The sequence below is a fragment of the Streptococcus suis genome (assembly GCF_046032535.1).
GTDB lineage: Bacteria > Bacillota > Bacilli > Lactobacillales > Streptococcaceae > Streptococcus > Streptococcus suis_AK.
Map to the genome: position 1 here is coordinate 1 of NZ_JARQPL010000020.1, position 40,722 is coordinate 40,722.

Below are 40,722 nucleotides of genomic sequence, written 5' to 3' on the forward strand. Positions count from 1 at the left end.
AGTACGTCTGCATCGACAAGTGCCAGCACGTCCGCATCAACGTCAGCCAGCATGTCCGCTTCAACCAGCGCAAGTACCTCCGCATCAACGTCAGCAAGTACCTCCGCATCAACGTCAGCAAGTACGTCCGCTTCAACCAGCGCAAGTACAAGTGCTTCAACTAGCGCAAGTACGTCTGCATCAACAAGTGCAAGTACAAGTGCTTCAACGTCGGCAAGCACATCTGCCTCAACAAGTGCAAGTACGTCAGCTTCAACCAGCGCAAGCACAAGTGCTTCAACGTCAGCCAGCACGTCAGCATCGACAAGCGCAAGCACAAGTGCTTCAACGTCGGCAAGTACCTCCGCTTCAACGAGTGCAAGTACGTCTGCCTCGACAAGTGCAAGTACAAGTGCTTCAACCAGCGCGAGCACATCTGCCTCAACGTCGGCAAGTACGTCCGCCTCAACAAGTGCAAGCACGTCCGCTTCAACCAGCGCAAGTACATCTGCTTCAATGAGTGCAAGTACCTCCGCCTCGACAAGTGCAAGTACAAGTGCTTCAACCAGCGCCAGCACGTCTGCCTCAACGAGTGCAAGCACGTCAGCATCGACAAGCGCAAGCACAAGTGCTTCAACGTCGGCAAGTACATCAGCTTCAACGAGTGCCAGCACGTCTGCGTCAACGTCGGCAAGTACGTCTGCCTCGACAAGTGCAAGCACAAGTGCTTCAACCAGCGCAAGTACGTCCGCTTCAATGAGTGCAAGCACATCTGCTTCGACGTCAGCAAGCACTTCAGCATCAACCAGCGCAAGTACAAGTACTTCAACGTCAGCAAGTACGTCCGCGTCAACGTCGGCAAGCACCTCTGCTTCAACAAGTGCAAGTACATCCGCTTCAACCAGCGCAAGTACCAGTGCCTCAACAAGTGCAAGTACATCAGCTTCAACTAGCGCAAGTACCAGTGCATCGACCAGCGCAAGCACATCTGCCTCAACGTCAGCAAGTACGTCCGCCTCAACGAGTGCAAGTGCTTCAGCCTCAACGAGCGCAAGTACGTCCGCCTCGACGTCTGCAAGCACGTCAGCTTCAACAAGTGCAAGTACGTCCGCTTCAACTAGCGCAAGTACTTCGGCATCAACCAGCGCCAGCACGTCCGCCTCAACAAGTGCAAGTACGTCTGCGTCAACCAGCGCAAGTACTTCGGCATCAACCAGCGCAAGCACGTCCGCCTCAACAAGTGCAAGTACGTCCGCCTCAACGAGTGCAAGTGCTTCGGCCTCAACGAGCGCAAGTACGTCCGCTTCAACCAGCGCGAGCACGTCCGCGTCAATGAGTGCAAGTACTTCGGCTTCAACGTCGGCAAGCACGTCTGCGTCAACCAGCGCAAGTACGTCTGCCTCAACTAGCGCCAGCACAAGTGCATCAACGTCAGCCAGCACGTCCGCATCGACGTCAGCCAGCACGTCTGCGTCAATGTCGGCAAGTACGTCTGCCTCGACAAGTGCGTCAGAGATTTGGATTGTATCAAATGCTGGTGGTACTTCCATGGAATTACCAAAAATTGATGTTCAATCGGTATCTGAATCCATAAGTACCTCTCAATCGTTGTCAGCAAGCATAAGTGTCTCAACTAGCGCAAGTACATCGGCGTCCACGTCAGCAAGTATGTCTGCGATGACTTCTGAAGTTGCAAAACCAGTGAATCGGAAGGCAACTAAGCTACCTAATACAGGTGAGACCCAGTCCTCAGTATCAGGATTGTTGAGTGCCACAATGTTAGGAGGAGCCTTTGCGCTTCTAGCTAAACGTCGCCGGAAGGATCAAGAAGACGATGAAATCTAGTACGATGTGTTGTTCTGTAGTTGGAACTAGGATGATTGAAATAAGGTAGGCAAATTTTAGTCAGGACCAACTTAAAAAGAACATACAAAAATAGCTCTATAATTCGCTAGTGGTTTCAACCATTGACGACATTATAGAGCTTTTTTGGGTAGAAGGATTGGCTATCTATATTTTTGGTGAATAGCAGGTGTCATGGTTCGGCTAATTTATGGTACAATATTGCTATGATTATTCTAAGTGGAAACAAGATTGAACGCTCATTTGCGGGCGAAGTTTTATTTAACAATATCAACATTCAAGTGGACGAGCGGGATCGGATTGCCCTTGTCGGAAAAAATGGGGCTGGAAAGTCAACTCTTCTTAAAATCCTTGTCGGAGAAGAAGCAGCAACTAGTGGTGAAATTTCTACCAAACGGGATCTATCGCTTTCTTATCTGGCGCAGGACAGCCGTTTTGAGTCGGAAAATACAATTTACGATGAAATGCTACATGTCTTTGACGACCTGCGGACGACGGAAAAACGCCTGCGGTCTATGGAAGAGCAAATGGGCAGTCTGTCTGGTAATGAACTTGACCAGCTCATGAAGACCTACGATAGTCTGTCAGAAGAATTTCGTCTGGCAGGTGGCTTTAGCTACGAGGCGGACATTCGTGCTATTTTGAACGGTTTCAAGTTTGACCAGACCATGTGGGACATGAAAATCTCCGAACTCTCTGGCGGTCAGAATACTCGTCTTGCACTGGCAAAAATGCTTCTTGAAAGCCCAGAGCTATTGGTGCTGGATGAGCCGACCAACCACCTGGACATTGACACGATTGCTTGGCTGGAAAACTACCTAGTACATTACAAGGGAGCCTTGATTATTGTCAGCCATGACCGCTATTTCTTGGACAAGGTGGCGACACTGACACTGGATTTGACCAAGCATTCCTTGGACCGCTATGTGGGCAATTATTCTCAGTTTGTCGAGCTCAAAGAACAGAAGTTGCAAACGGAGTTGCAAAACTATGAAAAGCAGCAGAAGGAAATTGCCAAGTTAGAAGACTTCGTCCAGAAAAATATTGTCCGTGCTTCGACCACTAAGCGTGCTCAGGCTAGACGGAAAAAACTGGAAAAAATGGACCGACTGGACAAGCCAACTGCCCATAGCAAGTCAGCTAACATGACTTTCCAGTCGGACAAGACTTCTGGCAATATTGTCTTGACAGTGGAAAATGCTGCGGTGGGCTACGATGGAGAAATACTTTCTCAGCCTATTTCCATTGACCAACGGAAACTCGATGCCATTGCCATTGTCGGTCCGAATGGAATCGGAAAAACAACCCTGCTCAAGTCTATCATTGGAGCTCTGCCATTTATCAAAGGGGAAGCCAAGTTAGGTGCCAATGTGGAAGTGGGCTACTACGACCAGACCCAGTCGGCCCTGACGCCTTCCAACACCGTCTTGGAGGAGCTCTGGTCAGCCTTTCCGACCACACCTGAAGTGGAGATCCGCAACCGCCTTGGAGCCTTCCTCTTCTCAGGCGATGACGTCAAAAAGTCCGTGTCCATGCTATCTGGTGGGGAAAAAGCTCGCCTGCTTCTCGCCAAGCTGTCCATGGAAAACAACAACTTCCTCATCCTTGACGAGCCGACCAACCACCTGGACATCGACAGCAAGGAGGTCCTGGAAAATGCCCTCATCGATTTTGACGGCACCCTGCTCTTTGTCAGCCACGACCGCTATTTCATCAACCGCGTCGCCACAAAGGTGCTAGAAATCTCGGAAACTGGCTCCGCGCTCTACTTGGGCGACTATGATTATTATCTGGAGAAAAAGGCAGAGCAGCAAGCAGAAGTCCAGCCTGACCAGCTAGAAAGTACCAGCCAATCAGCCGGAGCCATGGACTACCAAGCCCAAAAGGAAAACCAAAAAGAGCAACGCAAACTGGCCCGCCGCATCGAGCAAATCGAGGCAGAAATTGAGAACATCGAAAACCACCTGAGCGAGCTTAACCAAGCCATGCTAGAAACCAATGACATTGGCCAGCTGACCGATTACCAGAAAGAAATCGACCAACTGACAGCCCAACAAGAAAGCCTCATGGAAGAATGGGAAGACTTATCGGAACAGCTTGGCTAGGTTGACAGGAAGTTGATACTAACCTAATACCTTGATAGGACAGGATTACAAGCAGGACTTGCGCTGGAAAAAGTCTACCGCAATATGACCTTGCGGTCAAAAATGTTAGAGCAAGCCAGCCTTTCTTGGCAAAGATCGACCGACAAGCTAAGATAAAGTCAGGGCCTGTAAGCCAGGTCCTGAAAGGAGAAGGAAGTGAACTTTGGACAACAAATCAAAGACTTACGCAAGAAAAATGGTTTGACTCAGGAACAGTTTGCCCTCAAACTCAATGTGACAAGGCAGGCTGTTTCCAACTGGGAAAATGACAAAAACCTACCTGACTTGGAACTCTTGATTCTCATGTCCTCTGTCTTTTCAATCTCCCTAGATCAACTTATCTTAGGAGGAACTGACATGAACAACATGACAGAAAAACTAGTCAAGGACGGTCGTGAAGGCCGCCGTACCCAGATGCACCTGACCATTACCATTATTGGTAGTTTTCTCATGCTTCTCGGATTCGTCTGCTTTGTCATCAAGGCAAACTCGGTCGAATATATTGATGCCGAGAGCATTCTACATGAAAATTTTTATCTCATTCCAGTCGGCTACTTGCTAGTTTTTACAGGAGTCCTTGCCACGCTCCTATCAGGACTAGCTCTACACCGCTTTAGAAAAGAAAATACCTAACATGACCAAACACCCACGTTTCCTTAATAGCGACCAATTTTTCGCCTGTCCACATTGTGGGCAGGCTCTTGGTATTGACCTCAACAGCCTCCGCTGTCCCAACCGCCATACCTTCGACATCGCCAAGCAGGGCTATGTTAATCTGGCACCCCAGGTCAAGCAGTCTGCCAACTACCACAAGTCTAGCTTTGAAAACCGCCAGGCCTTTTTAGAGGCGGGCTATTACGATCATCTCTATGAGGCTTTGGAGGGGAAAATAGCAGAGCTGGACTTGCAGTCTGTCTTGGACATCGGCTGTGGGGAGGGCTTTTATTCCCGTAAGTTAGCCGAGAAAATGGACTTGGACATTCTTGCTTTTGATATTTCCAAGGATTCCATACTCCTAGCAGCTAGATCTGACAGCAGCAAGTCTGTCAAATGGTTTGTCGGTGACTTGACCAAGTTGCCTATTCAAGACAAGACCATTGACGGCATCTTGGACATCTTTTCCCCAGCTAATTATCAGGAATTTGCCAGAGTGCTGAAAGCTGGTGGAGCTATTCTCAAGCTGGTCCCAGGCCCCAATCACCTCAAGGAGCTCCGCCATTTAGCCAAAGACCAACTCCGCAAGGAATCCTATGATAACCAGGATATTGTGGACCATTTCAGGTCTTACCTGGGGCAGGTGGAGCAAGTGATGGTCAGCCAGACCCTGCCGATTACAGCTGCCCATGCTCAAGTCCTGGCAGACATGACGCCCCTCTTTTTCCAAGTGGACCAGTCCAAATTGGATTTGAGCCAGTTGACTGAGATTACGGTGGAGGGTGTGCTTTTGGTTGGAACGATATAAAAAATGAAACCGCCTCTGTTACCAGAAGCGGTTTTGCTTTATTTCTCATACTCTTCGAAAATCAAAGTCAGACGTTGTTGATTTGATGAGTGGAAAGCTCCAGCGGAGGTTTCCAGCCTGTCACTTGACAATAATAAAGTGACAGAGTTCTATCTGCGCCATATAGACACGAACGATGTTCGCTCTATTTCCAACCACCAAAGGTTCCCCAAACCTTTGGTGCTAGTCTGATTCTGATTTTCATTGAGTATTAAACTCTGCCTTGCTTTTTACATCGCCGTATTCTTCAGCGACTTCTTTGCTGAGGATGTCAGCGTAGCTAGCAAGTTGGATGTTTTGTCCGTATTTTTTACGGAGGGCAGTAGTGACCAAGCGGTAGGCTAGGTTGGCATTGCGGGATAAGATTGGTCCGTGGAAGTAGCTGCCGAAGGTGTTTTTATAGTGTAGGCCCTCGCCACCGTCTTCCTTGTTATTGCCATTTCCATAGATGACCTTGCCCAGCGGTTTTTGGTTGTCAGCTAGGAAGGTGCGGCCTTGGTGGTTTTCAAAACCGTAGTAGGTTTCGTTGAATTCATCATTGTGAATTTTGATGTCACCGATGTAACGGTTGTTGGTTTGGTTGAGGGTGTAGTGGCCCATGATACCCAGTCCGTCAATCTTACGGCCGCCAGCTTCGATGTAGTATTGACCGAGCAACTGGAAGCCACCGCAGATAGCCAGCATGACACCGTCGTTTTCGATAAAGTCTGTTAGGTTGTCTTTTTTAGTTGGTAAATCTTTTGCAAGAATAGATTGTTCATAGTCCTGTCCACCACCGAAAAAGGCGATGTCGTAGAAATCCTTGTCAAATTCATCTGTCAGCGAAACGATGTCCACCTGAACACGAGCACCGAGCTTTTCAGCCACATACTTAAGCATGAGAATATTGCCATTGTCACCATAGGTGTTCATCAAATCACCGTAGAGGTGAGCGATGTGGAGATCGTAAGTGTAGTCTTTTTCAGGACTTTTTAATGACGTATAGACCATTATTTCATCTCCTTTCCAACGGCTTGGCGTTGAGCCAGCAAATCACGGAATTCCAGCATAGCCGTATAGGTCGCGAGGATATAGGCCTGCTGACTGCTGGACTGCTCAATCAAGGTCATGATGTCTTCCAGTTTCGGCGTTTCAGTAATCTGGTTCTCTGGATAGCCAGTCACACGGAGGCGACGGGCAATTTCAGACGAGCGGACACCGCCTGCAAAGACTTGTGGAATGTCCATTTGGGTAATTTGTTCAAAGTCAGCGTCCCAAATCCAGCTGGTGTCAATACCGTCAGCGTAGTTGGCATTGAGAAGGACGGACAGGCTAAAATCGTATGGAGCCAGTTTCATCATTTCAATAGCCTGGGTTGCACCGACAGGGTTTTTAATCAAGACCAAGGTACAATCCTTATCACCGAGTTTAAAGGTTTCTTGGCGACCAAAGACTGCCTTGGATTTGTCAAATCCTGCCTTGATTTTTTCAGGAGATACACTGAAAAATTCTGCTACGCTGACAGCTGCTAGGGCATTGTAGATATTGTAAAGCCCACCGATGTTGATTTTGTAGTCCTGTCCGTCAATAGCAAAAGTAGAAGAGGTATTGGTGATGTCTTTTAGTTCGGTCAACTTGTAGTCCAGTTCAGGTCGGCTAAAGCCACAGTTGTTACAGATGTAGCTACCCAAGTTAGCGTAGGTATTGAGCTTGTACTGGATAATCTGGTGGCAATGCGGACAGAGAACGCCTTCGGTATTGTAATGAGCCAGACGTGGCTCATGCTCTTCCGTCGCAAAACCGTAGTATTTGACTGGATTGATAACGTTTGTCGAGTTAAAAAGTGGACTATCACCATTGGCCAAAATAGTTGCCAGCGGAGCTTTTGCAGCCCCGTCCAAAATCATCTGGTAGGTGGTATAAATCTCACCGTAGCGATCCATTTGGTCGCGGAAGATGTTGGTAAAGACAATCAGGCTCGGCTTGATAAAGTCGGTTACACGGGCAAGACTTGCTTCGTCAATCTCCAAGACGGCAATCTTCTTGCCGTTTTTATTTTTCTTGGCAGACAAAAAGGTTGCCGTAATTCCTGTGATCATATTGGCACCGCTGGTATTGGTCGTGATTTCTCCAAATGCTTCCTGAAGGATACCGACTGTCAGTGCGGTGGTCAAGGTTTTACCGTTGGTACCTGTCACAACAACGACTTCATAATCCTTAGCCAAACTATCTAAAATATGTTTATCGAATGTAAGGGCAATCTTACCTGGCAGGGTGGTGCCTCGACCCAGTTTTTTCAGAATAAACTGGGAGCTTTTTCCTGCTAGAATACCCAAAGCTGTATTTATTTTCATGGGACTATTTTATCATAAAGGTCACTGATTTTCTAGAATGGAGTGTGTTGGAACGTGATATATTCCTGCAGTAAATCTGTACTATTTTTAACAGGAAGGTCACTATTTTCTAAAGAAAAGGGGAAAATATGGTATAATGGGTACATTACTATGTATGAGTTAGAAAGTATGAGAATGATATGTTAAACCTAAACCAGTTACTGGATACAGGGTATTGGTCGAGTTTGATAGCCAGTCCTTGGACCGCATTGTTGCACCTAATTGATATTAGTATAGTTGTTTATTTGATTTATAATTTTAGTAAGTCTATTGCAGGTACTAAAATTATGACATTGATTCGAGGGGTTTTTCTCTTCATTATTGTCCAGATTATAGCGAGTTTATTCGGCCTGCAGACGATTGCTTGGCTGATTAATCAAGTGATCACGTATGGGGTTATTGCAGCAGTAGTTATTTTTGCACCAGAGTTGCGTGCTATGCTTGAAAAACTCGGTAGAACAACTCAGATTTTTGGGACAAATACAGTGAGTGCAGAAGAAAAGTTAATTGTTGCTTTTCTCAAATCGGTTGCTTATATGTCTCCGCGTAAAATTGGTGCACTTGTGGCAGTAGAACAAGCCCAGACATTGCAAGAATATAGAGCAACGGGGATTCCACTCAATGCGGATATATCTCAGGAATTGTTAATAAATATTTTCATCCCGAATACACCGCTACATGATGGGGCTGTAATTGTCAAGGAAGACAAGGTAGCTGTTGCTTGTGCTTATTTGCCCCTGTCAGAGAGCGCAGGAATTTCAAAGGAATTTGGAACACGACATCGTGCAGCCATTGGCTTATCGGAGGTATCTGATGCGTTTGTATTTATTGTTTCTGAAGAAACTGGCAGTATCTCTATTGCACGAAACGGGATATTTAAACATGATTTGACTTTGGATGAGTTTGAAGCAGAGTTGCGAGCGACTTTTATTTCTGAAAATGTAGAGAAGAAGTCCATCTGGAAGCGATTAGGAGGTGACAAACATGAACGATAAGTTTAAAGCTGTAGGTCACTTAGCCTTATCTATTTTTCTAGCATTGTTGCTCTTTTTCTATGCAACAACCACCAACTATAAAAATTCAGAATCAGCTGCACAGAACACGGAGTCAGAAACCTATGTTCACACACTGAGCAATGTACCGATTGAGATTGAATATGATACAAACAAGTATTTTATTTCCGGATTTTCTTCGACGGTAGCAGTTGAATTAAGGGGCTCTAATCGTGTTCTCCTACAGAGAGAATCCGATGAGTCAACTCGGACGTTTCAAGTGACTGCGGATTTGAGAGAGTTGAGTGATGGGACACAGACTGTCAAGTTACAATTGACTAATTTGCCAGCAGGAGTGAGTGCGACACTAGCACCTGATGCGATTACCGTTAAGATTGGTAAAAAAGTTAGCAAGGCATTCCCGGTAGCTGGTAGAGTATATAGTAATCAATTGGCAGAAGGTTACAGTCTGTCTAAGGTTTCGGTCAACGTAGATACCGTTAAAGTGACAACGGATGAAGAAACAATGGCTAAGATTGATCGGGTCGAAGCTGTTGCGATGGATGTGAGCAATCTGTCTGAGAATTATAGTGGTACAGCTAAATTACAGGCTGTAGATAGCGACGGCAATGTCTTGCCAGTTGTACTGTCTCAGACGGAAGCAAATATGCAAATTATACTTACAAAAACAAAATAAGAGGTTATGAAAATGGGTAAATATTTTGGGACAGATGGTGTCCGTGGAGAAGCAAACGTAGAATTAACGCCAGAATTAGCATTCAAATTGGGTCGTTTTGGTGGTTATGTCCTTAGCCAGCATGAGACGGATGTTCCTCGTGTCTTTGTGGCGCGTGACACACGTATCTCAGGTCAAATGTTAGAGGCTGCCTTGATTGCAGGACTTCTATCAGTAGGGATTCATGTGTATAAATTGGGAGTTTTGGCGACACCGGGTGTTGCCCACCTAGTCAAAACTGAAAAAGCAAGTGCAGGTGTCATGATTTCTGCAAGTCATAACCCAGCGCAAGATAACGGTATCAAATTCTTTGCAGGTGACGGCTTCAAGTTGGATGATGCTTTGGAAGCAGAGATTGAAGCTCTCTTGGATGCTGAAGAAGATACACTTCCTCGTCCATCTGCACAAGGCTTGGGTGATGTGGTAGATTATCCAGAAGGCTTGCGTAAATACGAATCCTTCCTTGTTTCAACAGGTATTCAGCTGGAAGGTATGAAAGTTGCCTTGGATACTGCCAATGGCGCTGCCTCAACCTCTGCTCGTCAAATTTTTGCGGATTTGGGAGCTGATTTGACCGTTATGGCTGAACATCCAGACGGTTTAAATATCAATGAAGGCGTTGGCTCAACTCATCCTGAAAAATTGCAAGAACTGGTCAAGGAAACAGGTAGTCAAATTGGACTTGCCTTTGACGGAGACAGTGACCGCTTGATTGCTGTCGATGAAAATGGTGACTTGGTTGATGGCGACCGCATCATGTATATCGTCGGCAAGTACTTAGCAGACAAGGGGTTACTTGCTAAAAATACCATTGTGACCACAGTTATGTCCAACCTTGGTTTCCATAAGGCTTTGGATCGTGAAGGTATTGAAAAAGCAGTGACCGCAGTTGGTGACCGTTATGTGGTTGAAGAAATGCGCAAGGAAGGCTACAATGTCGGTGGTGAGCAGTCAGGACATGTGATTCTGATGGATTATAACACCACAGGCGACGGCCAGTTGACCGCTGTGCAATTGACCAAAATCATGAAAGAAACTGGTAAGAAGTTGTCAGAATTGGCAGCAGAAGTGACCATTTACCCACAAAAATTGGTCAATATTCGTGTGGAAAACAGCATGAAGGACAAGGCAATGGAAGTGCCTGCTATTGCAGCTATCATTGAAAAAATGGAAGCAGAAATGGCTGGCAACGGTCGTATCTTGGTACGCCCAAGTGGTACTGAGCCCCTCTTGCGTGTCATGGCAGAAGCGCCAACGGATGCTGAAGTCGATTACTATGTGGACACCATTGCCGATGTGGTCCGTGCGGAAATCGGAATTTAAGCAGAAATCAGTAACTCGTAGAGTTTGATTTCGTTGTCTAACCCCCGCAAGGTTGAGTAGGAATTTCACAGCTGATAGGCGAAGAAGTTCCACTCAAGACTGCGAAAATAAATGTAAAAACTGGAGTTTGGTTACTCCAGTTCTTTGATGTTGTGAGGAAATATGAGTATTTTAGAAGTAAAGAATTTAAGTCATGGGTTTGGTGACCGCGCGATTTTTGAGAATGTCTCCTTCCGTCTCTTAAAAGGAGAACATATCGGTCTTGTTGGTGCCAATGGTGAGGGAAAATCAACCTTCATGTCTATTGTAACAGGGCAATTGCAGCCAGATGAAGGTAAGGTTGAATGGTCACGTTATGTAACGGCAGGTTATTTAGACCAGCATGCTAAACTAGAAAAGGGTCAATCAGTCCGTGATGTCTTGCGGACAGCATTCGATGAACTCTTCAAGACAGAAGCTCGTATCAATGATATTTACATGTCTATGGCAGAAGAGGGTGCCGATATGGATGCCCTCATGGAAGAGGTTGGTGAGCTGCAAGACCGTCTGGAAAGCCGTGATTTCTATACACTTGATGCCAAGATTGACGAAGTAGCGCGTGCGCTTGGTGTCATGGACTATGGCATGGACAAGGATGTGACGGAGTTATCAGGGGGACAACGGACTAAAGTTCTTTTGGCAAAATTGCTCTTGGAAAAGCCTGACATCTTGCTTCTGGATGAGCCGACCAATTACTTGGATGCAGAGCATATTGACTGGCTCAAACGCTACTTGCAGAACTATGAAAATGCCTTTGTCTTGATTTCGCATGACATTCCTTTCTTGAATGATGTGATTAATATTGTCTACCATGTGGAAAATCAGCTCTTGACTCGTTACACAGGCGACTATTACCAATTCCAAGAAGTACATGCTATGAAGCGGGCTCAGTTAGAGGCAGCCTATGAGCGCCAGCAGAAGGAAATCGCAGACTTGCAGGACTTCGTTAACCGTAATAAGGCTCGTGTTGCAACTCGAAACATGGCCATGTCTCGTCAGAAGAAGCTGGATAAGATGGAGATTATTGAGCTTCAAGCAGAGAAACCAAAGCCATCATTTGATTTCAAAATGGCTCGAACTCCAAGTCGCTTTATCTTCCAAACGACTGATTTGGAAATTGGTTATGACCGTGTATTGACACGTAAACCGCTCAATCTGACCTTTGAACGCAACCAGAAGATTGCCATTGTCGGTGCCAACGGTATCGGGAAATCCACTCTTCTTAAAAGTTTGCTGGGGATTATTCCACCGCTGGGCGGTTCTGTGGAACGTGGGGAGTATTTGGAACTAGGCTATTTCGAGCAAGAAGTAGCTGGAGGCAATCGTCAGACCCCGCTGGAAGCCGTTTGGGATGCTTTTCCTGCTCTTAACCAGGCGGAAGTTCGGGCAGCCTTGGCTCGTTGCGGTCTGACTTCCAAGCATATCGAAAGTCAGATCCAAGTCCTTTCAGGTGGTGAGCAAGCTAAAGTTCGTTTCTGCTTGCTTATGAACCGTGAAAACAATGTCTTGGTTCTGGACGAGCCGACTAACCACTTGGATGTGGATGCCAAGGATGAACTCAAACGTGCCCTTCAAGCCTACAAGGGCTCTATCCTCATGGTCTGCCACGAGCCTGATTTCTATGAAGGCTGGGTGGACGATGTTTGGGACTTTAATGAATTGACTTAAGAAACAAGCTATCGAAAGGTAGCTTTTTGGTTCAGTTTGTAAAGACGAAAATGTTATTGCATGCTTTTCAAATTTTCACTACCTGATACTCATTTTTTATTCTATTGACCAAGCCTCGTTTTTCTGCTATTATGGAAAAATATTTGTTTGGAGGTAATTGTTTGAAAAATATAATCTCTATCTGGAAAAAGATGAGTTTAATACGGAAAATCAGTATTGGGGTAGTATTAGGATTAGTCTTGGGATTGAGTGTTCCACAGTTCACGATGATTTCTCTCTTTGGTAGTCTATTTGTAGGAGCATTGAAAGCTATAGCCCCTCTTTTGGTTCTGACCTTGGTAGCACATGCTCTATCACAAGCTCCTGCTGGTCAAAAATCGAATATGAGGACAGTTATCTGCTTGTATCTATTTGGTACTTTTGCGGCGGCCTTCATTGCTGTAGGAGCAAGCTATTTATTCCCTATTAAACTAGTTCTTTCTACTACAACGACTACGGACATTACCCCTCCACAAGGTATTGCTGAAGTATTCCAAGATTTGTTATTGAAAATAGTCGACAATCCGATCAATGCTCTTGCAACGGCTAATTATATTGGTGTTTTGACATGGGCGGCAGTGTTTGGCTTGGCCTTTCGTCATGCAAGCAAGACAACCAAAGATTTATTGCAATCTGCGGCAGAAGTGACTTCTAAAGTTGTAGGCTGGATTATTGGTCTGGCACCATTTGGTATCATGGGATTGGTTTTCGATACCATTGCAAATAATGGTCTGACAGCTTTAAAAGACTATGGTTTACTGCTCTTACTCTTGGTTGGAAGTATGATTTTTGTCGCGCTTGTTGTCAATCCCTTGATTGCTTTTCTTGTAATGAAAAAAAATCCTTACCCGTTGGTATTTGAATGTCTTCGGGTTAGTGGGGTTACGGCATTTTTTACAAGAAGTTCAGCAGCTAATATCCCTGTCAATATGCAGCTCTGCAAACGTTTAGGAGTGGATCCAGATACATACTCAGTATCCATTCCGCTCGGTGCCACAATTAATATGGCTGGCGCAGCTATTACGATTAATATTTTAACAATGGCAGCTGTTCATACACTTGGCATTAGTGTTGATTTCAGTTCGGCCCTTCTTTTATCTGTTGTCGCATCTCTATCAGCTGCAGGTGCATCAGGTGTAGCAGGAGGTTCGCTTCTCCTCATTCCAGTAGCATGTAGCCTATTTGGTATTCCAAATGAAATCGCCATGCAGGTTGTTGGAGTCGGATTTGTGGTCGGAGTGATTCAGGACTCTTGTGAAACAGCCCTCAATTCATCGACCGATGTTTTGTTTACAGTTGTAGCAGAACGCTCTGCCTGGAAAAAATAGAAAGAAGTTGGGAGACCAACTTTTTTTCTTAGCTTTACTTCTGAAATCTCTTTCATTTTGTGATAAAATAGACTTACTTTGATACTGAAAAGGAGAACACATGACAGTTAATTTTAGAGCAGAGTTTGACAAACGCAAAGATGAGTTTCTAGCGGACCTCTTTGACCTCTTACGCATCAATTCTGAGCGTGACGATAGCCAGGCAGATGCCCAGCACCCATTTGGACCCGGACCAGTGCATGCCTTGGACAAGTTCCTGGAAATTGCTCAGCGTGACGGCTATCCGACGAAAAACGTTGACAACTACGCAGGTCACTTTGAATTCGGAGAGGGCGAAGAAGTCCTCGGTATCTTCGGTCACTTGGACGTGGTGCCAGCAGGAAGCGGTTGGAACACCGACCCTTACGAGCCGCAAATCATTGACGGCAAGCTCTTTGCCCGCGGATCTTCTGATGACAAGGGACCGACCATGGCTTGCTACTACGGCTTGAAAATCATCAAGGAGTTGGGCCTTCCGACCTCTAAAAAAGTCCGTTTCATCGTCGGTACCGACGAAGAATCAGGCTGGGCGGATATGGATTACTACTTCGAGCACGTTGGGCTCCCATTGCCAGACTTCGGATTTTCTCCAGATGCCGAGTTCCCGATTATCAACGGCGAAAAGGGCAATATCACAGCTTACTTGCATTTTGCGGGGGAAAATAGCGGAGCTGCTAAACTGCATTCCTTCACAGGCGGTTTGCGTGAGAACATGGTGCCGGAGTCTGCGACAGCTATTATTTCTGGCGACCTAGCAGACCTGGACAACAAGTTGGCAGATTTTACAGCAGCCTATGGCCTAAAAGCTGACGCGGAAACCCTTGAAAACGGACAGGTACAAGTGACCGTCATCGGAAAATCAGCCCACGGTTCAACCCCAGAAGAAGGTGTCAACGGAGCAACCTATTTGGCAAAATTCCTCAGCCAATTCGCCTTTGACGGAGCAGCCAAAACCTATCTTGACTTGGCAGGACAAGTCCTTCTGGAAGACCACGATGCCCAAAAACTCGGCGTAGCCATCTACGATGAGCAAATGGGAGCTCTTTCTATGAACGCTGGTGTCTTTAAGTTTGATGAAACCTCATCTGACAACACAATTGCCCTCAACTTCCGTTATCCAAAAAATACCAACCCTGAAACCATCAAGGCTGGTTTGGAAAAACTGGGTGTGGAAGCTGTCAGCCTGTCGGAGCATGGCCATACCCCACACTATTGCCCAATCGATGACCCAATGGTCGCAACCCTCTTATCTGTTTACGAAAAACACACAGGCTTGAAAGGCCACGAACAAGTGATCGGTGGCGGAACATTTGGACGCTTGCTCAAACGTGGCGTTGCCTACGGAGCCATGTTCCCAGGCGATATCAACACCATGCACCAAGCCAACGAATTTATCGAAGTTGAGCAACTCTACCGCGCCGCTACCATCTATGCAGAAGCTATCTACGAACTCATTAAGTAATACATGAGAGGCTGGGCAAAAAGCCTAGCACCACTTTTCAGAGTTCGTGTCAACATCTCAGCGCAGTGGTTGATTGGCAGATTTGTTCGTGCTCAACACTCCAAACCTGACCTAATCAACTGTGCGGGGGTGGGAAGACGAACTCTTTTTTTACTAGTCGAGTTCTTTCCCACTCCCTTTTTAGGAGGAAATATGGAACTGAAAGAACTTTGTTTTTCAGACATGGAAATGGTTAAAGAATTATTTTTGTCTGTTTTCAGCCAAGAACCTTGGAATGATGATTGGTCGGATGAGGAACAATTAGATTGCTACTTAGGTGATTTACTGGGACACCCAAGAGCACTCTGTTTTGGCTTGTTTGACCAGGAAAAATTGATTAGTCTGTCACTTGGTTACATTCGCTATTGGTATGAGGGAACAGAGTATCGAATTGAAGAGTTCTGTATGTCCCGTGATTACCAAGGGCAAGGACATGGTGCTAGTTTTTTAGCTGACATTGAGAAGCAGTTAGCTGATAGAAAAATTGTTCATATTCTTTTGCAAACCGAACGCAACCTTCCAGCCTATTTTTTCTACCAAAAATATGGTTTCCGAACCTTAGAAGAAGATGTGACCATGGTTAAGAAAGTAGGACATCATGGAACTTGCTGATATTCGTCAAGCTATTATGTGGGATGTTGCGAACCGAGACTTTACGAATAAGGGAATAGCTCCCCTTTTCCAAGCACCTTCAACCGCAAAAATTCTTATTATTGGACAGGCACCTGGCTTGAAGACCCAGGAAAAAGGGCGTTTATTTGACGATGCTAGTGGTGACAACCTCCGTCGATGGTTGGACGTGGATCGACAGACTTTTTATGAATCGGGTCATTTTGCTATTCTTCCTATGGATTTCTATTATCCAGGAAAAGGGAAGTCTGGTGATTTGCCGCCTCGCAAGGATTTTGCGCCCAAGTGGCACCTGCTTATTCTGGACCAACTGCCAGAGCTTGAGCTGACCTTATTGGTAGGTAACTATGCTCAAGAATATTATTTGGAAAAATCCCAAAGGAACCTGACGGAGAGAGTGAAACATGCAGATGATTACCTTCCCACCTATTTTCCTTTGCCCCATCCATCACCTAGAAACAATATCTGGCAGGCAAAGAATCCTTGGTTTCAAGCGGAAATCATTCCAAATTTACAAAATATACTTAAGCAAATACTTGAAAAATAAGGCAAAAATGATACAATAATATAAAGAAACTGTTTCTACCTTCAGAGGAGGTGCCGTATGAAAAAGTATCTGTTCTATTTATTAGGTTTCTTGCTTTTATTGTTCAGCCTAGGTCAGCCTAGTCTGGTAGGAGCTGAGGGAATTCCAGCCCGTCCAATTGATACGACGGTGGTTGATGAAACCCAACTTCTTTCCAGTGAAACCATTGCCAACATTGACCAACTCAATCAGACCTGGGCGGCAAGTGAACAGCAGTTACAGGTTGGGGTCTATGTGACGGAAAGTCTTTCTACTGATATTGAAAGTCTAGCCAACGCAACCTTCCGTGACTGGCAGGTTGGCTTTGCAGGAACGGACAACGGTATTCTCTTGGTGATTGCCATAGCCGACAGGGAGTTTCGGATAGAGACCTCCGACAATGCTGCCACGGTGTTGACAGATGTGGAAGCCAAGGATATTCTGGAAAATGCTAGGGAATTTTTCCGTCAGGAAGACTATGATGGCGGAGTAACCTATATTGTCCAATCCATCGGAGACCGATTCTATGGAACAAGTTTGGGCCAAGAACAGCTGGCAGCCATGGAAGAGAAGACCAGTGCAGAAAGTGACAGCTTTGTCTGGTTTATGATTGTTATTCTCGTTGTCATTATCTTTATGATTATTGATAAATCCAGCCGAGGTGGCGGAGGTCCAGGCAATCTGCTCTGGATGCTGGTGGATGATCGCCATCATTACCACAACAATCATTCCTCCCATTCTTCATCATCCTATGGTGGAGGGGGTTGGTCTGGCGGCGGTGGTGGAGGCGGTGGAGCCTCATCTGGTTGGTAAGAAAAGAAAGGAAAGTTTATGAAAAAGAAATGGTTAGCCATACTAATCCCGGTTTTCGCTCTGCTATTTTTAGGAATGGGGGCAATCGGTCAATACAATGGGCTGGTTGATAGCCATGCAGAAGTGGAAAATGCCCAGGCCAATGTGGATACCCAGCTCCAACGGCGCTATGATCTGATACCGAATGTCGTGGCAGCGGTTAAAGGAGCTATGGAGCATGAGGAAGAGATTTTCACAGCCATTGCGGATGCACGTGCGAAAATCGGTTCCCGCCAAGTAGGGACCAGTGACTACAATCAAGCCCAAAGCCAGCTGGATTCGGCTGTGTCTCGCTTGCTGATGGTGACGGAAAATTATCCGCAATTAACAGCCAATCAACAGGTATCTGACCTCATTACCGAGCTAGAGGGGACTGAAAATCGGATTTTAGTTGCCCGCAAGGATTATAATGCGGTGGCAACTGCCTATAATAAAAAAATCAAACGGTTCCCGACGTCCATCTACGCCAACCTATTTGGCTATGAAAAAGTAGAGCTCTTCCAGGCAACAAATGATGCGGCGACAACCGTTCCAAGTGTGGATTTACAGGATAACGAATAAAGAACTAGGCTCAGGGAGCCGAGTTCTTTATTTTATGGATTGATCCAAATTCCAGAAACGTAGTCTTCTGACAGAGTGGTCTGGTTGATAATGCTCTTAGCCTCCATATCATAGATTAGGAGTTGATTTGCCAAAATAATCAGTAAGCGCTTGTCATCGATTTGACGGATATGGTCGATGTAGTGAGGACGAGGATTTAAGTCCTTCAAAGTATGGTAGGATTGCTCGCCAGTTTGGGTATTGTAAATAGTAAAGGAAAGTGGGCTAAACATGCCATTTTGATGCTCGATGAGAAGAAGTTTTTCGTCTTTGAGAGCATGGAGGGTGCTTGGTGAGGGGGGCTCTAAAGTTACGGACGAAAATGATTTGGATTTTGTATCAAAGGTCAGGAGTTCATTAGGAACTTGCCCATCTTCGTATTCTGGAGCTCTCTTGCCAAAAATAGTGAGATAGATGGTTCCATTGACCAACAGTCCATCGCCTGTTGCAATGCTATTGTCGTACTTGAATATTTCTTGTTTCGAAAAATCTTTCTTATCAAATACAATCAAGACATTTTCCTCGGGCCCTTCTTGGGTAAAATCTTTCACAAAACCAGTTAAATAGACTGACGTTTGGTCTACCATGACTGGATCATTTGGGATGAAGTCATCGTTTAAAACGTGGGTTTGACGTGTTTCAAATTGCTTATCAAATTGCGCAAGCGTATGATAAGCACCTGCTGTATAGAAATGGTTTCCATCTGTGCCACTGATCGAGGTACTATGTTTGCTAGGCTTACGCAAAACAGTCCCATCCTGAAAGTCAATGGAAATGAGATTATCATGGATAAATTTCTGATGGTCGTTGCCAAAGACCAGATAGCGATCTTCGAGGATGTAATTTTTACCTGAGCCAAAATAGCCTTGAGAATTCATCTTTTGGGTATGAAGTAGAACAGGTTCTTGCCCATTTAGCTGAAAAGTCTCGACCTTGCCAGGATAAACCAAGTAGAAATCCGCATTCTCAGTCAAACTTATTTTGTTGTGCTGGTAGGCGTAGAGTTTCCAGCCGATAAAAGGGAAAACCAGACAGGATAGAAGTACAATACAGATAATGATTTTTTTCATGGGAAGACCTCCTCTCTATAGTTTAGTATATCTTAAATGGTAAAGATAATCAAATATTTTTGTGTTAATATAATAAAAATCATGCAAGTTTTCTTGCATGATATGTGATACTATTTTCCAAGACAGAATTGGCTAAAGAGTTGGGTGATGAGTTCATCTGGAGCTGCATCTCCTGTGATTTCTCCCAAAATCTGCCAACAGCGGGTCAGGTCAACCTGTAACAAGTCAACAGGCATGCCCATTTCAAGACCGTCATTGACAGCTTGCAGGCTTTGGACGGCTTGCTCAATCAGGGAAATATGACGAGAATTGGAGAGGTAGGTGGCATCTTGCTCTATACGACCAGCATTTTCAAAGAAGAGCTGGTTGATTTTTTCTTCGATTTGGTTGATATTCTGGTTTTTCAAGACGGAAATGCGAATGACATCCTCAGGTAGTTGGTCAGCCTCGATCTGCTCTTCGAGGTCGGTCTTGTTGAGCAGGACGATACGGTTTGCCATATCAGAAATAGCTAGGAGGTTACGATCTTGCTCGGTCAGTGGCTCGGATGCGTTGAGGACTAGTAGGATGAGGTCGGCCTCCTCAAGGGCTTTTTTAGATCGTTCCACACCGATTTTTTCAACGATGTCGTCTGTTTCACGGATACCTGCTGTATCAATCAGCTTGAGGGGGACGCCTTTGATGTTGACGTATTCTTCGATAACGTCGCGGGTTGTTCCTGCGATGTCTGTAACGATGGCTTTTTCCTCGCGGAGAAGATTATTGAGTAGGCTGGATTTTCCCACATTTGGACGACCGATAATAGCGGTTGCGATGCCTTCACGCAGGATTTTTCCACGGCGGGCAGTACGGAGGAGATTTTCCAAAAGCGCTTGGAACTGGAGAGTTTTCTCGCGGACCAGCTCTGTCGTCGCCTCCTCGACGTCGTCGTACTCAGGGTAGTCGATGTTGACCTCGACCTGTGCCAGCGTGTTGAGAATCTCCTGGCGCGTGTCGTTGATGAGCTGGGAGAGGGAGCCGTCAAGCTGGCGGACGGCATTGTGCATGGCCTTGTCAGTCTTGGCACGGATGACATCCATGACGGCCTCGGCCTGGGTCAAATCCACACGGCCGTTGAGAAAGGCCCGCTTGGTAAATTCGCCCGGCTCAGCCATTCGAGCCCCTTGGCGAATGAGGAGCTGGAGGATTTCGTTGGTAACGGCGATGCCTCCGTGGGTGTTAATCTCAATGACATCTTCGCGCGTGAAGGTTTTTGGAGAACGCATGGCTCCGATCATAACCTCGTCCAGCACTTGACCCGTCGCAGGATCGATAATGTGGCCGTAATTGAGGCTGTGGCTAGGAACAGTCGCAAGGTCTTTTCCTTTGAAGACCTTGCTAGCAATGGCAAAAGCGTCCGTCCCTGACAGGCGGACAATCCCAATAGCTCCCTCACCGAGAGGGGTTGAAATAGCGGTTATTGTATCGAATTCTTTGGTGATCATAATAATGTGCTTTCTAACTAGAATCTGTATTTACAAGTAAAGTGCTTTTAGAAAAGAGATAGTTTGTCGCTAATCAAGGCAGTTTTTTGGGGGATGGGCTCAAGCCCAGCCCCACTTCTCAGGGTTCGTGTCAACATCTCAGCGCAGTGGACTGTTAAAGGTGTGTACAACAAATCTCCGCAGTTCGTGTTTCACATTCCAAATCTGACATCTACGACTGTTGCGAACTTTGTTCGCTATATCTCCAACCTCCAACAGTCACTACTCTGACTGTTTTGTAGCGAACTCTGTTCGCTCTATCTCCGACCTCCAAAGGTTCCCCAAACCTTTGGAGCTGTGCGGGGGTGGGAGTAAAATAGTCCGATGGAGTGAAACAGTTTGGGGAACTGTTTCAGCTGGTCACCTTAAAACTAGAAAGTGACCATAGAGGCCGAAGCTACTGTATTGGAAGTGAGGGGAACTCTTTTGGTGACCAATTGAGTTCTTTCTCACTCCAAAAAAACTAACGATGAATAGCTGATAAACTAGCCTTAGATGGAAGTGCTGAACTGTGAATACAGGTTTAAATCTTACTTATAAGTTTAACATGGAATGATAAAAAAAGCACAGATGAGGGATGAGGAGTGCAGAAATGTATTGAGAGGGCAATAAATATAGTAATTAATTTGAGAAGATAATTTGATGGAAATACAAAAAGTGTTGCTATTAATTTAGGTTAACTATGTTATAATAGAAACATAAAAATTTAAGAAAACCGAAGGGTATCAAATTTCTGAACGAGATGGGGCGAGAACACTGGTTGATGATGACCGCTATCGTATTGACGGATTGCCGTTCTTTAATGAGGCGGTAAGCAAGGATGAGGTTAGGGAAGAGTTACGTAAATTGTAATGTAGGAGAATATTATGGTAAAAAGGATTGATAATCTTGACCAGATAAAACATGATATTGACTCCTTTTTCCCAAGTCTTATGATTGAAAAATAATTTCAGCATTAGTCACTATGCACATATTGTAGTCTTTGCTGTCTGAAGTTTGAGTTGTTATTTTGAACTGCTGTCTTAGCTGTGGTATAATTATTTCAAGAATGACTTCAAAGGAGACAGACATGACAAACCTAAAAGAGCAGGTTGGGATTAAGGCGGCGGAATTTGTGACGGACGGGATGATTGTTGGGCTGGGAACTGGCTCGACTGCATACTATTTCGTGCAGGAGATTGGCCGCCGGGTTGCAGAAGAAGGGCTACAGATCACAGGCGTAACGACCTCTCATGCTACGGCAGAACATGCTGCGTCCCTTGGGATTCCCCTAAAAAATATCGACGAAGTCGAATATGTGGACTTAACGGTGGATGGAGCAGATGAGGTTGATGGGGACTTCAATGGGATTAAAGGCGGTGGCGCAGCGCTTCTCATGGAGAAAGTGGTGGCAGTCAATAGCAAGGACTGCATCTGGATTGTGGATGAGTCTAAGATGGTTCAAACCCTAGGAGCCTTCAAGTTGCCGGTGGAAGTCGTGCAGTACGGTGCGGAAAATCTTTTCCGACTATTTGAGAAAAAAGGGTATCGTCCAAGTTTCCGTATGCGTGATGGAGAAAAACATATCACGGATATGCAGAACTTTATCATTGACCTTGATTTGCGCAGAATAGAAGACACATATGCATTGGCGGAAGAATTGGATCGGACCGTCGGTGTTGTAGAACACGGTCTCTTTATTGGATTGATTTCTAAGGTCATTGTCGGTACACCAGAAGGACCGAACATCATCGAAAAGAAATAAATTGAAAACGCTTCTCATTTTGGTACAATGAGAGGCTTTTTTATGGTATAATGAAAACACGAACGTTTAGACTCTTCAAAAATCTATCCCCTTACCTCGTAGCAGTCAGACGATAGGTACTGAAAAAGCGATAGCTGAACAGCAGGCAGTGAAGCGAGTAACAGTATCTAGTTTTGATGGTTAGGAAGTTTGATACCGAGAGCTGTGACTGTATAAGTATTGCACCCCATTAAAATGTTTAGATGTGGTAACGATAATTTCCAGTCTAGCAACTTGGTTGGACGTTGATTTTGGTTGAATCTAACTATTCAAATAAAGGAGACAATTATGCCTAAATTTAAACGTGTTCACTTGGTAGTTATGGACTCTGTCGGAATCGGCGCAGCACCAGACTCAGATAAATTTTTCAATGCGGGTGTAGCAGATACAGAATCTGATACTCTCGGTCACATTTCTGAAAAAGCTGGGCTTGAGGTGCCTAATATGACCAAGATTGGTCTTGGCAACATCCCTCGTGACACAGCCCTTGCGACTGTTCCTGCCGAGGAGAATCCGACTGGCTACGTGACCAAGTTGGAAGAGGTATCTCTCGGAAAAGATACTATGACAGGCCACTGGGAAATCATGGGCCTCAATATCACCGAGCCATTCGATACTTTCTGGGACGGCTTTCCAGAGGAGATTTTGACAAAAATCGAAGAATTCTCAGGTCGTAAAATCATCCGCGAAGCAAACAAGCCGTATTCAGGTACAGCTGTCATTGATGACTTCGGCCCTCGCCAAATGGAAACTGGGGAGTTAATCGTCTATACCTCCGCAGACCCTGTGCTTCAGATTGCAGCCCACGAAGATATTATTCCGCTGGATGAATTGTACCGTATCTGTGAATACGCTCGTTCCATTACGCTTGAACGCCCAGCTCTTCTTGGTCGGATTATTGCCCGTCCATACGTTGGTGAACCAGGCAATTTCTCACGAACTGCCAACCGTCATGACTATGCGGTGTCGCCGTTTGAAGCAACTGTTCTCAACAAGCTTGCGGATGCAGGCGTGCCAACTTATTCTGTCGGCAAAATCAGCGATATTTTCAACGCATCAGGTATTACCAACGACATGGGCCACACCAAGTCAAACATGCACGGTGTAGATGTGTTGATTGATACTCTGAAGTTATCAGACTTCGAGGAAGGTTTCTCCTTCACAAACTTAGTTGACTTTGATGCTGTGTATGGTCACCGTCGCAATATCGAAGGCTACCGCGATTGTTTGCAAGAGTTTGATGCACGTATTCCAGAGATTATTGACAATATGCGTGAAGATGACCTGCTCTTGATTACTGCAGACCACGGCAATGATCCATCCTATGCTGGAACAGACCATACACGTGAATACGTGCCACTCTTGGCATACAGCAAGGCTTTCAAAGGTAGCGGTGTCTTGCCAGTAGGCCATTTTGCGGACATTTCAGCAACCGTTGCGGAAAACTTCGGAGTGGATACAGCCATGATTGGCGAAAGCTTCTTGTCACAATTGGTTTAATGGAGAAGCTAACGGTCTATTACAATCCTGACTGTAGCAAGTGTAAAAAATTAAGAATATTGCTGTCCAGTCAGGATATGGAAGTCAATTGGGTTAATTATCTAGAAAATCCACTGACAGCAGAGGAATTGACAGCTCTCTTGGAAAAAATGGGCAGTCAGCCTTCAGCAGTTATTCGGTTGACAGAAGAAGAGCGAGCAGGTTTGTCAGAAGAACAACTCTTTGAGCGTTTATTGGAAGAACCTACTCTTCTCAACCGTCCCATTATCGAGCGAGAACAGACAGCCTTTCTCTGTCGTCCGCTTGAAATCATTAAAGAAAAAATGCCAGAATATGACTGGTCAGCTTATTTGTAAAAGGAGAAAATATGAGTTTACTTGCAAAAATCAATGAAACAAAAACCTTCTTAGAAGAAAAAGGTTTGGTCAAGCCTGAATTTGGTTTGATTTTGGGCTCAGGTTTGGGCGAATTAGCGGAAGAAGTAGAAAATGCTATCGTAATCGATTATGCAGACATTCCAAACTGGGGCAAGTCAACAGTTGTAGGTCACGCTGGTAAGTTGGTTTACGGTGATTTGGCAGGACGCAAGGTCTTGGCCTTGCAAGGACGTTTCCACTTCTATGAAGGCAATCCGATGGAAGTCGTGACCTTCCCAGTCCGTGTCATGAAAGCTCTTGGTTGTGAAGGCGTGATTGTAACAAATGCCGCAGGTGGTATCGGCTACGGTCCAGGTACCCTTATGGCCATTACAGACCACATCAACATGACTGGTCAAAATCCATTGATTGGCGAAAACTTGGAAGAATTTGGTCCACGTTTCCCGGATATGTCAAATGCCTACACCAAAGAATACCGTGAAAAAGCCCATGCCGTTGCAGAAAAATTGAGTATCAAGTTGGACGATGGTGTCTACCTTGGTGTGACAGGTCCTACCTACGAGACTCCTGCTGAAATCTTGGCCTTCAAGACCATGGGTGCCCACGCAGTCGGTATGTCAACAGTACCAGAAGTTATCGTGGCAGCTCACTCAGGCATGAAAGTCTTGGGTATTTCTGCTATCACAAACTTTGCGGCTGGTTTCCAATCTGAACTCAATCACGAAGAAGTTGTAGAAGTAACCGAGCAAATCAAGGGCAATTTCAAGGGCTTGGTGAAAGCTATCTTGGCTGAGTTGTAAGCATTCGAAAATAGAACAAAGAGGTACATTACATGTCTATCCATATTTCCGCAAAACCAGGCGAAATCGCTGATAAGATTTTGCTTCCTGGTGATCCGCTTCGTGCTAAATTTATCGCTGAAAACTTCCTTGAAGATGCCGTTTGCTTCAACGAAGTTCGCAATATGTTCGGCTACACAGGTACTTACAAAGGTCATCGCGTATCTGTCATGGGAACAGGTATGGGAATGCCTTCTATCTCTATCTACGCCCACGAGCTTATCAATGACTACGGTGTGAAAAAGCTAATCCGTGTAGGAACTGCCGGTTCGCTCAACAAGGATGTTCATGTTCGTGAATTGGTCTTGGCTCAGGCAGCAGCAACTAATTCTCGCATGATTAATATTGACTGGCCAGAGTACGATTTGCCACAAATCGCTGATTTTGGTCTTTTAGATAAGGCTTATCATATCGCCAAAGAACTCAACATGACAACGCATGTTGGCAATGTTTTATCATCAGATAGTTTCTATTCTCCAAAATTGTTTAGTCGCAACTTAGAATTAGGTCAACTAGGTGTCAAGGCTGTAGAAATGGAAGCAGCTGCACTTTATTACCTAGGCGCTAAGTTTGGCGTTCAAACGCTTGCCATTATGACGATTTCAGATAGCTTGGTCAACCCAGAAGAAGACACAACTGCAGAAGAGCGTCAAAATACCTTCACAGACATGATGAAGGTTGGTTTGGAAACCCTCATTGCTGAATAAGTAATTTGAGATTCTGAAATCGTTTGAAAGACGAACTAAGTTCTATTTGTACGGAACTTAGCTTGTCTTTTTTTTGTAAATAAGGTATAATTAAGAAAACGTTTACAAATTTATGACGAAACGTTTCTTGATAATTACATTAATATATTTAGGAGAGTGTCATGATAAATTTACAAAACTTTGTTCAGTCCATGTATGCAAAACGTATTGAAGACTGTTCGGATTACGAACTCTATTATGCCTTGCTTGCATTTACCAAGCAACAAAGTGAAGCTAAGTACACCAACGAGCAAAAGAAGAAAGTTTACTATATTTCTGCTGAGTTCTTGATTGGTAAACTCTTGTCTAACAACTTAATCAACTTGGGTGTTTATGATGAGGTGAAGAGCCAGCTTGCAGCAGCAGGTAAGGACTTGATTGCCATTGAAGATGTGGAGATGGAGCCATCACTTGGTAACGGTGGTTTGGGTCGTTTGGCCGCCTGCTTCCTTGATTCCATTGCTAGCCTTGGTCTCAACGGAGACGGTGTCGGATTGAACTACCACTTCGGACTTTTCCGTCAGTTGTTCGAATACCACCAACAATCTGCAGTGCCAAATGAATGGATTACACCACGTTCTTGGTTGACAGAATCCCCAATTTCTTACCAAGTGCCATTTGCTAACTTTACCTTGACTTCTAAGTTGTACGATATTGACGTGCCTGGTTATAAGACTGAGCGGAAGAACCGTTTGCGTTTGTTTGACCTTGGTTCAGTTGATGACAATATCATCTACGATGGTATCGAGTTTGACAAAGAAGACATTTTCCGTAACTTAACCCTCTTCCTTTATCCAGATGATTCGACAGATGAAGGTAAAGTTCTGCGCATCTTCCAGCAGTATTTTATGGTGTCTAACGCTGCGCAACTATTGATTGATGAAGCAGTTGCTAAGGGGTCAAACTTACATGACCTACCTGATTATGCTGTTGTTCAAATCAACGATACTCACCCATCACTTGTGATTCCAGAATTGATTCGTTTGTTGGAACTTCGTGGCATTTCATTTGATGAAGCAATCGAAATTGTCAAGAAAATGACTGCTTATACCAACCATACCATCTTGTCAGAGGCTCTTGAAAAATGGCCGCTTGACTTCTTGAATCGTGTGGTACCTCACTTAGTACCATTTATCGAGGAGTTGGACCGCCGTGCCAAAGAAGTGAAAAATGACCCAGCGGTAAATATTATCGATGAGCATGGTCGTGTTCACATGGCCCACATGGATATTCATTATGGTTATTCTATCAATGGGGTGGCGGCACTCCATACCGAGATTTTGAAAACATCTGAGTTGAAAGCCTTCTACGAGCTTTACCCTGAGAAGTTTAACAACAAGACAAACGGTATCACCTTCCGTCGCTGGCTCATGCATGCTAATCCAAGTTTGGCAAGCTACCTGGACGGTCTACTTGGACATGGCTATCATCACGATGCTAGCGAGTTGGAAAAACTTTTAGAATACAAGAATGACAAGGAACTGAAATCTTGGTTGGAAAAAACCAAGCAACACAACAAGCGTAAATTACAACGTCATATTGCTAAAACTCAAGGTGTTGAAGTTAATCCAGAGTCCATCTTTGATGTGCAAATCAAGCGTATGCACGAGTACAAGCGTCAACAGATGAATGTCCTCTATGTAATCCATAAGTATTTGGACATCAAGGCTGGGAATATCCCTGCACGTCCATTGACTGTCTTCTTTGGTGGAAAAGCGGCACCAGCTTACACTACAGCACAAGACATCATTCATCTGATTTTGGTCTTGTCACAGGTGATCAAAAATGACCCAGAAGTGGCACCACATTTGCAGTTGGTCATGATTGAAAACTACAACGTAACGGAAGCCAGCTTCATCATCCCAGCGGCAGACATTTCAGAGCAGATTTCTCTTGCATCTAAAGAAGCTTCTGGTACTGGTAATATGAAATTCATGCTCAACGGCGCCTTGACTATTGGTACAGACGACGGTGCCAACGTGGAAATTCATGAATTGGTCGGCGATGAAAATATCTACATCTTCGGTCAAGATAGCCAGACTGTTATCGACCACTATGCAAATGGAACCTACCATCCATATGCCTTATACGAACGTGAAGCCATCCGTCCATTGATTGATTTCATCACTTCTGACACCATTCGTCAGGCTGGTGGTATCGATGAACGCCTCTGGCGCTTACAGGATAACCTTAAGCACAATGACCACTTCATGACTTTGCTTGACTTGGAAGACTACATTGTGACTAAGGAAAGAATGTTGGCTGACTATGAAGACCGTGACAGCTGGTTGGATAAGGTTATCGTCAACATTGCTAAAGCAGGATTCTTTTCATCTGACCGTACCATTCAACAGTACAACGAAGATATTTGGCATTTGGAAGCGAAATAGAGCCCTAAAAATGACCTTGCGGGGTCATTTTTTGTGTTCTGACTTTGAAAGTATGAGTTGTTGTGGAATTGAAATTTGACTAACGTTTGAGAGTGTTATAACTCCCAAACTCGTGATTTTACTGGTTTTTTAAAAAATCGTATCTCTTTATATTTCCTTATGTTCCCCCTCAGGGTGAACAAAAAGGTGAACAAATTTTACAATGAAAAAAAGGTTATCAAAGGGCGATAACCTCAAAAATTTTATGAGTTTAGCAGGCAAGTAACTAGCGTATCGAATTGATGCGCTTTTTTTGATCGCTGGTAAGTGTATTATATCATGTTTACACTTGTAATCGTGTTTCTAAAGCCGTTGTTAAAATTTCCGAATAGTTCAAACCCTCACGGTCTGCCAATTTTGTTAACCATTCAGGCACTGTCACATTCTTTCTAATTGCTTTATTATTCTTAATATACGGTGTTGGATCAGCTTGTATCATTGAAACAAAGCCATCAGGAGCGCTTAACTCCTTTATATCGCTTACTTTTGGTAACTCCATCCCCTCATCAATATAAAGGGCAATAGAGCTTTCTAAAAAATCACGGGCATTGTACATAGCTTCCTCAAGGTTATCCCCTTGAGTACCACCACTAAACTCTGGGAACTCCACCCAATAACCTTGTTCATCTTTATGAAAAATAGCTGGGTAAGATTTTAACATGTTTCTACCTCCAAAAGCGAAAAAGGAGGGGCATTTCAAAGTAGCCCCAAATCTCTCAGGATTTTCTTTTCTAGCCCTTTGCCCAAGTCCTTGTTTCCATGAACTGGGATTGTGACTATTTTTGAAAATCCTTCTTTTTTGAAATGGTGGTGACTTCCATTAACTCGGATTTCTTTCCACCCGTTAGCCTCTGCAAGTTTTGCCATTTCTTTTCCAGTAAGTGGCATAGCGCTCTACCTCCTTACATTATTTATTATATACACATTATGCGCATTTGTCAAATTCTTTTATCTTAAAAACTTCAAAAAGGGAAAATTGTGCACGGAAAGGGCCGGCGTTGTGGAATCACGAACAAACCCACCCCCGATTTAAAAATTGGGGGTATTTTGCGAATATTAGCCCTGTCCGTCTTTATACTGCAATAGTTCCCCATTCTTAAATATACAAGCAAAGTCTAACAAAGCTGTTTGTAATGCTTCGTAAAACATAGACTTTCCCATGTAAAAACTTTCATAGAGTGCCAAACCTGTTTTCTGACGCTTGATATACTTCTCTGTAAGTATGTCACTGTGTAACTTATCCAAGTTTGAGATAGCTCGCTCTATTTCATCCACTTCCTGACTTACTGCGATAGCGTTCAGTAATCTATCTTCTTGCGTGCTTCGGGTCGTCAGGCGGTCAGGTTTATCGAACCTGAACACTTAAAACAGTTTCTCGATTATGCTGAACAATTAGCAAGTAGGAACTTTACCAAGTATTACCAATATGTTATTTTTAAGTTATTACTTGCCACTGGTTGTCGTATTGGTGAATTGTCTGCCCTTGAATTGTCTGATATTGACCTAGAAGCTGGTACAATATCAATCAGTAAAACCTATAGCATGGAACTACACATTATCGGGACAACAAAGACAAAGGCGGGTACCCGTATTATCAGCATAGACAAAAAAACAGTTCTCTTGCTGAAACAATATCAAAATCGTCAACGCTTGATGTTTCTTGAGGTTGGCGCGTGTGCTCCTGGTGTTGTCTTTGCGACAACTTTAAGGGAATACCTCCCACGGGTTTCACTACAAGAAGTTATAAATTGTCGGTGTAAGGCTTTGGGTATTCCTCGTTTTACTTGTCACGCATTCCGCCATACCCACGCTAGTTTACTGTTGAACGCTGGTATCACTTATAAGGAATTACAATATAGGATCGGTCATTCCAATATCGCTATGACTTTAGATACATATGGTCACCTATCCAAAGACAAGGAAAAAGAAGCGGTTTTATATTACGAAAAAGCCATGAATAGTCTTTAGGGTGAACAAAAAGGTGAACAAATTACAAAATCAACTAAATACAAGGTGCTAGAAACTGCATGAAATCAACGTTTGAAAGGATAAAAGAAAAAATATTATGAAAATCCGTGGATTGGATAGTCGAGTGAATTAAAAACAGGACATATCTAATACTCAATAAAAATCAAAAATAGAATACTAAGGTCAATTTCTATGTGTAAAATTTCAATATCTAAGCTCAGATTGGAAATCATAGATTTTGACTAGCCATTCTCTTTTCGAAAACTTCAAAATTGAAATTCTCTATATACAATTTGATTAGTAGATAGCTAATTTTGATTTTAAATGAGTATTAAAATTACTAATCTCTAAAGTGAGTTGCAATTAATTTGTGAATGATAATCGGCTCAATTCCTTGAGTTTTTGGCATTTTTGGTAGGTATCATCAGTATAGTGTCTGTTTACATAGCGATGTTTAAAAAGCAGATAAAGGAGTTCATGTAATTTTGCTTTTATCGTGATGTCGAAATAGATACCTTCTTCTTGGATAATAGAGCTTAACCTCTGGAACTCTAGTCATCAATGAACTTGTTGCACTTGACTTTACAACGTGCGGTACAAAGAATGTACTAAAATACTTGAAAATCGGGGGGGGGGGGGTGAGGTATAATTAACTCAGAGTCTTGGTGACTTGAAACTAGGGAAAACTGATTTTTTGAACGCTTCTTTTTTCTCTGGTAATATTTATTCAAAAGGAGTGACGATATGAATCGTTCGAAAAAGAAATCATTTGATTGGTATGGAGTGCGCCAGCGTTTCTCTATCCGTAAATATCATATTGGTGCTGCAAGTGTTCTGTTAGGTACGACCTTGGTTCTTAGTGCAGGAACGATTGTAAGCGCTGAAACAGGAGTCAATGGAGATGGAGCTTCAAACGGGCAAATTGTAAATAATGATGGAACTTCCGATGGTACAAATTCGACAACGCAGCCACAAGCAGATAATCAAGGAGATAATAGCTCAGGAGTTCAGACTGGTAATACAACAAACTCAACTGCGAATGTCCAGCCTGCAGGTGATACAGGTTCAGCAAGTAGCCAACCAGTAGGAACCTCACGTTCAGCAGATACTGGAACACAAGGAGGTGGTTCGACTAACCAACCAGTAGATGAACCGATTATGATAATCCCAAGTTCTGCGTCGGAAACAGCACCTCCGGGCTACGTAACTGTATCATTCAACGGACATGATTTTACTAAAGGTTTCACATTAGGTACTCAAACTGGCAAATCGGTAAAAGTATTTGTCAAAAATACTGTGACATGGGGAGAATTGTTAGATGACCCTGCTTGGAAATGGCCGACTGTAGAAACAAAATATTCAGGCGACACGGTTGTTGGTTGGGCTGTGAATATTTCAAATAAAGATACATATAATTCAGGAAATGCTTTTTCACGTGAAAAGTATAAGGATGAAGTTGTCACTAATACAAAATTGTATCCAAACGTCGTTTATGAAGTTGAAGACGTTAATTATCCAACTAAAGAACAATATTTAGCATTATATGGTTCAGATGATCGAGATAAATGGATTTTTATCACGTTTGATGCTGGTCAAGGTCAACTCACCAAAAGCAAAAAAACTTCGAAAATGGTTGCTGTAAGTAACAATCTTTACTCTATTGATTTTAATAATAAAAAATTTACAGAGAAGATTGAAACTGCAACTCTTGCGGGGCATACCTTTGTTCGTTGGCAAACAACTGCTGGCACAGCCCTACCTAAGAGTGGCTCTATTACAACCGAAGAAACATACAATGCATTATATCTTGCACATCCACAAAACCAGGTAGCTGTATTTGATCGTACAAATTTAACAACTTCCGAGAAAGAACAGGTCAAGCAAAAGATATATGATGCAAACCCTAATTTAAGTACAGGGGTTCCGCAAGTCATCAAAGCGATTGACATATCCGCTACTGGTGAAGCTACTGTAACATTTGATGATGGTACCGCAGTTAAAGTTCCATCCGCAACTCTTACTAACGAAGACAAGGCTACTGCTAGAAGCAATGCCAAAGCAGAAATTGAAAAAGATGCAATGGAAAAGAGTGCTGCCATCAATGCCTCAAATCTCACTGAAGAAGAGAAAAGAGCTAGACTGACGGAAGTTCGAGATGTACAAGACCGAGCTGATATTGCAATTGATAATGCTGCTACTACTGAAGACTTAACTAAGGCTATTTCGGATGGGACAGCAGCGATTGAAGCAGTTAGCACAACTAGTACTATAAAAACAAAAGCTAAGGAAGCTCTTGAAGAAGCCTACAATACTGAGAAAGCAGAAATTGAAAATTCTGTACTTACAGCTGACGAAAAGGCTATTAAACAAGCTGACTTGAGTAAAGCTAAGGAAAATGCTATAAAAGCAGTTGATGATGCAACAACAGATTCGGCTGTTGAAGGGGCTCTTAAAAATGGTAAAGCGACTATTGAGTCTACATACACAGCGATTATTAAAATCCCAAGTTCTGCATCGGAAACAGCACCTCAGGGCTACGTAACTGTATCATTCAACAAAACTCCATATACTAAAGGTTTCACATTAGGTACTCAAACTGGTGAATCGGTAAAAGTATTTGTCAAAGAGAATGTGAAATGGGGAACATTGTTAGATGACCCTGCTTGGCAATGGCCGACTGTAAAAACAGCTCAATACGACACAGTTGTTGGTTGGGGTGTGAATGTTTCAAGTCAGGATAATGCATATAAACCAGGAAATGCTTTTGCACGTGACAAGTATAGGGATACTGTTGTCACGGATACAAAACTATATCCAAACGTCGTTTATGAAGTTGAAGACGTTAATTATCCAACTAAAGAACAATATTTAGCATTATATGGTTCAGATGATCGAGATAAATGGATTTTTATCACGTTTGATGCTGGTCAAGGTCAACTCAAAGGATCAAAAACATCTAAAATGGTAGCTGTGAGCAATAATCTCTATTCTATTGATTTTAGTAATAAAAAGTTTAAAGAAAAAGTTGAGTCGCCTACTCTTCAGGGGCATACCTTTGTGCGTTGGCAAACAGATGCAGGTGAAGTATTACCTAAGAGTGGCAAAATCACAACGGATACAACATATAAAGCACTCTACCTTGCCCATCCAACAGACAAGACTGTCGTCTTTGATGCCAATAAACTAACTGATACTGAGAAGGATAGTTTAAAACAAGCGATTAACAACGCGAATACAGATAGCGCTAACCTCATTCAAAGCATTACCGTATCTGATACAGGTGAAGCAACAGTAACCTATAATGACGGTACTGTCGTAACAGTTCCAGCATCACACCTCATCAATGAAGATAAAGCGCCTGCAAGAAATCTTGCGAAAGCGGAAATTGATAAAGCATCAAAAGAGAAGGTTGCTGAAATCAATGCTTCTGCCCTTACTGATGAGGAGAAAGCAGCCAAACTGACGGAAGTTCAAGAAGCAAAAGACCAAGCTAATAATGCAATTGATAATGCTACTACTACTGAAGACTTAACTAAGGCTCTTGAGGATGGCAAATCAGAGATTAACGCAATCAATACAACTACAAGTGCTGAGAAAGCAGCCGCTAAGCAAACTCTTGAAGATGCCTACAATGCTAAGAAAGATGCGATTACCAATTCAGGTTTGACAGCTGAAGAAAAAGACGCAAAACAAGCAGAATTGGATAAAGCTAAAGAGGAAGCAGATAAAGCAATTGATGCAGCGACAGATAATGCAGGTGTAGATACAGCACTTGAAGCTGGCAAAACAGCCATTGCTGGAATCGACACAAGCACAAGTCCTAAGAAAGCAGCCGCTAAGGAAGAACTTAAAGCGGCAGCAGAAGATGCTAAGAAAGCAATTGACGCTAACGACAACTTGACAGACGCTGAGAAACAAGCAGCTAAAGATGCAGTAGATGCAGAAGTAGCGAAAGCAGAAAAAGCCATCGACGCAGCAACCAAAGCTGATGAAGTAGATGCAGCAACTCTTGCAGGCACGAAAGCTATCGCAGAAGATGTTCTTGACGCAGCTAAACAAGACGCTAAGAACAAGATAGCCAAAGATGTTAAAGCAGCAAATGCAGCGATCGAGTCAAATCCAAACTTGTCAGAAAAAGAAATTGCAGATGCTAAGGCAGAAGTAGCTAAAGCAGAAGAAGACGCTAACAAAGCGATTGATGCAGCAACGACTTCAGAAGCAGCTCAGGCAGCAGAAGAAGCAGGCACGAAAGCAATCGCCGCAGATGTTCTTGACGCAGCTAAACAAGACGCTAAGAACAAGATAGCTAAAGACTTGGCAACTGTAGAAGCAGCAATCGATGCTAACTCAAACTTGTCACAAGACGAAAAAGATGCAGCGAAACTTGCAGCTCAGGCTAAGGAAGCGGAAGCAGTAACAAACATCGAAAAAGCAACGACACCAGAAGCAGTTCAAACCTTAGAAGATGCAGCTGTAAAAGACCTTGCAAACATCGAGATTAAAGCGGCTTACGATGACGCAGTGAAAGCGATCGAAGCAGCGGACAACTTGTCAACAGCAGCTAAAACAAAAGCCCTTGACGACTTGAAGAAAGCTCGTCAAGCAGCAGAAGAAGCTGTGAAGAATGCAACAACAGCTGATGAAGTTGCCAAAGGTGCCCTTGATGGCTTGAAAACGATTGCTACAGTTGAAACGACAGCAGCAGCTGACGATGCAAAAGAAGCTATTGCTAAAAATTCAAACTTGACAGCTGATGAGAAGAAAGTCTACACAGATGCAATCGATAAAGCGTTGAAAGATACAGAAACTAAGATTGACGCTGCAACGGATGCAGATACTGTTGACGCTGAAACAGTTCTTGCTCAAAAAGACATCGCTAAGCAAGAAGTAGCCGCAGCTACAGCTGATGCTGTGAAAGGTATTGAAGCAAATACCAACTTGACAGATGCTGAAAAAGATGAATACAAAGCAGCTGTTACCAAAGCAGCTGAAACAGCTGAAAAAGCTATTACAGATGCAACAACAGCAGCTGACATTCAAAGCAAGACCTTCGATGCTACTCAAGATGTTGCTAAAGAAGAAGTAAAAGCTGACGCAGCTGATGCAATCGCGGGTATCAAGGCCAACGACAACTTGTCAGATACTGCCAAAGAAGAAGCAATTGCAGCCATTGAGGAAGCAAGAGATACCACTCTTGAAAACATCGAAAACGCGAAAACAGCAGCAGATGTTGACACAGCGACACTTGACGCTGAAAAAGCAAATGCTAAAGCAGAAATCAAGGCAGCAGCGGACGATGCTAAGAAAGCTATCGACGAAAACACAAACTTGCCTGAATCTGAGAAGAATGCTCTTAAATTAGCAATTGACGCAGAAGTTGCAGCAGCAAACCTTGAGATTGACAATGCTGAGACAGCAGAAGATATTGATGCAGCAACTCTTGCAACAGAAAAAACAATTGCTAAGGCAGAAGTCAAAGCCGCTGCGGAAGATGCATTGAGATCTATCGATGAAAATGCGAACTTGACAGACGACGAGAAAGCAAAAGCGAAAGCAGATGTCTACGTTGAATTGAGCAAGGCTGAAAAAGCAATCGATAAAGCAACTACAGCGGATGCTATCGACAATGCAACGCTTGTAGGTGAAAAAGCATTCGCTACTGCAGAACTTGAAACAGCAGCAGAAGATGCTAAGAAAGCTATCGAAGAAAATGCAAACTTGACAGATGCTGAGAAACAAGCCGCTAAAGATGCAGTCGATGCTGAATTGGCAAAAGCTAAGGAAGCCGTTACAGTAGCGAAAACAGCTGACGAAGTTGATGCAGCAACTCTTGCGGGTGAAAAAGCACTTGCTAAAGAAGAAATCAAGGCAGCAGCTGACGATGCTAAGAAAGCCATCGATGAAAACGCAAACTTGACACCAGACGAGAAAGCAGCCGCTAAGAAAGCTGTAGATGATGAAGTAGCGAAAGCTAACGAAGCGATCGATGCAGCTAAGACAGCAGATGCCGTTGACGCAGCTACGCTTGTAGGTGAAAAAGCAGTCGCTAAAGAAGAACTTAAAGCGGCAGCGGACGATGCTAAGAAAGCCATCGACGCAAACGCAAACTTGACACCAGAAGAAAAAGCAGCAGCTAAGAAAGCCGTAGATGATGAAGTTGCTAAGGCAGAAAAAGCCATCGACGCAGCAACCAAAGCTGAAGAAGTAGATACAGCAACTCTTGTAGGTGAAAAAGCAGTCGCTAAAGAAGAAGTCAAAGCGGCAGCAGAAGATGCTAAGAAAGCCATCGATGCAAACGCAAACTTGCCTGAGTCTGAGAAGACTGCTCTTAAATTAGCGATTGATGCAGAAGTTGCAGCAACAAACCTTGAGATTGACAATGCTAAGACGGCAGAAGCAATCGACGCAGCAACTCTTGTAGGTGAAAAAGCAGTCGCTAAAGAAGAAGTCAAAGCCGCTGCAGAAGATGCATTGCGAGCTATTGATGAAAATGCTAACTTGACAGACGATGAGAAAGCAGCAGCGAAAGCAGATGTCTACGTTGAATTGAGCAAGGCAGAAAAAGCCATCGATAAAGCAACTACAGCAGATGCTATCGACAATGCAACGCTTGTAGGTGAAAAAGCATTCGCTAAGGAAGAACTTGAAGCCGCAGCTGACGATGCAAAAGCAGCCATCGATGCCAACGACAACTTGACACCAGAAGAGAAAGCAGCCGCTAAGGCAACAGTAGATGATGAAGTTGCTAAGGCAGAAAAAGCCATCGACGCAGCTAAGACAGCAGAAGAAATCGACGCAGCAACTCTTGCAGGTGAAAAAGCAGTCGCTAAAGAAGAACTTAAGGCAGCAGCAGAAGATGCGAAAGCAGCAATCGATGCTAACGACAACTTGACAGACGCTGAGAAACAAGCGGCTAAAGATGCCGTAGATGCAGAAGTAGCGAAAGCTAACGACGCAATCGACAAGGCAGCAACCGCAGATGCAGTAGACGCAGCAACTCTTGTAGGTGAGAAAGCAGTCGCTAAGGAAGAAATCAAGGCAGCAGCAGACGATGCGAAAGCAGCGATCGACGCCAACGACAACTTGACACCAGACGAGAAAGCAGCCGCTAAGAAAGCTGTAGATGATGAAGTAGCGAAAGCTGACGAAGCGATCGACGCAGCAACCAAGGCAGAAGAAGTTGAAACAGCAACTCTTGCAGGTGAGAAAGCAGTCGCTAAGGAAGAGCTTAAAGCGGCAGCAGAAGATGCTAAGAAAGCTATCGATGCCAACGATAACTTGACAGATGCTGAGAAACAAGCAGCTAAAGATGCCGTAGATGCAGAAGTAGCGAAAGCAAACGACGCAATCGACGCAGCAACCAAAGCAGACGAAGTTGATACAGCAACTCTTGCAGGTGAGAAAGCAGTCGCTAAGGAAGAACTTAAGGCAGCAGCAGACGATGCTAAGAAAGCAATTGACACCAACGACAACTTGACAGACGCTGAGAAACAAGCAGCTAAAGATGCCGTAGATGCAGAAGTAGCGAAAGCTAACGACGCAATCGATGCAGCAACTAAAGCAGACGAAGTTGAGACAGCAACTCTTGCAGGTGAGAAAGTAGTCGCTAAAGAAGAACTTAAGGCAGCAGCCGACGATGCTAAGAAAGCAATCGACGCCAACGACAACTTGACACCAGAAGAGAAAGCAGCCGCTAAGGCAGCAGTAGATACTGAAGTAGCGAAAGCTAACGAAGCTATCGACAAGGCAGCAACCGCGGATGCAGTAGACGCAGCTACACTCGTAGGTGAAAAAGCAGTCGCTAAAGAAGAACTTAAAGCGGCAGCTGACGATGCTAAGAAAGCTATCGACGAAAACGCAAACTTGACACCAGAAGAAAAAGCAGCAGCTAAGAAAGCCGTAGATGATGAAGTTGCTAAGGCAGAAAAAGCCATCGACGCAGCAACCAAAGCTGAAGAAGTAGATGCAGCAACTCTTGCAGGTGAGAAAGCAGTCGCTAAGGAAGAAGTCAAAGCCGCAGCGGACGATGCTAAGAAAGCAATCGACGCCAACGACAATTTGACACCAGACGAGAAAGCAGCCGCTAAGAAAGCTGTAGATGATGAAGTAGCGAAAGCAAACGAAGCGATCGACGCAGCAACCAAGGCAGAAGAAGTTGAAACAGCAACTCTTGCAGGTGAGAAAGCACTTGCTAAAGAAGAAATCAAGGCAGCAGCTGACGATGCGAAAGCAGCGATCGACGCCAACGACAACTTGACACCAGACGAGAAAGCAGCCGCTAAGAAAGCTGTAGATGATGAAGTAGCGAAAGCTGACGAAGCGATCGACGCAGCAACCAAGGCAGAAGAAGTTGAAACAGCAACTCTTGCAGGTGAGAAAGCAGTCGCTAAGGAAGAGCTTAAAGCGGCAGCAGAAGATGCTAAGAAAGCTATCGATGCCAACGATAACTTGACAGATGCTGAGAAACAAGCAGCTAAAGATGCCGTAGATGCAGAAGTAGCGAAAGCAAACGACGCAATCGACGCAGCAACCAAAGCAGACGAAGTTGACGCAGCAACTCTTGCAGGTGAGAAAGCAGTTGCTAAGGAAGAACTCAAAGCAGCAGCAGAAGATGCTAAGAAAGCTATCGATGCCAACGACAACTTGACAGATGCTGAGAAACAAGCGGCTAAAGATGCAGTAGATGCAGAAGTAGCGAAAGCTAACGAAGCCATCGACGCAGCAACCAAGGCTGACGAAGTTGATACAGCAACTCTTGCAGGTGAGAAAGCAGTCGCTAAAGAAGAACTTAAAGCGGCAGCAGAAGATGCTAAGAAAGCTATCGACGCCAACGACAACTTGACACCAGACGAGAAAGCAGCTGCTAAGAAAGCTGTAGATGATGAAGTAGCGAAAGCTAACGACGCCATCGATGCAGCAACATCAGCAGACGAAGTTAACACAGCTACTCTTGACGGTGAAAAAGCAGTCGCTAAAGAAGAACTTAAAGCGGCAGCAGACGATGCTAAGAAAGCTATCGACGCCAACGACAACTTGACACCAGAAGAGAAAGCAGCCGCTAAGGCAGCAGTAGATACTGAAGTAGCGAAAGCTAACGAAGCTATCGACAAGGCAGCAACCGCGGATGCAGTAGACGCAGCTACACTCGTAGGTGAAAAAGCAGTCGCTAAAGAAGAACTTAAAGCGGCAGCTGACGATGCTAAGAAAGCTATCGACGAAAACGCAAACTTGACACCAGAAGAAAAAGCAGCAGCTAAGAAAGCCGTAGATGATGAAGTTGCTAAGGCAGAAAAAGCCATCGACGCAGCAACCAAAGCTGAAGAAGTAGATGCAGCAACTCTTGCAGGTGAGAAAGCAGTTGCTAAGGAAGAACTTAAAGCGGCAGCAGCCGATGCGAAAGCAGCTATCGACGCCAACGACAACTTGACACCAGAAGAGAAAGCAGCCGCTAAAGATGCCGTAGATGCAGAAGTAGCGAAAGCTAACGACGCAATCGATGCAGCAACTAAGGCTGACGAAGTTGACGCAGCAACTCTTGCAGGTGAGAAAGCAGTCGCTAAAGAAGAACTTAAAGCGGCAGTAGAAGATGCTAAGAAAGCTATCGATGCAAATCCAAACTTGTCAGATGCAGAGAAACAAGCAGCTAAAGATGCAGTAGATGCAGAAGTAGCAAAAGCTAACGAAGCCATCGATGCAGCAACTAAGGCAGACGAAGTAGATGCAGCAACTCTTGCAGGTGAGAAAGCAGTCGCTAAGGAAGAACTTAAGGCGGCAGCCGAAGATGCGAAAGCAGCCATCGAAGCAAACGACAACTTGACACCAGAAGAGAAAGCAGCCGCTAAGGTAGCAGTAGATACTGAAGTAGCGAAAGCTAACGAAGCTATCGATGCAGCAACTAAAGCAGACGAAGTTGATACAGCAACTCTTGCAGGTGAGAAAGCACTTGCTAAAGAAGAACTTAAAGCCGCAGCAGAAGATGCTAAGAAAGCAATCGACGCAAACGACAACTTGACAGATGCTGAGAAACAAGCAGCTAAAGATGCCGTAGATGCAGAAGTAGCGAAAGCTAACGAAGCAATTGATGCAGCAACTAAAGCAGACGAAGTTGATACAGCAACTCTTGCAGGTGAGAAAGCAGTCGCTAAAGAAGAACTTAAAGCAGCAGCAGAAGATGCGAAAGCAGCAATCGACGCAAACGACAACTTGACAGACGCTGAGAAACAAGCAGCTAAAGATGCCGTAGATGCAGAAGTAGCGAAAGCTAACGACGCAATCGATGCAGCAACTAAAGCTGACGAAGTAGATGCAGCAACTCT

At 44.2% G+C, this 40,722-nt stretch carries 30 protein-coding genes and 2 pseudogenes; 22 read left to right on the top strand and 10 right to left on the bottom strand.

All coding sequences use genetic code 11. The features are described from left to right. Together P7J58_RS06990 and P7J58_RS06995 are read right to left on the bottom strand one after the other, a co-directional pair. The coding region (locus tag P7J58_RS06990; RefSeq protein WP_408572572.1) for a hypothetical protein at positions 1–1,529 on the bottom strand (1,529 nt) is incomplete at its 3' end. Between the two features lie 51 nt (positions 1,530–1,580). Then, complete coding sequence (locus tag P7J58_RS06995) at positions 1,581–1,754, bottom strand: hypothetical protein (RefSeq protein ID WP_153962734.1); 174 nt, start codon at positions 1,752–1,754, stop codon at positions 1,581–1,583. On the opposite strand from P7J58_RS06995, the gene P7J58_RS07000 reads away from it, so the two are divergent. The 4 genes from P7J58_RS07000 (at position 1,741) to P7J58_RS07015 (ending at position 5,448) form a co-directional block, all read left to right on the top strand. Next, a complete protein-coding gene (locus P7J58_RS07000; protein ID WP_373604566.1) occupies positions 1,741–1,824 on the top strand; it encodes a hypothetical protein in 84 nt (27 codons plus the stop codon). The two genes, P7J58_RS06995 and P7J58_RS07000, sit on opposite strands and share 14 nt — an antisense overlap. 224 nt (positions 1,825–2,048) lie before the next feature. Beyond that, positions 2,049–3,947, top strand: coding sequence for a ribosomal protection-like ABC-F family protein (abc-f, locus tag P7J58_RS07005; RefSeq protein ID WP_408555600.1), 1,899 nt, complete (start codon positions 2,049–2,051; stop codon positions 3,945–3,947). 195 nt (positions 3,948–4,142) lie between these two features. Next, positions 4,143–4,619: a helix-turn-helix domain-containing protein gene (locus P7J58_RS07010; RefSeq protein WP_408555599.1), complete on the top strand. Its 477-nt coding sequence runs from the start codon at positions 4,143–4,145 to the stop codon at positions 4,617–4,619. Position 4,620: 1 nt separating this feature from the next. Then, on the top strand, positions 4,621–5,448 hold the full coding sequence (locus P7J58_RS07015; RefSeq protein WP_408555598.1) for a putative RNA methyltransferase: 828 nt from the start codon (positions 4,621–4,623) through the stop codon (positions 5,446–5,448). Between the two features lie 240 nt (positions 5,449–5,688). Here the strand turns inward: P7J58_RS07015 and gatD are convergent, their stop codons facing one another. Then, positions 5,689–6,477, bottom strand: coding sequence for a lipid II isoglutaminyl synthase subunit GatD (gene gatD, locus P7J58_RS07020; RefSeq protein ID WP_029189034.1), 789 nt, complete (start codon positions 6,475–6,477; stop codon positions 5,689–5,691). Beyond that, positions 6,477–7,820, bottom strand: a complete 1,344-nt coding sequence (murT, locus tag P7J58_RS07025; RefSeq protein WP_408555597.1) for a lipid II isoglutaminyl synthase subunit MurT — start codon at positions 7,818–7,820, stop codon at positions 6,477–6,479. Before murT ends, gatD begins: the two co-directional genes overlap by 1 nt. A 179-nt stretch (positions 7,821–7,999) precedes the next feature. Between murT and cdaA the strand changes: the two genes are divergently transcribed. The 10 genes from cdaA to P7J58_RS07075 all read left to right on the top strand — a co-directional run bounded on the left by cdaA (position 8,000) and on the right by P7J58_RS07075 (position 18,132). After that, positions 8,000–8,854, top strand: coding sequence for a diadenylate cyclase CdaA (gene cdaA / locus P7J58_RS07030; protein ID WP_332441188.1), 855 nt, complete (start codon positions 8,000–8,002; stop codon positions 8,852–8,854). Then, positions 8,844–9,548 carry a YbbR-like domain-containing protein gene (locus P7J58_RS07035; RefSeq protein ID WP_012775246.1) on the top strand — a complete coding sequence of 235 codons (705 nt, stop codon included), beginning with the start codon at positions 8,844–8,846 and terminating at the stop codon, positions 9,546–9,548. The genes cdaA and P7J58_RS07035 overlap by 11 nt, the downstream gene beginning before the upstream one ends. A 12-nt stretch (positions 9,549–9,560) precedes the next feature. Further along, positions 9,561–10,910 (top strand): phosphoglucosamine mutase, encoded by a 1,350-nt coding sequence (gene glmM / locus P7J58_RS07040; RefSeq protein WP_029943625.1) that lies wholly within the window; start codon positions 9,561–9,563, stop codon positions 10,908–10,910. 162 nt (positions 10,911–11,072) lie between these two features. Beyond that, entirely contained in the window at positions 11,073–12,617 is a 1,545-nt protein-coding gene (locus tag P7J58_RS07045) for an ABC-F family ATP-binding cassette domain-containing protein (RefSeq protein WP_009910410.1), read from the top strand. 161 nt (positions 12,618–12,778) lie between these two features. Further along, positions 12,779–13,984, top strand: a complete 1,206-nt coding sequence (gene sstT / locus P7J58_RS07050; protein ID WP_408555596.1) for a serine/threonine transporter SstT — start codon at positions 12,779–12,781, stop codon at positions 13,982–13,984. A 100-nt stretch (positions 13,985–14,084) separates the two neighbouring features. Continuing rightward, positions 14,085–15,485 carry a dipeptidase PepV gene (gene pepV / locus P7J58_RS07055; RefSeq protein ID WP_408555595.1) on the top strand — a complete coding sequence of 467 codons (1,401 nt, stop codon included), beginning with the start codon at positions 14,085–14,087 and terminating at the stop codon, positions 15,483–15,485. Between the two features lie 192 nt (positions 15,486–15,677). After that, complete coding sequence (locus P7J58_RS07060; RefSeq protein ID WP_172011311.1) at positions 15,678–16,136, top strand: GNAT family N-acetyltransferase; 459 nt, start codon at positions 15,678–15,680, stop codon at positions 16,134–16,136. After that, positions 16,123–16,701: a uracil-DNA glycosylase family protein gene (locus P7J58_RS07065; protein WP_044691785.1), complete on the top strand. Its 579-nt coding sequence runs from the start codon at positions 16,123–16,125 to the stop codon at positions 16,699–16,701. The genes P7J58_RS07060 and P7J58_RS07065 overlap by 14 nt, the downstream gene beginning before the upstream one ends. Positions 16,702–16,758: 57 nt before the next feature. Further along, positions 16,759–17,532 carry a TPM domain-containing protein gene (locus P7J58_RS07070; RefSeq protein WP_249548163.1) on the top strand — a complete coding sequence of 258 codons (774 nt, stop codon included), beginning with the start codon at positions 16,759–16,761 and terminating at the stop codon, positions 17,530–17,532. An 18-nt stretch (positions 17,533–17,550) separates the two neighbouring features. Continuing rightward, positions 17,551–18,132, top strand: coding sequence for a LemA family protein (locus P7J58_RS07075; protein ID WP_408555594.1), 582 nt, complete (start codon positions 17,551–17,553; stop codon positions 18,130–18,132). A gap of 32 nt (positions 18,133–18,164) precedes the next feature. Here P7J58_RS07075 and P7J58_RS07080 read toward each other — a convergent pair whose 3' ends face one another. Then, on the bottom strand, positions 18,165–19,241 hold the full coding sequence (locus P7J58_RS07080; RefSeq protein WP_408555593.1) for a hypothetical protein: 1,077 nt from the start codon (positions 19,239–19,241) through the stop codon (positions 18,165–18,167). Between the two features lie 110 nt (positions 19,242–19,351). After that, entirely contained in the window at positions 19,352–20,725 is a 1,374-nt protein-coding gene (gene mnmE / locus P7J58_RS07085) for a tRNA uridine-5-carboxymethylaminomethyl(34) synthesis GTPase MnmE (protein ID WP_408555592.1), read from the bottom strand. 1,108 nt (positions 20,726–21,833) lie between these two features. Here mnmE and rpiA point away from each other — a divergent pair. From rpiA to P7J58_RS07115, 6 genes are all read left to right on the top strand, one after another. Continuing rightward, on the top strand, positions 21,834–22,508 hold the full coding sequence (gene rpiA / locus P7J58_RS07090; RefSeq protein WP_408555591.1) for a ribose-5-phosphate isomerase RpiA: 675 nt from the start codon (positions 21,834–21,836) through the stop codon (positions 22,506–22,508). A gap of 327 nt (positions 22,509–22,835) precedes the next feature. Then, positions 22,836–24,047 (top strand): phosphopentomutase, encoded by a 1,212-nt coding sequence (locus tag P7J58_RS07095; protein ID WP_408555590.1) that lies wholly within the window; start codon positions 22,836–22,838, stop codon positions 24,045–24,047. Further along, entirely contained in the window at positions 24,047–24,403 is a 357-nt protein-coding gene (locus tag P7J58_RS07100) for an arsenate reductase family protein (RefSeq protein WP_029179445.1), read from the top strand. The genes P7J58_RS07095 and P7J58_RS07100 overlap by 1 nt, the downstream gene beginning before the upstream one ends. A gap of 11 nt (positions 24,404–24,414) precedes the next feature. Continuing rightward, positions 24,415–25,224, top strand: coding sequence for a purine-nucleoside phosphorylase (locus P7J58_RS07105; RefSeq protein ID WP_029179444.1), 810 nt, complete (start codon positions 24,415–24,417; stop codon positions 25,222–25,224). A 32-nt stretch (positions 25,225–25,256) separates the two neighbouring features. Further along, positions 25,257–25,970 carry a purine-nucleoside phosphorylase gene (deoD, locus tag P7J58_RS07110; protein WP_024375898.1) on the top strand — a complete coding sequence of 238 codons (714 nt, stop codon included), beginning with the start codon at positions 25,257–25,259 and terminating at the stop codon, positions 25,968–25,970. Positions 25,971–26,131: 161 nt separating this feature from the next. Beyond that, positions 26,132–28,399 (top strand): glycogen/starch/alpha-glucan phosphorylase, encoded by a 2,268-nt coding sequence (locus P7J58_RS07115; RefSeq protein ID WP_408555589.1) that lies wholly within the window; start codon positions 26,132–26,134, stop codon positions 28,397–28,399. Between the two features lie 322 nt (positions 28,400–28,721). Here the strand turns inward: P7J58_RS07115 and P7J58_RS07120 are convergent, their stop codons facing one another. The 3 genes from P7J58_RS07120 to P7J58_RS07130 form a co-directional block, all read right to left on the bottom strand. After that, the gene (locus P7J58_RS07120; RefSeq protein WP_024375896.1) at positions 28,722–29,099 is read right to left on the bottom strand and encodes a type II toxin-antitoxin system HicB family antitoxin; all 378 of its coding nucleotides are present in this window, start codon (positions 29,097–29,099) and stop codon (positions 28,722–28,724) included. A 35-nt stretch (positions 29,100–29,134) separates the two neighbouring features. Next, positions 29,135–29,326, bottom strand: a complete 192-nt coding sequence (locus tag P7J58_RS07125; protein WP_024375895.1) for a type II toxin-antitoxin system HicA family toxin — start codon at positions 29,324–29,326, stop codon at positions 29,135–29,137. A 168-nt stretch (positions 29,327–29,494) separates the two neighbouring features. Continuing rightward, positions 29,495–29,800 (bottom strand): hypothetical protein, encoded by a 306-nt coding sequence (locus P7J58_RS07130; RefSeq protein ID WP_029173784.1) that lies wholly within the window; start codon positions 29,798–29,800, stop codon positions 29,495–29,497. On the opposite strand from P7J58_RS07130, the pseudogene P7J58_RS07135 reads away from it, so the two are divergent. Continuing rightward, positions 29,771–30,406: pseudogene (locus tag P7J58_RS07135) on the top strand (site-specific integrase); the annotation flags it as partial. The gene P7J58_RS07130 and the pseudogene P7J58_RS07135 overlap by 30 nt on opposite strands. Before the next feature lie 387 nt (positions 30,407–30,793). On the opposite strand, the pseudogene P7J58_RS07140 reads toward P7J58_RS07135, so the two are convergent. Further along, positions 30,794–30,922, bottom strand: a pseudogene (locus P7J58_RS07140) (AraC family transcriptional regulator); the annotation flags it as partial. 228 nt (positions 30,923–31,150) lie between these two features. Between P7J58_RS07140 and P7J58_RS07145 the strand changes: the two are divergent. Continuing rightward, a partial coding sequence (locus P7J58_RS07145; RefSeq protein WP_408555588.1) for a DUF1542 domain-containing protein occupies positions 31,151–40,722 on the top strand: 9,572 nt, incomplete at its 3' end.

What these genes read in the sequence shown, in the direction of transcription:
- glmM (WP_029943625.1), top strand. Translation starts at nt 9,561, where the DNA reads ATGGGTAAATATTTTGGGACAGATGGTGTCCGTGGAGAAGCAAACGTA.
- pepV (WP_408555595.1), top strand. Translation starts at nt 14,085, where the DNA reads ATGACAGTTAATTTTAGAGCAGAGTTTGACAAACGCAAAGATGAGTTT.
- P7J58_RS07125 (WP_024375895.1), bottom strand. Translation starts at nt 29,326, where the DNA reads ATGCCACTTACTGGAAAAGAAATGGCAAAACTTGCAGAGGCTAACGGG.
- P7J58_RS07035 (WP_012775246.1), top strand. Translation starts at nt 8,844, where the DNA reads ATGAACGATAAGTTTAAAGCTGTAGGTCACTTAGCCTTATCTATTTTT.
- cdaA (WP_332441188.1), top strand. Translation starts at nt 8,000, where the DNA reads ATGTTAAACCTAAACCAGTTACTGGATACAGGGTATTGGTCGAGTTTG.
- P7J58_RS07060 (WP_172011311.1), top strand. Translation starts at nt 15,678, where the DNA reads ATGGAACTGAAAGAACTTTGTTTTTCAGACATGGAAATGGTTAAAGAA.
- deoD (WP_024375898.1), top strand. Translation starts at nt 25,257, where the DNA reads ATGTCTATCCATATTTCCGCAAAACCAGGCGAAATCGCTGATAAGATT.
- P7J58_RS07095 (WP_408555590.1), top strand. Translation starts at nt 22,836, where the DNA reads ATGCCTAAATTTAAACGTGTTCACTTGGTAGTTATGGACTCTGTCGGA.
- P7J58_RS07045 (WP_009910410.1), top strand. Translation starts at nt 11,073, where the DNA reads ATGAGTATTTTAGAAGTAAAGAATTTAAGTCATGGGTTTGGTGACCGC.
- P7J58_RS07105 (WP_029179444.1), top strand. Translation starts at nt 24,415, where the DNA reads ATGAGTTTACTTGCAAAAATCAATGAAACAAAAACCTTCTTAGAAGAA.
- P7J58_RS07080 (WP_408555593.1), bottom strand. Translation starts at nt 19,241, where the DNA reads ATGAAAAAAATCATTATCTGTATTGTACTTCTATCCTGTCTGGTTTTC.
- rpiA (WP_408555591.1), top strand. Translation starts at nt 21,834, where the DNA reads ATGACAAACCTAAAAGAGCAGGTTGGGATTAAGGCGGCGGAATTTGTG.
- P7J58_RS07115 (WP_408555589.1), top strand. Translation starts at nt 26,132, where the DNA reads ATGATAAATTTACAAAACTTTGTTCAGTCCATGTATGCAAAACGTATT.
- P7J58_RS07100 (WP_029179445.1), top strand. Translation starts at nt 24,047, where the DNA reads ATGGAGAAGCTAACGGTCTATTACAATCCTGACTGTAGCAAGTGTAAA.
- gatD (WP_029189034.1), bottom strand. Translation starts at nt 6,477, where the DNA reads ATGGTCTATACGTCATTAAAAAGTCCTGAAAAAGACTACACTTACGAT.
- murT (WP_408555597.1), bottom strand. Translation starts at nt 7,820, where the DNA reads ATGAAAATAAATACAGCTTTGGGTATTCTAGCAGGAAAAAGCTCCCAG.
- abc-f (WP_408555600.1), top strand. Translation starts at nt 2,049, where the DNA reads ATGATTATTCTAAGTGGAAACAAGATTGAACGCTCATTTGCGGGCGAA.
- P7J58_RS07065 (WP_044691785.1), top strand. Translation starts at nt 16,123, where the DNA reads ATGGAACTTGCTGATATTCGTCAAGCTATTATGTGGGATGTTGCGAAC.
- P7J58_RS07075 (WP_408555594.1), top strand. Translation starts at nt 17,551, where the DNA reads ATGAAAAAGAAATGGTTAGCCATACTAATCCCGGTTTTCGCTCTGCTA.
- P7J58_RS07120 (WP_024375896.1), bottom strand. Translation starts at nt 29,099, where the DNA reads ATGTTAAAATCTTACCCAGCTATTTTTCATAAAGATGAACAAGGTTAT.
- P7J58_RS07015 (WP_408555598.1), top strand. Translation starts at nt 4,621, where the DNA reads ATGACCAAACACCCACGTTTCCTTAATAGCGACCAATTTTTCGCCTGT.
- P7J58_RS07070 (WP_249548163.1), top strand. Translation starts at nt 16,759, where the DNA reads ATGAAAAAGTATCTGTTCTATTTATTAGGTTTCTTGCTTTTATTGTTC.
- mnmE (WP_408555592.1), bottom strand. Translation starts at nt 20,725, where the DNA reads ATGATCACCAAAGAATTCGATACAATAACCGCTATTTCAACCCCTCTC.